The 57,397-nt window shown below is 59.2% G+C and carries 52 protein-coding genes, 3 tRNA genes and 1 other RNA gene (2 of these 56 only partly in view); 24 read left to right on the top strand and 32 right to left on the bottom strand.

Annotated elements, in window-relative coordinates; all coding sequences use genetic code 11:
* Window positions 1–339 carry the 3' end of a C40 family peptidase gene (locus tag ACSJLU_RS10955; RefSeq protein WP_043141154.1) on the top strand. 480 nt of this gene lie to the left of the window's left edge, so 339 of the gene's 819 nt are visible here — the last part of the coding sequence; its start codon lies beyond the left edge, outside the window; the stop codon is at window positions 337–339.
* A 198-nt stretch (window positions 340–537) separates the two neighbouring features.
* Window positions 538–1,116, top strand: coding sequence for a superoxide dismutase [Fe] (sodB, locus tag ACSJLU_RS10950; RefSeq protein ID WP_004931333.1), 579 nt, complete (start codon window positions 538–540; stop codon window positions 1,114–1,116).
* Between the two features lie 61 nt (window positions 1,117–1,177).
* On the opposite strand, the gene cydH is transcribed toward sodB, so the two are convergent.
* Window positions 1,178–1,267: a cytochrome bd-I oxidase subunit CydH gene (gene cydH, locus ACSJLU_RS10945; RefSeq protein ID WP_019455989.1), complete on the bottom strand. Its 90-nt coding sequence runs from the start codon at window positions 1,265–1,267 to the stop codon at window positions 1,178–1,180.
* 324 nt (window positions 1,268–1,591) lie between these two features.
* Between cydH and purR the strand changes: the two genes are divergently transcribed.
* The gene (gene purR, locus ACSJLU_RS10940) at window positions 1,592–2,617 is read left to right on the top strand and encodes an HTH-type transcriptional repressor PurR (protein WP_025302656.1); all 1,026 of its coding nucleotides are present in this window, start codon (window positions 1,592–1,594) and stop codon (window positions 2,615–2,617) included.
* On the opposite strand, the gene punR is transcribed toward purR, so the two are convergent.
* Complete coding sequence (gene punR, locus ACSJLU_RS10935; RefSeq protein WP_025302655.1) at window positions 2,614–3,558, bottom strand: DNA-binding transcriptional activator PunR; 945 nt, start codon at window positions 3,556–3,558, stop codon at window positions 2,614–2,616. The genes purR and punR overlap by 4 nt on opposite strands.
* Before the next feature lie 123 nt (window positions 3,559–3,681).
* Between punR and punC the strand changes: the two genes are divergently transcribed.
* Together punC and cfa are read left to right on the top strand one after the other, a co-directional pair.
* Window positions 3,682–4,893 carry a purine nucleoside transporter PunC gene (gene punC / locus ACSJLU_RS10930; RefSeq protein WP_049204292.1) on the top strand — a complete coding sequence of 404 codons (1,212 nt, stop codon included), beginning with the start codon at window positions 3,682–3,684 and terminating at the stop codon, window positions 4,891–4,893.
* Between the two features lie 343 nt (window positions 4,894–5,236).
* Window positions 5,237–6,388, top strand: coding sequence for a cyclopropane fatty acyl phospholipid synthase (cfa, locus tag ACSJLU_RS10925; RefSeq protein ID WP_043141148.1), 1,152 nt, complete (start codon window positions 5,237–5,239; stop codon window positions 6,386–6,388).
* 73 nt (window positions 6,389–6,461) lie between these two features.
* Here cfa and ACSJLU_RS10920 read toward each other — a convergent pair whose 3' ends face one another.
* Window positions 6,462–6,755, bottom strand: a complete 294-nt coding sequence (locus tag ACSJLU_RS10920; RefSeq protein WP_016927929.1) for an I78 family peptidase inhibitor — start codon at window positions 6,753–6,755, stop codon at window positions 6,462–6,464.
* Between the two features lie 54 nt (window positions 6,756–6,809).
* Complete coding sequence (locus ACSJLU_RS10915; protein ID WP_025302652.1) at window positions 6,810–7,460, bottom strand: riboflavin synthase; 651 nt, start codon at window positions 7,458–7,460, stop codon at window positions 6,810–6,812.
* A 239-nt stretch (window positions 7,461–7,699) separates the two neighbouring features.
* On the opposite strand from ACSJLU_RS10915, the gene ACSJLU_RS10910 reads away from it, so the two are divergent.
* The 7 genes from ACSJLU_RS10910 to ACSJLU_RS10880 all read left to right on the top strand — a co-directional run bounded on the left by ACSJLU_RS10910 (window position 7,700) and on the right by ACSJLU_RS10880 (window position 12,306).
* Window positions 7,700–9,076, top strand: coding sequence for an MATE family efflux transporter (locus ACSJLU_RS10910; protein ID WP_043141143.1), 1,377 nt, complete (start codon window positions 7,700–7,702; stop codon window positions 9,074–9,076).
* Between the two features lie 181 nt (window positions 9,077–9,257).
* Window positions 9,258–9,334, top strand: a tRNA-Val gene (locus tag ACSJLU_RS10905).
* Between the two features lie 20 nt (window positions 9,335–9,354).
* Window positions 9,355–9,431 (top strand) — tRNA-Val (locus tag ACSJLU_RS10900).
* Window positions 9,432–9,451: 20 nt separating this feature from the next.
* Window positions 9,452–9,528: transfer RNA gene (locus tag ACSJLU_RS10895), tRNA-Val, on the top strand.
* A 121-nt stretch (window positions 9,529–9,649) separates the two neighbouring features.
* A complete protein-coding gene (locus ACSJLU_RS10890) occupies window positions 9,650–9,955 on the top strand; it encodes a cupin (RefSeq protein ID WP_025302650.1) in 306 nt (101 codons plus the stop codon).
* Between the two features lie 393 nt (window positions 9,956–10,348).
* Window positions 10,349–11,761 (top strand): pyruvate kinase PykF, encoded by a 1,413-nt coding sequence (pykF, locus tag ACSJLU_RS10885; RefSeq protein ID WP_025302649.1) that lies wholly within the window; start codon window positions 10,349–10,351, stop codon window positions 11,759–11,761.
* A 308-nt stretch (window positions 11,762–12,069) separates the two neighbouring features.
* Window positions 12,070–12,306, top strand: coding sequence for a major outer membrane lipoprotein (locus ACSJLU_RS10880; protein WP_004931354.1), 237 nt, complete (start codon window positions 12,070–12,072; stop codon window positions 12,304–12,306).
* Between the two features lie 140 nt (window positions 12,307–12,446).
* Here ACSJLU_RS10880 and ACSJLU_RS10875 read toward each other — a convergent pair whose 3' ends face one another.
* The 7 genes from ACSJLU_RS10875 to sufA all read right to left on the bottom strand — a co-directional run bounded on the left by ACSJLU_RS10875 (window position 12,447) and on the right by sufA (window position 19,366).
* On the bottom strand, window positions 12,447–13,460 hold the full coding sequence (locus ACSJLU_RS10875; RefSeq protein WP_025302648.1) for a L,D-transpeptidase family protein: 1,014 nt from the start codon (window positions 13,458–13,460) through the stop codon (window positions 12,447–12,449).
* A gap of 296 nt (window positions 13,461–13,756) precedes the next feature.
* Window positions 13,757–14,173, bottom strand: coding sequence for a cysteine desulfuration protein SufE (sufE, locus tag ACSJLU_RS10870; RefSeq protein ID WP_025302647.1), 417 nt, complete (start codon window positions 14,171–14,173; stop codon window positions 13,757–13,759).
* A gap of 36 nt (window positions 14,174–14,209) precedes the next feature.
* Entirely contained in the window at window positions 14,210–15,436 is a 1,227-nt protein-coding gene (sufS, locus tag ACSJLU_RS10865; protein WP_164062547.1) for a cysteine desulfurase SufS, read from the bottom strand.
* A complete protein-coding gene (sufD, locus tag ACSJLU_RS10860; protein WP_380827438.1) occupies window positions 15,433–16,719 on the bottom strand; it encodes a Fe-S cluster assembly protein SufD in 1,287 nt (428 codons plus the stop codon). Before sufD ends, sufS begins: the two co-directional genes overlap by 4 nt.
* Complete coding sequence (sufC, locus tag ACSJLU_RS10855) at window positions 16,694–17,440, bottom strand: Fe-S cluster assembly ATPase SufC (protein WP_016927936.1); 747 nt, start codon at window positions 17,438–17,440, stop codon at window positions 16,694–16,696. The genes sufD and sufC overlap by 26 nt, the downstream gene beginning before the upstream one ends.
* Before the next feature lie 43 nt (window positions 17,441–17,483).
* Entirely contained in the window at window positions 17,484–18,980 is a 1,497-nt protein-coding gene (gene sufB, locus ACSJLU_RS10850) for a Fe-S cluster assembly protein SufB (protein ID WP_025302644.1), read from the bottom strand.
* 14 nt (window positions 18,981–18,994) lie between these two features.
* Window positions 18,995–19,366, bottom strand: a complete 372-nt coding sequence (gene sufA / locus ACSJLU_RS10845; RefSeq protein WP_004931368.1) for a Fe-S cluster assembly scaffold SufA — start codon at window positions 19,364–19,366, stop codon at window positions 18,995–18,997.
* A 526-nt stretch (window positions 19,367–19,892) separates the two neighbouring features.
* On the opposite strand from sufA, the gene ACSJLU_RS10840 reads away from it, so the two are divergent.
* Window positions 19,893–20,297: a hypothetical protein gene (locus tag ACSJLU_RS10840; RefSeq protein ID WP_004931369.1), complete on the top strand. Its 405-nt coding sequence runs from the start codon at window positions 19,893–19,895 to the stop codon at window positions 20,295–20,297.
* 45 nt (window positions 20,298–20,342) lie between these two features.
* Here ACSJLU_RS10840 and menI read toward each other — a convergent pair whose 3' ends face one another.
* Both menI and ydiJ read right to left on the bottom strand, forming a co-directional pair.
* Entirely contained in the window at window positions 20,343–20,759 is a 417-nt protein-coding gene (gene menI / locus ACSJLU_RS10835; protein WP_016927938.1) for a 1,4-dihydroxy-2-naphthoyl-CoA hydrolase, read from the bottom strand.
* Window positions 20,756–23,812 (bottom strand): D-2-hydroxyglutarate dehydrogenase YdiJ, encoded by a 3,057-nt coding sequence (gene ydiJ / locus ACSJLU_RS10830; protein ID WP_127146142.1) that lies wholly within the window; start codon window positions 23,810–23,812, stop codon window positions 20,756–20,758. The genes menI and ydiJ overlap by 4 nt, the downstream gene beginning before the upstream one ends.
* 245 nt (window positions 23,813–24,057) lie before the next feature.
* Here ydiJ and ydiK point away from each other — a divergent pair, with 245 nt between their 5' ends.
* Together ydiK and rprA are read left to right on the top strand one after the other, a co-directional pair.
* The gene (gene ydiK, locus ACSJLU_RS10825; protein WP_439041079.1) at window positions 24,058–25,158 is read left to right on the top strand and encodes an AI-2E family transporter YdiK; all 1,101 of its coding nucleotides are present in this window, start codon (window positions 24,058–24,060) and stop codon (window positions 25,156–25,158) included.
* 259 nt (window positions 25,159–25,417) lie between these two features.
* An RNA gene (rprA, locus tag ACSJLU_RS10820) (antisense sRNA RprA) lies at window positions 25,418–25,527 on the top strand.
* A gap of 109 nt (window positions 25,528–25,636) precedes the next feature.
* Here rprA and ppsA read toward each other — a convergent pair.
* Entirely contained in the window at window positions 25,637–28,015 is a 2,379-nt protein-coding gene (gene ppsA, locus ACSJLU_RS10815) for a phosphoenolpyruvate synthase (protein ID WP_049209411.1), read from the bottom strand.
* A 459-nt stretch (window positions 28,016–28,474) separates the two neighbouring features.
* Between ppsA and ppsR the strand changes: the two genes are divergently transcribed.
* The 9 genes from ppsR (at window position 28,475) to ACSJLU_RS10770 (ending at window position 37,374) form a co-directional block, all read left to right on the top strand.
* Window positions 28,475–29,335: a posphoenolpyruvate synthetase regulatory kinase/phosphorylase PpsR gene (gene ppsR / locus ACSJLU_RS10810; protein WP_161781785.1), complete on the top strand. Its 861-nt coding sequence runs from the start codon at window positions 28,475–28,477 to the stop codon at window positions 29,333–29,335.
* Window positions 29,336–29,532: 197 nt separating this feature from the next.
* Complete coding sequence (locus tag ACSJLU_RS10805; protein WP_004931381.1) at window positions 29,533–30,579, top strand: 3-deoxy-7-phosphoheptulonate synthase; 1,047 nt, start codon at window positions 29,533–29,535, stop codon at window positions 30,577–30,579.
* A 106-nt stretch (window positions 30,580–30,685) separates the two neighbouring features.
* Window positions 30,686–31,171, top strand: coding sequence for a glutathione peroxidase (locus tag ACSJLU_RS10800; protein WP_038871031.1), 486 nt, complete (start codon window positions 30,686–30,688; stop codon window positions 31,169–31,171).
* Window positions 31,172–31,342: 171 nt separating this feature from the next.
* Complete coding sequence (gene hemP / locus ACSJLU_RS10795) at window positions 31,343–31,525, top strand: hemin uptake protein HemP (protein WP_043141213.1); 183 nt, start codon at window positions 31,343–31,345, stop codon at window positions 31,523–31,525.
* 94 nt (window positions 31,526–31,619) lie between these two features.
* On the top strand, window positions 31,620–33,662 hold the full coding sequence (locus ACSJLU_RS10790; RefSeq protein ID WP_380827432.1) for a TonB-dependent hemoglobin/transferrin/lactoferrin family receptor: 2,043 nt from the start codon (window positions 31,620–31,622) through the stop codon (window positions 33,660–33,662).
* Window positions 33,663–33,727: 65 nt separating this feature from the next.
* On the top strand, window positions 33,728–34,765 hold the full coding sequence (locus ACSJLU_RS10785) for a hemin-degrading factor (protein WP_060447245.1): 1,038 nt from the start codon (window positions 33,728–33,730) through the stop codon (window positions 34,763–34,765).
* The gene (locus ACSJLU_RS10780; RefSeq protein WP_148123378.1) at window positions 34,762–35,592 is read left to right on the top strand and encodes a heme/hemin ABC transporter substrate-binding protein; all 831 of its coding nucleotides are present in this window, start codon (window positions 34,762–34,764) and stop codon (window positions 35,590–35,592) included. Before ACSJLU_RS10785 ends, ACSJLU_RS10780 begins: the two co-directional genes overlap by 4 nt.
* Complete coding sequence (locus ACSJLU_RS10775) at window positions 35,592–36,596, top strand: FecCD family ABC transporter permease (protein WP_025302634.1); 1,005 nt, start codon at window positions 35,592–35,594, stop codon at window positions 36,594–36,596. The genes ACSJLU_RS10780 and ACSJLU_RS10775 overlap by 1 nt, the downstream gene beginning before the upstream one ends.
* Window positions 36,589–37,374, top strand: coding sequence for a heme ABC transporter ATP-binding protein (locus tag ACSJLU_RS10770; RefSeq protein WP_380827428.1), 786 nt, complete (start codon window positions 36,589–36,591; stop codon window positions 37,372–37,374). Before ACSJLU_RS10775 ends, ACSJLU_RS10770 begins: the two co-directional genes overlap by 8 nt.
* Before the next feature lie 813 nt (window positions 37,375–38,187).
* On the opposite strand, the gene ACSJLU_RS10765 is transcribed toward ACSJLU_RS10770, so the two are convergent.
* The 18 genes from ACSJLU_RS10765 to pheS form a co-directional block, all read right to left on the bottom strand.
* Window positions 38,188–39,630 (bottom strand): protein adenylyltransferase SelO, encoded by a 1,443-nt coding sequence (locus ACSJLU_RS10765; RefSeq protein WP_380827426.1) that lies wholly within the window; start codon window positions 39,628–39,630, stop codon window positions 38,188–38,190.
* A 257-nt stretch (window positions 39,631–39,887) separates the two neighbouring features.
* Window positions 39,888–40,619 carry an EAL domain-containing protein gene (locus ACSJLU_RS10760; RefSeq protein ID WP_025302631.1) on the bottom strand — a complete coding sequence of 244 codons (732 nt, stop codon included), beginning with the start codon at window positions 40,617–40,619 and terminating at the stop codon, window positions 39,888–39,890.
* Window positions 40,620–41,131: 512 nt separating this feature from the next.
* Window positions 41,132–42,145, bottom strand: coding sequence for a lipoate--protein ligase A (locus tag ACSJLU_RS10755; protein WP_167324269.1), 1,014 nt, complete (start codon window positions 42,143–42,145; stop codon window positions 41,132–41,134).
* Between the two features lie 59 nt (window positions 42,146–42,204).
* Window positions 42,205–42,669 carry an NlpC/P60 family protein gene (locus tag ACSJLU_RS10750; protein WP_016927954.1) on the bottom strand — a complete coding sequence of 155 codons (465 nt, stop codon included), beginning with the start codon at window positions 42,667–42,669 and terminating at the stop codon, window positions 42,205–42,207.
* A gap of 176 nt (window positions 42,670–42,845) precedes the next feature.
* Window positions 42,846–43,238, bottom strand: coding sequence for a 4-amino-4-deoxy-L-arabinose-phosphoundecaprenol flippase subunit ArnF (arnF, locus tag ACSJLU_RS10745; RefSeq protein WP_127146147.1), 393 nt, complete (start codon window positions 43,236–43,238; stop codon window positions 42,846–42,848).
* Window positions 43,235–43,579, bottom strand: coding sequence for a 4-amino-4-deoxy-L-arabinose-phosphoundecaprenol flippase subunit ArnE (gene arnE / locus ACSJLU_RS10740; protein ID WP_060432951.1), 345 nt, complete (start codon window positions 43,577–43,579; stop codon window positions 43,235–43,237). The genes arnF and arnE overlap by 4 nt, the downstream gene beginning before the upstream one ends.
* On the bottom strand, window positions 43,576–45,240 hold the full coding sequence (arnT, locus tag ACSJLU_RS10735; protein WP_127146148.1) for a lipid IV(A) 4-amino-4-deoxy-L-arabinosyltransferase: 1,665 nt from the start codon (window positions 45,238–45,240) through the stop codon (window positions 43,576–43,578). Before arnT ends, arnE begins: the two co-directional genes overlap by 4 nt.
* Window positions 45,237–46,142: a 4-deoxy-4-formamido-L-arabinose-phosphoundecaprenol deformylase gene (gene arnD / locus ACSJLU_RS10730; RefSeq protein ID WP_025302626.1), complete on the bottom strand. Its 906-nt coding sequence runs from the start codon at window positions 46,140–46,142 to the stop codon at window positions 45,237–45,239. The genes arnT and arnD overlap by 4 nt, the downstream gene beginning before the upstream one ends.
* Complete coding sequence (arnA, locus tag ACSJLU_RS10725) at window positions 46,139–48,121, bottom strand: bifunctional UDP-4-amino-4-deoxy-L-arabinose formyltransferase/UDP-glucuronic acid oxidase ArnA (protein WP_049210229.1); 1,983 nt, start codon at window positions 48,119–48,121, stop codon at window positions 46,139–46,141. Before arnA ends, arnD begins: the two co-directional genes overlap by 4 nt.
* Window positions 48,121–49,101, bottom strand: coding sequence for an undecaprenyl-phosphate 4-deoxy-4-formamido-L-arabinose transferase (arnC, locus tag ACSJLU_RS10720; protein ID WP_025302624.1), 981 nt, complete (start codon window positions 49,099–49,101; stop codon window positions 48,121–48,123). The genes arnA and arnC overlap by 1 nt, the downstream gene beginning before the upstream one ends.
* Entirely contained in the window at window positions 49,088–50,242 is a 1,155-nt protein-coding gene (gene arnB, locus ACSJLU_RS10715) for a UDP-4-amino-4-deoxy-L-arabinose aminotransferase (RefSeq protein WP_025302623.1), read from the bottom strand. Before arnB ends, arnC begins: the two co-directional genes overlap by 14 nt.
* A 397-nt stretch (window positions 50,243–50,639) precedes the next feature.
* Window positions 50,640–51,395 carry a vitamin B12 ABC transporter ATP-binding protein BtuD gene (btuD, locus tag ACSJLU_RS10710; RefSeq protein ID WP_167324268.1) on the bottom strand — a complete coding sequence of 252 codons (756 nt, stop codon included), beginning with the start codon at window positions 51,393–51,395 and terminating at the stop codon, window positions 50,640–50,642.
* A 5-nt stretch (window positions 51,396–51,400) separates the two neighbouring features.
* Window positions 51,401–51,952 (bottom strand): glutathione peroxidase, encoded by a 552-nt coding sequence (locus ACSJLU_RS10705; protein ID WP_025302621.1) that lies wholly within the window; start codon window positions 51,950–51,952, stop codon window positions 51,401–51,403.
* Window positions 51,953–51,997: 45 nt separating this feature from the next.
* The gene (gene btuC, locus ACSJLU_RS10700) at window positions 51,998–53,005 is read right to left on the bottom strand and encodes a vitamin B12 ABC transporter permease BtuC (RefSeq protein ID WP_025302620.1); all 1,008 of its coding nucleotides are present in this window, start codon (window positions 53,003–53,005) and stop codon (window positions 51,998–52,000) included.
* Window positions 53,006–53,184: 179 nt separating this feature from the next.
* Window positions 53,185–53,601 carry a DUF2502 domain-containing protein gene (locus ACSJLU_RS10695; RefSeq protein ID WP_167324267.1) on the bottom strand — a complete coding sequence of 139 codons (417 nt, stop codon included), beginning with the start codon at window positions 53,599–53,601 and terminating at the stop codon, window positions 53,185–53,187.
* Window positions 53,602–54,153: 552 nt separating this feature from the next.
* Complete coding sequence (gene ihfA / locus ACSJLU_RS10690) at window positions 54,154–54,450, bottom strand: integration host factor subunit alpha (protein WP_004931414.1); 297 nt, start codon at window positions 54,448–54,450, stop codon at window positions 54,154–54,156.
* 4 nt (window positions 54,451–54,454) lie between these two features.
* Complete coding sequence (gene pheT / locus ACSJLU_RS10685) at window positions 54,455–56,842, bottom strand: phenylalanine--tRNA ligase subunit beta (protein ID WP_049205172.1); 2,388 nt, start codon at window positions 56,840–56,842, stop codon at window positions 54,455–54,457.
* A 14-nt stretch (window positions 56,843–56,856) separates the two neighbouring features.
* On the bottom strand, window positions 56,857–57,397 hold the 3' portion of the coding sequence (gene pheS / locus ACSJLU_RS10680) for a phenylalanine--tRNA ligase subunit alpha (RefSeq protein ID WP_043143373.1). It continues 443 nt past the right edge of the window; the window shows 541 of its 984 coding nt (coding positions 444–984); its start codon lies off the right edge, out of view; its stop codon occupies window positions 56,857–56,859.

Below are 57,397 nucleotides of genomic sequence, written 5' to 3'. Positions count from 1 at the left end.
GGCAGTTCGCCGCGCACCGGCTTCGACTGCAGCGGCCTTATCTATTACGCCTATAAAGACGTGGTGAAAATCAAAATGCCGCGCACCGCCAACGAGATGTATCACCTGCGCGACGCGGCGCCGATCAAGAAAAGCGAACTGGAAAGCGGCGATCTGGTGTTCTTCCGCATCAACAACCGCGGCGTGGCGGACCATGTTGGCGTCTACCTCGGCAACGGCAAATTCATCCAGTCACCGCGCACCGGTGAAGAGATCCGCATCAGCCAGCTCGACAACGACTATTGGCAGAACCACTACATCGGCGCACGCCGCGTAGTAACGCCGAAAACTATCCGTTAATTCCCTGCTCTGTGCGGTTGCGGCCCCGGTCGCAACCGCCTGCTCAAGCTATCGCCCATCGCACCTCCCCACGCGCATTTCTCGCTTTTCTTCCTGTTTTTTATGATGAAAATTGTTAAGATTGAATGACCACAATAAAAAACGGCCCATATGACTCTCGCCCGGCGAGAGGCGAATGGCGCTGTAAAGGAGGAAGCAATGTCGTTTGAATTACCTGCATTACCGTATGAGAAAAACGCGCTCGAGCCGCACATCTCCGCCGAGACCCTGGAATACCACTACGGCAAGCACCACAACACCTACGTGGTTAACCTGAACAACCTGGTGAAAGGCAGCGAGTTCGAGGGCAAATCGCTCGAAGAGATCATCAAGACCTCTAACGGCGGCGTCTTCAACAACGCCGCGCAGGTGTGGAACCACACCTTCTACTGGCACTGCCTGTCACCACAGGGCGGCGGTGAACCGCAGGGCGAACTGGCGGCAGCGATCGTCAAATCCTTCGGCTCTTTCGCTGCGTTCAAAGAGCAGTTCACCGATGCCGCAGTGAAAAACTTCGGTGCCGGCTGGACCTGGCTGGTGAAAAAACCGGACGGCGCGCTGGCGATCGTCAACACCTCCAACGCGGCCACCCCGCTGACCGGTGAAGACAAACCGCTGCTGACCGTTGACGTGTGGGAACATGCGTATTACATCGATTACCGCAATGCGCGTCCAAAATACCTGGAAAACTTCTGGGCGTTGGTCAACTGGACCTTCGCAGCGGAAAACCTGGCGTAAGCGCAGGTTCTGAGGTGATGAGGCGCAGCCTGGCTGCGCCTTTTTTATAACCGGGGGTAAATCAGTTCAACGCGGCAACGAAGCTGAAAGCGATAATGACCGCCAGCGCGCAGACGGTAGTGAACAGCGACATCTTCAATTCGGTATCCATGACAACTCCTTTAAAATGGGCTTTCCTAAGGATAAAAGGCGCACAATTAGTACGTCAAATCATTTTCCCACAGTTCGCCGATAAAATCTTGTTATCATTTCCCGGTTTATAATCTCGATTACCTCTTCCACTTTTGTTCAATATGCGACAAAATTCGCAGTTCACAACTGCGTACCGGCATTCATGCCCCTCCTGATTAAGCGCTGAAGACTTCAACACACTAAAAACTCAGTTTTCGCTTCTCTGGAGAAGGATCTACGTAGGCAAACGATTAACATCACACTTACATGCTGTAAACATGTGAGTTCAGGAGTCATTCCTTACATGGCAACGATTAAAGATGTGGCCAAACGCGCGGGCGTTTCCACCACCACCGTTTCGCACGTCATCAATAAGACTCGTTTCGTCGCCGAAGAGACCAAAGCGGCCGTGTGGGCCGCCATTAAAGAGCTGCACTACTCGCCGAGCGCCGTGGCGCGCAGCCTGAAAGTCAATCACACCAAGTCGATCGGCCTGCTGGCCACCTCGAGCGAAGCCCCCTACTTTGCCGAAGTGATCGAGGCGGTGGAAAACAGCTGCTACAGCAAAGGCTACACCCTGATCCTGTGCAACTCGCACAATAATCTCGACAAGCAGCGCGCCTACCTGGCGATGCTGGCGCAAAAGCGCGTCGACGGCCTGCTGGTCATGTGCTCCGAGTATCCGGATCAGCTGCTGGGCATGCTGGAAGACTACCGTAACATCCCGATGGTGGTGATGGACTGGGGCGCCGCGCGCGGCGACTTCACCGATACCATCATCGATAACGCGTTCGAAGGCGGCTATCTGGCCGGCCGTTACCTGATCGAGCGCGGCCACCGCGATATCGGCGCCATTCCCGGCCAACTGTCACGCAACACCGGCGGTGGCCGTCACCAGGGCTTTATGAAGGCGCTGCAGGAAGCGAATATCGACATTCGCGAAGAGTGGATCGTCCAGGGTGACTTCGAGCCGGAGTCCGGCTATAAGGCGATGCACCAAATCCTGTCGCAAAAACAGCGGCCGACCGCGGTATTCTGCGGCGGCGATATCATGGCGATGGGGGCCATCTGCGCCGCCGACGAGCTGGGCCTGCGCGTGCCGCAGGATATTTCCGTGATCGGCTACGACAATGTGCGCAACGCCCGCTACTTCACCCCGGCGCTGACCACCATTCACCAGCCGAAAGAGCGCCTGGGCGAAATGGCCTTCACCATGCTGCTAGATCGCATCATCAGCAAGCGCGAAGAGTCGCAGGTGATCGAAGTGCATCCGAAGCTGATCGAACGCCGCTCGGTCGCCGACGGCCCGTTCATCGACTACCGCCGCTAATCCCCCGCGCCGGAAGCCTGCGCAGCTTCCGGCTCCACCTCACTCAGCCACTCCTGATTCAACGTCTCTCCATCACCCAGATACGCCAGCAGCCAGCTCATCGCCGGTGACGGTTTATCCTGCTGCCAGGTCAGGCAGCACGGGCTGGCGGGAAACGGCTGCTGCAGCTGCAACGCCTTCAACTCACCGCGCTGCACCCGCGGCAGCGCCAGATGCGCCGGCATCATACCGACGCACAGCCCGGCGCACAGACAGTCGAACGCCGAGGTCCAGTCCGGCACCACCAGCCGCCGCTGGTTATCCAGCGTCCAAGTGACACGCTTGGGCAGATTGCGCGAAGTGTCCTCCAGACAAAGCGCAGGGTACGGCCTAAGCCGATCGTCATTCAACGCCCCTGCCAATTGTGCCAGCGGGTGCTGCGGGCTGACCACGCACAGCCAGTTCATATCCCCCATGTCGCGAAAGGCGAAGCCGCCGCCGACCGGCACCGCGCGGGTGGCGCCAATCGCCATATCCGCCCTGCCGTCCACCAACGCATCCCACACGCCGTTAAACACCTCGGGTTGCAACATCAGTTCAACGTCGGGGAAATGGCGGTAGAAATCCAGCACCAGTTGGCGGCTGCGCTGCGGTTTGACGATGATGTCCACGGCGATATTCAGCTGACCGCGCCACCCGTTAGCCACCTGCTGACAATGGCGGCGTGTGTCGAGCATTTTTTTGATAACAGCTCGCGCATCCTTGATAAATAACGCGCCGGCCGGCGTCAGCTCCACATCACGGTGACGCCGCTCAAACAGCGGCACCGCCAGCCATTGTTCCAACTGCCGCACGGTGTAGCTCACCGCCGACGGCACCCGGTGCAGCTCCTGCGCCGCCGCGCTGAAACTGCCGGTGCGCGCCACCGCGTCAACCACTTCAAGAGAATATTCAGACCACATCGCTTTGCCTTCAATTTTTTTAACAGCATTTTGCAAATATTACCGTTTCACAAGCAGAGATCCAGCCGGATACACTGGCCGGCGCTAAAAACCTGCGACACTAAAATATTAACGAGAAATACCATGCGAAACTCCTTTGGTTTTATGTTCTATCTCGCCGGCCTGAGCATGCTGGGTTATCTGGCGACCGATATGTACCTGCCCGCCTTTGGCGCCATGCGGGAGGAACTGCAAATATCCGCCGGCGCGGTCAGCGCCAGCCTGAGCATATTTCTGGCCGGCTTCGCCTTCGCGCAGCTGCTGTGGGGGCCGCTCTCCGACCGGCTGGGCCGCAAACCGGTATTATTGATTGGCCTGACGCTGTTCGCGTTCGGCTGCCTGGGCATGCTGTGGGTGGAAAATGCCGTGCAGCTCTGGATACTGCGCTTTATTCAGGCCGTCGGCGTCTGTTCCGCCGCCGCCATCTGGCAAGCGCTGGTGGTCGACCGCTATCGCGAAGGCCAGGCCAATCGCGTATTCGCCACCATCATGCCGCTGGTCGCGCTGTCGCCGGCGCTGGCGCCGCTGCTTGGCGCCTGGCTGCTTAACCACGCCAGCTGGCGTGCGATCTTCGCCGTGTTGCTGGCTATCACCGCCCTGCTGCTGCTGCCGACGTTGCTGCTCAAAGATCGCGCCAAAACTCAACCCGCCGCCGATGCGCCAAAAAGCAGCGTCAGTTTTTGGCAATTATTGAAATCCCCGGTGTTCAGCGGCAACGTCGCCATGTACGCCGCCTGCTCGGCCGGCTTCTTTGCCTGGTTGACCGGCTCGCCGTTCATCCTTGGTGATATGGGCTATGGCCCGAGCGACATTGGTCTGAGCTATGTGCCGCAGACGCTGGCTTTCCTGCTGGGGGGCTATGGCTGCCGCGCCGCGCTCAAACGCATCAATGGCAAAACCCTGCTGCCGTGGCTGCTGGTAGCTTATGGTGTCAGCATGGTGGCGCTGTATCTGGTGGCGACCGTAACCACTCCGACGCTCACCACGCTGCTGATCCCGTTCTGCGTGATGGCGCTGGTCAACGGCGCGGGCTACCCGATCATGGTGGCGAATGCGCTGATGCCGTTCCCGGAAAGCAGCGGCAAAGCCGCCGCGCTGCAAAATACGCTGCAGTTGGGGCTGTGTTTTGTGGCGAGCATGCTGGTGTCGGCGTTTATTGCCCAGCCGCTGCTGGCGACGGTGACGGTGATGGTGTCTACGGTGATCCTCGCCGCGCTGGGCTATTTCCTCCAGCGGGGAAAAGCGGGCGATGCGCAGCAAAAGGCGCAGCGGAAACATGCTAACTCAGCGTCATAATTGCCAAGCTTAATAATCACTTAAAGAATATGCGCGCCGAGTGCGATTTACAGTTGAGTCAACGCCTCGGCACGCCTATACTCAAAAACAACTTTATAAAGTAACACCTTATAATCTCTATATCTCAATTAGCTCTTGTGTACGCGTCTTGCGTCACACTCTTTTTTAAAGAGGCGTTTATCCTGCGCCATTTGCGTCGGGTCGTTTCTTTAAATTTCCTCTGTTCATAGTCGGATATCAGACGCCGCGGGCTTATTTCCCGTCGGTATACGTATGCACCCGCAGAAATTGTCTAAGCTGTTTCCTAACGGGTCATCAGTCAGAAGAAGGTGATGGAGAAGCTATGAGTTCATCGTGTATAGAAGATCTGAGCATCCAGGATAACCAGTGGTATCGCATCGCGCACGAAATGCTCGGTCTGGCCGGTATCGAAATCAATGGATCGCGCCCTTTCGATATTCAGGTTAAAAATCCCGAATTCTTTAAACGCGTTTTGCAACAAGGGTCACTGGGCCTCGGCGAAAGTTATATGGACGGTTGGTGGGAGTGCGAACGGCTGGATATATTCTTCCAGCGCGTGGTCAGCGCCGGGCTGGAGAAGAAACTTCCCCACCACCTGAAAGATACCCTGCGGATCGCCGCCGCGCGCCTGACCAACCTGCAATCGAAAAAGCGCGCCTGGATCGTCGGCAAAGAACATTACGATCTTGGCAACGATCTGTTTACCCTGATGCTCGATCCTTACATGCAGTATTCCTGCGGCTACTGGAAAGACGCCACCACGCTGGAGGAAGCGCAGGAAGCGAAGCTGCGGATGATCTGCGAAAAACTGCAGCTGCAGCCAGGCATGCGCTTACTGGACATCGGCTGCGGCTGGGGCGGCCTCTCTGCCTATGCGGCGAAGCATTACGGCGTGTCGGTGGTCGGCGTGACCATTTCCGCCGAACAACAGAAGCTGGCCCAGGCTCGCTGCGCCGGGCTGGATGTGCAGATCCTGCTGCAGGATTATCGCGATCTTCATCAGCAGTTTGATCGCATTGTCTCGGTCGGCATGTTCGAGCACGTCGGGCCGAAAAACTACCGCACCTATTTCAATGTGGTAGAACGCAATTTAGCGCCGCACGGCCTGTTCCTGCTGCACACCATCGGTTCCAACAAAACCGACATGAACGTCGATCCGTGGATCAACAAATATATCTTCCCGAACGGCTGCCTGCCTTCAGTGAGCCATATCGCCGAAGCCAGCGAAGGCCATTTCGTGATGGAAGACTGGCACAACATCGGCGCCGACTACGATCGCACGCTGATGGCCTGGTTCGAGCGCTTCAAACAGGCGTGGCCGCAGCTTGCCCCGCGCTACTCCGAACGCTTCGAGCGGATGTTCAGCTATTACCTGAACGCCTGCGCCGGCGCGTTCCGGGCGCGCGATCTGCAACTGTGGCAGGTGGTATTCAGCCCGAAAGGCGTTGAAGGCGGCATCCGCGTCGCCCGCTAAGCCACTTGCCCGACAAAAAAGGCCCCGGTAGTCACATCGCCGGGGCCTTTTTTGCTCGTTCGAAGCGTACGGCTTAGCCGCAGTAAACGCGGATGATTTTATCGTCGCTGTCGCCAAGGAAGTTCAGGCGGCGCAGGTTGAAATCCATGGTGACGGCAGAGTTGTACGGAATGGCTCGCACCTTGGCGTCGATCCGTACGCCTTCCAGCGAGGTCATCGGTTTGCCGACGAAGTTTTGATACTGTGATGCGCCACAGGTATCGTCCGCATCGGCCATTTGCGCGCCCGCGCCCTGCTCAGGCGAACTGCTGCAGGCGCTCAGCGCCAGCAACGCGGTTAACAACAACGTTTTCCCATAAAACTTCACGCGTTTCTCCTCTCTGCTTATGATTCGATTCCGGCGGCAACGCCCGAATCGCTGTCAGTCTTTGTGCGCCGGCGCCACCGCCGCCGCCAGCGTCGCTTCCCGGTTGGCCAGCACGCGCTCGACGGTGTCCACCACCGCCTGCGTTTGCGGATCGATCTCGATGTTCACCTTGTCGCCGAGGCGTTTTTTACCCAGCGTGGTGCGATCCAGCGTTTCCGGGATCAGGTGCACGCAGAAACGGTTATTCACCACTTCGCCGATGGTCAGGCTAATGCCGTCGATGCCGATGAAACCTTTGTGCAGCACATATTTCATCAATTCCGCATCCGGCATGCGCAGCCATACCTGGCGGTTATTTTCCGAGGTATAAATCTTGGCCACCTCCGCCGTGCAGATAATATGGCCGGACATCAAATGGCCGCCAATTTCATCATTGAACTTCGCCGCGCGCTCGATATTGACGATGTCGCCCAGCGCCAGATCGCCGAGGTTGGTCAGGCGCAACGTTTCTTTGATCAAATCGAAGCTGACGCGGTTGCCTTCCACCGCGGTGACGGTCAGGCAGCAGCCGTTATGGGCCACCGACGCGCCCAGCTCCAGCCCCGGCAGCAGCTCGGTAGGCATTTCGATCACGTGGGTGCGGAAATTGGGTTTCTCATCAATGGCGACCAGCGGCGCGGTGCCTTGTACGATACCGGTGAACATATGTGCCTCTTCTTGCTAAATAGGTTAAAACGCTACCGGCAGTTTGCCCCAGTTGGCGCTGAAAACCAAATCCGCGACGGTAAAAAAGGAATGGCTGCGCATTTAATAACTATTTATCTGCGGCGTTTGCTTAACGACGCCGAGCAGGTACAATCTTTTTGACAAAATTCCGCTATTTTAATTGTTGTCCTCTCGCGGCAGCCCTCCCTCCCACATATATAAATAGAAAAGGTGTATGCGTGCAGAAGTACTTAATTGAAGCGCGTAGTTTATTGGCTCTCGCTATCCCGGTCATTATCGCGCAAATATCGCAAACCGCTATGGGCGTGGTGGATACCATCATGGCCGGCGCTTACAGCGCCACCGACATGGCGGCGGTGGCGGTCGGCACCTCAATCTGGCTGCCGGCCATCCTGTTCGGCCACGGTCTGCTGCTGGCGTTGACCCCGGTTATCGCTCAGCTCAACGGTGCCGGCCGCCGCGATCGTATCGGCCATCAGGTGCGCCAGGGTTTTTGGCTGGCCTCCGGCGTCTCCGTACTGCTGATCGTCGTGCTGTATAACTGCAAGTTCGTCATCGACATGATGCACAACATCGATCCGCAGCTGGCGGATAAAGCCGTCGGCTACCTGCACGCCATCATGTGGGGGGCGCCGGGCTACCTGTTCTTCCAGGTGATGCGCAACCAGTGCGAGGGGTTGTCTAAAACCAAGCCCGGCATGGTGATCGGCTTCCTCGGCCTGCTGGTGAATATCCCGATCAACTACATCTTCATCTACGGCAAGTTCGGCATGCCGGAACTCGGCGGCGTCGGCTGCGGCGTCGCCACCGGCAGCGTCTACTGGATCATGTTCCTGATGATGCGCTGGTACGTGAAGCGCGCGCCGTCGCAGCGCGACATCAAACGCCAGGCCGGCGATCTCGGCGGCCCGGACTGGGCAGCGCTGAAGCGCCTGATCGGCATCGGCATGCCGGTGGCGCTGGCGCTGTTCTTCGAAGTCACGCTGTTCGCCGTGGTGGCGTTGCTGGTTTCGCCGCTCGGGATCGTCGCGGTCGCCGGCCACCAGATCGCGCTTAACTTCAGCGCGCTGATGTTCGTGCTGCCGCTGTCGCTGGGCGTCGGCGCCACCATCCGCGTCGGTTATCGTCTGGGGGAAGGCTCGGTCGAAGGCGCGCGCGTCGCCGCCTATTCCGCCATCGGCGTCGGCATCACCATGGCCGTCTGCACCGCGCTGTTTACCGCCACCTTGCGCGAACCGATCGCCCTGCTGTACAACGACAGCCCGGCGGTGGTGGCTATGGCCTCGCAGCTGATGCTGTTGGCGGCGCTGTACCAAATTTCGGACTCGATCCAGGTGATCGGCAGCGGCGTGCTACGTGGTTATAAAGACACCCGAGCGATCTTCTTCATCACCTTTATCGCTTATTGGGTATTGGGCCTGCCGAGCGGCTATCTGCTGGCGTTAACCGACGTGGTGGTGCCGGCAATGGGGCCAAGCGGCTTCTGGATCGGCTTTATCATTGGCCTGACCTTCGCCGCCATCATGATGGCGCTGCGTATGCGCTGGCTGCAGAAACAGCCGACCGCCGTCATCCTGCAGCGATCCACGCGCTGAATCCGCTCCCGGCCGGTTTCATACCCGGCCGGGCTGCGGTTTGCGGAAAAAAACGCCGGACTGCGCACAACCTCAGCAATCGCGTGAAATACCGAATAAAATTGCGCTTTTCCCCTTGCCAGCGCGCAGGTAGCTCGTTAATATTCGTCCCCGCTGTCAGCCATGACAGACAGGAAAAGATGCGTCCGTAGCTCAGTTGGTTAGAGCACCACCTTGACATGGTGGGGGTCGGTGGTTCGAGTCCACTCGGACGCACCAAATTCCAGAAGCAGTACAGTGCGTCCGTAGCTCAGTTGGTTAGAGCACCACCTTGACATGGTGGGGGTCGGTGGTTCGAGTCCACTCGGACGCACCAAATTCCAGAAGCAGTGCAGTGCGTCCGTAGCTCAGTTGGTTAGAGCACCACCTTGACATGGTGGGGGTCGGTGGTTCGAGTCCACTCGGACGCACCATATTGCTGATTTATCTCTCCCCCTATCGCGTTATACTTCCCGTTGTTTCGTCTCTGCTCGACCGCTCGATTTCTCATGTCGATTGCGCCGAACTACCGCCATCCACCATCAGGAACGCCACATGACCACCTTCACCGCAAAAACCGCCTTTTTACCGCTCGACAATGGCCTTGCCCGCCGTGAAGGGGTGATGAGCGACGGTTCGCCGGCGGCGGAAGTGCGTTTCGAGGCCGGCGCCTTTGGCCAACTGCAAAAGCCCCCGCATGCGCTGCAAACCCGGGTGATATCGGGTGAATTCGAGTTCACCCTCGGCGGCGATACGCGGACAGTACGGGCCGGCGAGAGCCTAATCCTGCCGGCCAACGTCGCCAGCGGCTGCTTCTGCCTGAGCGCCGGCGTGCTGCTGGAAATCCCGCAAACGCGCTAAGCCGTATTTACAGCAAGGTTATTTGCGCAACAAGCTGTACGCAACGCGTTGCATTTGCGCCACATTTGCCCCCGTTTTGACATATCCGCCACACCGCTGCGGTTTTTTATTTTGTTTCCCGCCGCTTAGCCTTTATAATGCGCAACGTCTATCAGTTGAATGGTTTCAGCCCTTGATCTGCGAAAACGCAATAACAACACGATTTCATCTCACCCCGTTGCGCAGCATCTCCGCGCCCCCGCGCGGGCTGAATTTTTCCGCCCCACTTCAACTGTCGTCACCTATCCTTAACTATGTTTTTCACCACCAGGCACGGCTCAAATTCCCTATCGGCGTAAATAGCGCCGGTCAAATTCGTTTTTTTATCCATCACAACTTGTAGAAAACTCCGCCATGAAAAAGACCAAAATTGTTTGTACCATCGGTCCAAAAACCGAATCGGAAGAAATGCTGACCAACCTGCTCAATGCGGGCATGAACGTGATGCGTCTCAACTTCTCTCACGGCGACTATGAAGAGCACGGCAACCGCATCAAGAACATGCGCGCCGTGATGGCGAAAACCGGTATCAACGCCGGCATCCTGCTGGATACCAAAGGCCCGGAAATTCGCACCATGAAATTGGAAGGCGGTAAAGACGCCTCGCTGGTCGCCGGCCAAACCTTCACCTTCACCACAGACCAGAGTGTGATCGGCAACAGCGATCGCGTAGCGGTCACCTATGCCGGCTTCGCCGCCGACCTGAAGATCGGTAACACCGTGCTGGTTGACGACGGCCTGATCGGCATGGAAGTCACCAACGTGACCGAGAACGAAGTCGTTTGTAAGGTGCTGAACAACGGCGACCTGGGCGAGAACAAAGGCGTCAACCTGCCGGGCGTGTCCATCCAGCTGCCTGCGCTGGCCGAAAAAGACAAACGCGACCTGATCTTCGGCTGCGAGCAAGGCGTCGACTTCGTGGCGGCGTCCTTCATCCGTAAACGTTCCGACGTGCTGGAGATCCGCGAGCACCTGAAAGCGCACGGCGGCGAGCAGATCCAGATCATCTCCAAGATCGAGAACCAGGAAGGCCTGAACAACTTCGACGAAATCCTCGAAGCATCCGACGGCATCATGGTTGCCCGCGGCGATCTGGGCGTGGAGATCCCGGTCGAAGAAGTGATCTTCGCCCAGAAGATGATGATCGAAAAATGCAACCGTGCGCGTAAAGTGGTGATCACCGCCACCCAGATGCTCGATTCCATGATCAAAAACCCGCGCCCTACCCGTGCGGAAGCCGGCGACGTTGCCAACGCCATCCTGGACGGCACCGATGCTGTCATGCTGTCCGGCGAGAGCGCCAAGGGCAAATATCCGCTGGAAGCGGTCAACATCATGGCGACCATCTGCGAGCGCACCGATCGCGTGATGCCAAGCCGCATCGACTCCCTGAACGATCGCCGCAAGCTGCGCATCACCGAAGCGGTGTGCCGTGGCGCGGTTGAAACCGCCGAGAAACTGGACGCGCCGCTGATCGTCGTCGCCACCAGCGGCGGCAAGTCAGCGAAATCCGTGCGTAAATACTTCCCGAACGCGGTGATTCTGGCGCTGACCACCAATGAGACTACCGCGCATCAGCTGGTGCTGAGCAAAGGCGTCATCCCGCAGATGGTCAAGGAAATCGCTTCTACCGACGACTTCTACCGCATCGGTAAAGAAGCCGCGCTGGCCAGCGGCCTGGCGCAAAAAGGCGACGTCGTGGTGATGGTTTCCGGCGCGCTGGTGCCGAGCGGCACCACCAACACTGCCTCGGTACACGTGCTGTAATATAAAACGTGACATAATTGCCTTGATCAAAACGCCGCTTTGCGGCGTTTTTTTTATCAGCAGTAACCTATTTTTCTCAAAACGCAACCGCGGACCGCTCATTATTTAGCTAATAAAGAATCGGAGTAGTCCCATGGAAGCCGGCTGTTTTCCCTCGTTTTTTTAACTAATTTGTAAAACCAGATGCAAGTTTGAGCGAACGATCAAAATAAAGCACCTCAACACTAAAAAATTATTCTCTTTCGAAAAAAGTTTGTGTAATACTTGTAACGCTACATGGAGATTAACTCAATCTAGAGGGTGTTATAATGAATCGTACTAAACTGGTACTGGGCGCGGTAATCCTGGGTTCCACTCTGCTGGCTGGCTGCTCTAGCAACGCTAAAATCGATCAACTGTCTTCTGACGTTCAGACTCTGAACGCTAAAGTTGATCAGCTGAGCAACGACGTGAACGCAATGCGTTCTGACGTTCAAGCTGCTAAAGACGACGCAGCACGCGCTAACCAGCGTCTGGACAACCAAGCTCACGCTTACAAAAAGTAAGATAGCTTTGGTTATTGAAAACGGCGCACATTGTGCGCCGTTTTTTTTCGCCTGTATCCTGGACTGATTTTTCCTGCATAGCGGGCAAAAAAAGAGGTTCAGCACGCTGAACCCCTCTTCGACCGCTCAATCTTGCAAACTTAGTTCACCGAACTGATTGGCGCTGCCTTGAATGGGCTCTTATTCGCCGCAGGCGCCGCTGCAGGCGTTAAACTCACCTCAGACGGGCTCTCCCCTACGTTGACCAGCACCGGCATGCCAGAACGGCGTACAACCGCGCTATCGAACACGGCGCGATCGGTCTGACCATCCGCAGCAAAGGCTTTCTCCGCTTTAGACAACGCGATCGGCATGGTCTGCGGATCGTCGCTTTCTACCCGCGACAGCGGCTGGTGCACTTCCACATAGCGTTTGCCGTCCGGCTCAACCGAAATCTTCACCGGATCGTTGATCACCTGCACCCGTGTACCACGCGGCACCTGATTGAACAGCGCTTCGATGTCCGTCGGACGCAGGCGAATGCAGCCGGAGCTGACACGCATGCCGATACCGAAGTTGGCGTTGGTGCCGTGGATCAGGTATTCACCGCGCCCCATCGCCAGACGCAGGGCGAACAGCCCCATCGGGTTCTCAGGCCCGGCCGGCACCACTGCAGGCAGCGTCACGCCCTGGGACTGATAGCGCTTGCGGATGTTGGCGGTGGGCGTCCAGGTCGGGTTAGGGATCTTCTGGCTGATGGAGGTCACTTCCAGCGGCGTGTGCATCCCGGTCTGGCCGATGCCGATCGGATAGACGATCACTTTGTTCTCGCCTTTCGGGTAGTAGTAAAGACGCAGCTCGGCCAGATTGACGATAATCCCTTCACGCTTAGTGTCAGGCAGCAGCATTTGGGTCGGAATGGTCAGTACCGTGCCTGGCTTGGGCAGGAACGGGTCGGTGCCAGGGTTGGCTTCCAGCATGCCCAGCAGGCCAATCTTGTAGTCGGCGGCGATCGCCTCCAGCGGACGGCCGTCGTTTGGTACGGTATAAGTGGTGTTTTCACCGATCAGACGGCTGTCTGGCGGCGGCAGCGGGTACTCGGTCGCACTGGCGGCCTGCGTGCCGGCCAGTACGGTGGCGAAGACCATGCCCATTAAACTCAACGCACGTTTCATTATCATCCCTATATTTTTTATGACGGTTCGCCCCCAAGGCTAACGAGCGCCCGACGGTGGGTAAATCAGACAATACCTGATTAATACTAGCAACGCTGGCATCAAAGGCAATAAGTTCTCTAAAAATCAACACGTTATAACGTAATCACCATCGTTGATTGTCAACGAAACGTCAATAGGTAAGCTGCTGAAATATCACTGAATTGGGGGATGGTTCCTGGGGAAAACAACGGATTGTAAAGACTCATTGACAAAGCGAATATATCAATGAGCCTTGAGGAGAAAGGCGTTAAGGATCAGGCCAGCTGCGCCGCTTTACTGCGAATGGCACGGATCATCGCCTCCAGCCCCTGCGAGCGTGAAGGCGTCAGATGTTGGCTGAGCGCCAGTTCGCCGAAAAACGGCCGCACATCGAGATCGACGATCTGTTGTGGCGTTAATTGACGATAAAGAATAAACACCACCGCCAGCAGCCCTTTGACGATCGCCGCATCGCTGTCGCCGTGAAACTCGACCTGCCCCTGCTCATCGAGACGCATCACGATCCACACCTGGCTCTGACAGCCGGAAATCAGGTTGCCGGCCTGCCGCTCGGCCTCGTCCAGCGGCGGCAACTTGGCGCCAAGTTCAATCACGTACAGGTATTTCTCCTCCCAGTTCAGACAGCGGGAGAAATTACGCACCAATTTATCTTTGTCCGGCAAATTCGCCATGGGGATCCTTTTGTACCGCCGGGGACGCGCCCCGGCCTAACCTAATAGCTGATGAATGCGTTGCAGCCCGGCCACCAGCCGGTCCACCTCTTCGCGGGTATTATATAACGCCAGCGAAGCGCGGCACATGCTCGGCACCTGATAAAACGCCATCAGTGGCATGGCGCAGTGATGGCCGGTGCGAATGGCGATGCCATACTGATCGAGGAAGCTGCCGACGTCATAGGCGTGGTGTTCTCCCAAATTAAAGGCGATCACCCCGGCCCGATGTGCCGGACCATAGATTTTCAGCGTCGGCACCTGCGTGAGCGCCTCGAGCGCGTAGTGCATCAGCGACTGTTCATAATCGTGGATCGCATTCAGACCCAGGGCTTCGACGTAATCGAACGCCGCCCCCAGCCCCATGATGCCGGCGGTGTTCGGCGAACCCGCCTCGAAGCGCCACGGCGGATCGGCGAAGGTGGTGCCCGCCGTCAGGCTGACCTGGCGGATCATCGAGCCGCCCCCTTCCCACGGTGGCATCTGCTGCAGCAGCGCCTGGCGGCCATACAGCATGCCGATACCGGAAGGGCCGTACAGCTTGTGGCCGGAAAACACGTAAAAATCGCAGTCTAGCGCCTGGACATCGACGCGCTGGTGCATCACCGCCTGCGCGCCGTCCACCAGCACCGTCAGATCCGGCGCCAGGCCTCTGGCGCGGGCGATGATGTCGCGCACCGGGTTGACGGTGCCCAGCACATTGGAGACCTCGGTCAGCGCCAGCAGTTTGCAGGACGCGTCGACCAGCTCCGGCAACCGCGCCAAATCCAGCGTGCCGTCGGGCTGCAGCGGCCAAACCCGCAGCTGCAACCCACGCTCCTGCGCCAGCATCTGCCAGGGCACGATGTTGGCGTGGTGTTCCATCTCGGTGATGAGAATCGCATCGCCCGGCTGCAGCAGGTGGCGGCCAAAGCTGTTGGCCACCAGGTTGATGCCTTCGGTGGTGCCCTTGACGAACACCATCTCTTCCGCCGAGGCGGCGTTGATAAAGCGCGCCGCCTGTTCCCGCACCGCTTCCATCTGCTGAGTCGCCTCAGCGCTCAAGGTGTGAATGCCGCGATGCACCGCGGCATAGCCGTGGCGATAGAAATCCAGCTCGCGGTCGATCACCACCTGCGGTTTCTGCGCGCTGGCGGCGCTGTCGAGATAGGCCAGCGGTTGGCCGTTCACCTCACGCGCCAGCAGCGGGAAATCGCCGCGCACGCGTTCAATCGGATAACTCATGCAGCCTCCCCCGGCAGGCGCTGGGCGATGCGTGCCAGCACCCGCTCCCGGATGATGTCGTTGGCGATGCCTTCGGTCAGCTCAGCGGCGAAGGCGAAGATGATCATCTGCTGTGCCGCGTGCTTGTCGATACCGCGCGACTGCAGATAAAACAGCTGTTCTTCATCGATACGCCCCACGGTGGCGCCGTGGCTGCACTTGACGTCGTCAGCGTAGATCTCCAGCTGCGGCTTGGTGTCCACTTCCGCCACCTTACCCAACAGCAGGTTATGGTTGGTCATCTGGCCGTCGGTTTTAATCGCGTGCTTGGCCACTTTGATCATGCCGTTAAACACCGCCTTGCCGCGATCGCTGACCACGGTTTTATGCAGCTGGCGGCTTTCGCAATAGCCCTTGTTGTGCTCCAGATAGGTACGGGTATCGCAGATCTCTTTACCCACCGGCAGCACCAGGCTGTTGATCACCAGGTTCGCGCCTTCGCCGTTCAGCTGCGCGCTGGTGTTATGCCGCGTCAAGCCGGCGCCCAGCAGGAAGCTGTCGCTTTTCACCCGCGCGTCGCGGCCAATGACCAAATCGTTATGGGCAAAGTGGTAGCTTGGCTGGCTCTCAAACGCCAGCTTGCAATGCAACAGTCCGGCGTTGTCCGCCACGTTGGCGGTCAGGCGTGCGCCGGTGAAGTGCGCGGCCTCGCCCAGGCTGACGTAGTGTTCGATCACTTCCGCCTCGGCCCCGCGCCCAATATCCAGATGATGGCGGTGATGCACGGTGTTCACTTCCCCGCTGGCGCCGCGTCCGCTGCTGATATGCAGCAGGTACAGCGGACGAGCCGGGGCCTTGCCGGCCGGCAGGCGAATCAGGCTGGTTTCCTGCGCCAGGCTTTCGGTCAGGTGCAGGAAAATTTCCGGTTGGATCGCCTCCGGCAGCGCCTGTGGCGTGCCGTAGGCGGTCAACTCGAACTGGTAATCACCCAGATCGTCATCGCTCAGCGCGGCGCTGTAGCGGCCGTCGATAAACACCAGCCGGCAGGCATCGATGCCGAGCGCCAGCGCCTCGAGCTGCTCTGAGCTCACCAATGCGGGCTGCGGCTCGAGGAACTGCTGCTCCAGCAGGCTCTCCAGCGGCGTGTATTTCCAGTTTTCATGCTTGCGCGTCGGCCAGCCGAGGCGCAGCGCCTGCTGCCAGTGCGCCAGCGCATGCGGCGAACGCTCGCCACCGCGGCCTTCAAACAGGCGATACAGCTGCTGCAGCGCGTTTGAATTACTGTTGGTCGGTAAGCCAGCCATAGCCCTGCTCCTCCAACTGTTTTACCAGCGAGAAATCGCCGGATTTGACGATGCGCCCCTGGGACAGCACGTGTACGTAATCCGGCTGGATGTAGTCCAGAATGCGCTGGTAGTGGGTGACGATGATAAAGGCGCGCTTGCCGTCCCGCAGCGAATTGACGCCGTTGGCGACGATCTTGAGCGCATCAATGTCCAGACCGGAGTCGGTTTCATCGAGAATGCACAGATCCGGCTCCAGCGCCGCCATCTGCAGAATGTCGTTGCGCTTTTTCTCACCGCCGGAAAAGCCGACGTTGACCGAACGGGTCAGCAGGTCGGCCGGCATGTCCAGCAGCGCGATTTTCTCTTCGATGAAATCGGCGAAGTCAAAGCGATCCAGCGGCTCCTGCTCGCGGTATTTGCGCACCGCGTTGACCGAGGTCTGCAGGAAGAAGTGGTTGCTGACGCCGGGGATCTCCACCGGGTACTGGAAGGCCAGAAACACGCCCTCGCCGGCGCGGTCTTCCGGATCAAGCTCCAGCAGATCCTTGCCCTTGAAGGTGACTTCCCCTTCGGTCACTTCGTACTCTTCACGCCCGGCCAGCGTGGCGGACAGCGTGCTCTTGCCCGAGCCGTTCGGCCCCATGATGGCATGCACTTCGCCCGGTTTGATCTCCAGATCCAATCCCTTGAGGATCTCGTTGCCTTCCACGCTGACTTTCAAATTCTTGATGCTTAACATGCTGTGTCCTCAGATAGCGCCGACGGCGCTAAAAATGCGGCGATTAACCCACGCTGTGTTCCAGGCTGATGGCCAGAAGTTTCTGCGCCTCGACGGCGAACTCCAGCGGCAGCTCGGAGAAAACGTCCTTGCAGAAACCGTTGACGATCATCGAAATGGCGTCATCCTCGCTGATGCCGCGCTGCAGGCAGTAGAACAGCTGGTCGTCGCCGATCTTCGAGGTGGTGGCTTCGTGCTCCAGCTGAGCGCTGTTGTTGCGCGCTTCAACGTAAGGGAACGTGTGGGCACCGCTGTCCGGCCCGATCAGCATCGAGTCGCACTGGGTAAAGTTACGGGCGTTTTCCGCCCCCGGCAGGATTTTCACCAGGCCGCGATAGGTGTTCTCGCTGTGGCCGGCGGAAATGCCTTTGGCGATGATGGTCGACTTGGTGTTTTTGCCGATGTGGATCATCTTGGTGCCGGTGTCCGCCTGCTGATGGCCGCTGGTCAGCGCCACCGAGAAGAATTCGCCGATCGAGTTGTCGCCCTGCAGGATCACGCTCGGGTATTTCCAGGTGATGGCCGAGCCGGTTTCCGACTGGGTCCAGGACATTTTCGAGCCGGCGCCTTCGCACAGCGCGCGCTTGGTGACGAAGTTGAGGATACCGCCCTTGCTCTCACCGCCGGAGAACCAGTTCTGCACCGTCGAGTATTTCACTTCGGCGTCTTTATGCAGGATCACTTCCACCACCGCCGCGTGCAGCTGATAGCTGTCGCGCACCGGGGCAGAACAGCCTTCGATATAGCTGACATAGCTGCCTTCGTCGGCGATCAGGATGGTGCGCTCGAACTGGCCGGTTTTGGCGGCGTTGATACGGAAATAGGTCGACAGCTCCATCGGGCAGCGCACGCCTTTCGGCACATAGACGAAGGTGCCGTCAGAGGCCACCGCGGCGTTCAGCGCAGCGAAGAAGTTATCGTTGGACGGCACTACGCGCCCCAGGTACTGACGCACCAGATCCGGGTATTCCTGAATCGCTTCGCCGAACGAGCAGAAGATCACCCCGCTCTCCGCCAGTTTTTCACGGTAAGTGGTAGCGACCGATACTGAGTCGAAGATGGCGTCCACCGCCACTTCGCTGCCCTCGCGCACCGGCACGCCGAGCTGATTGAACGCCAGCTCCACTTCGCTGGTCAGGTAATCTTTTTCCGTCGCCGCGCCCGGTTGCTGCTCGGCGCCGGGTTGCGAACCGCAGGCATCGTCGCAGCTGCCGCAGGACGGCGCCGAATAGTAACTGTAGTCCTGGTAGTTAAGGCGTTCGTAATTGGCCTTCAGCCAGTGCGGCTCTTCCATCTGCAGCCAGGCGCGGTAGGCCTCGAGGCGGAATTCCAGCATCCACTCGGGTTCGTTGCGCTTGGCCGAGATGGCGCGAACCACCTCTTCGTTGATGCCTTTGGCCAACTCATCGGTTGCAAGCTGGGTGAAGAAACCTTCTTTGTAGCGACCTTCGCTGACCCAAGCCTGCACTTCATTAGGCATTTCTACATTGCTTCGTGTCATGTTGATTGCATCGCTCAAACGCCAAAGCTCTCGCCGCACCCGCAGGCATGCTGAGCTTTAGGGTTGTTGAATTTGAATATCTGATTCAGCCCTTCGCGGACGTAATCTACCGTGGTGCCATCGATGAACGGCATGGCCTTCAGCGGCACATAGAGTTTGGCGCCGTCGCGCTCAAACAGCAGATCGTCATCGGCGGGTTCGCGGGTCAGATCCAGCACATAGGCAAAGCCGGCGCAGCCGGATTGTTTCACCCCTAGCTGCAGCCCTTTCACCTGCGGATCCTGCTGCATCAGTTTCGTTATTTGTCGTACGGCGCTGTCGCTGAGCGAAATGCCTTGCCAGACATTTTCATCCAGAGAAAAGGTGCCGACATTTTCCGTTTGCATAGGGTCTACCTCACACTCGTGTTTGGCCACAGCCAATCTGGGTTGCTTATATGTTAGTGATAACGATTATCACTTCAACCGTTTGTTTTGCGGGGGTATCCACCGCGAGCGCGGTTTTTCGCTGCGGCGTGCGGCAAGCCAGCGGGACATTCGTGGTGGCTTGCGGCATCTGGCGGCAAGGTGTGCATGCTATCCCTATGAATTTGTTCTTTATCCTGCATCACCGTACCGCACTCCCCGGTGGCCCGTCAGCGTTACAGTGCCGCGGTACACTGCCGATCTAAACATTCATAGAAAATACCTATTTCTGCATTCTGTCTGTCGTAAATGTGCGTTTATCGGCATTTCGTGGCGCGGCACCAGCGCGCGCCCCTCAGGTTAAAGTTTAGTCGCTCAGGATTAAATTGGGTCGTCGGCGGCCTTTTACACCCCCACGATGAAAAAACGCCGCGCCGGGGATTGATCGGCAACGCGGCAATTTATATGATAATGATTATCATTCAATTTGAATTTGAGCGCGAAGCCAATGACTCTTTCGATCAACGCATGGTTGCTGGGCAAGATTGATGACTACAAATTCAGCGTGCGCGACGCTACGGTGGACTTTTATATGGCCGAAGCGGCGCTGCGGCGCCCGGAATGCAATATCGACCACCTGAAGCGGTACAACAGCGTCAGCCTCACCATGGCCAATCTGTGCCTGGAGAACGGCGATGACGACAGCTACCTGCACGCGCTCAGCAAACTGCATAATCGGCTGATCGTCGAGATCAACAATCCGCAGCGCTGCCAGCTGTTTCGGGTGCAAAGCTACCACTTCGCCCGCCACACGCTGACGCTGATCTGCCAAAAATATGCAATGGAAGGCACCTGGGAGAAGGCGAACGCGTTTCAGAAGGACTTCGTCAAACGCGTACCGTTTCAGCTGTAAAGCGAAAGGCTCCGCAGGCCGGCAGCCTGCGGAAACCGGCGGGGATCAGTCGATGACCGCCGTGGTCAGACGCGAGGTGCAGCACAGCCGATCGCGCGCGTCGAAGATCTCGATTTGCCACACCTGATGGCGACGGCCGACGTGCAGTGCGCGACATACCCCGCGCACCTGGCCATCGAACACCGCGCGCAGGTGGTTGGCGTTGATCTCCAGCCCCACCACTTTCTGCTCGCCCTCACTGCACAGGTAACCGGCCATCGATCCCATCGATTCCGCCAGCACCACCGACGCCCCGCCGTGCAACAGCCCGAACGGCTGGCGGGTACGGCCATCGACCGGCATGGTGGCCTCGAGGAAATCCTCACCCAATTGGGTAAACTCGATGCCCACATGGCTGACCATGCAGCCGTCGCCGGCGCGGTTCAGCTGCTCCAGCGATGTTTCACGTTTCCACAATTTCACTCAATCATCTCCAGAAGTGCCTGTAATGGGTGGCGCACGCCATTGCCCTCGATGCGTTTCACCTGACTGCGGCAGGAATAACCGGTCGCCAGGCAGCGCTGCCGCGGCAAACGCTGTAGCGTCGGGTGCCATGATAGCTCATAAATGCCGAGCGAGTTTTGCAGGTTCTTGGCTTCATGGCCGTAAGTCCCCGCCATGCCGCAGCAGCCGACGCTGACATTCTCCAGTTTGGCGCCGAAACGGGCGAAAATCGCCGCCCACTGTTGGCCGCTGGCCGGCAGCGCGGTGGTTTCGGTGCAGTGACCGAACAGATACCAGGGCTCGCCGGTCGCCGGCTGTTCGGCGCGATCCGCGATCCGCTGCTGCAACCATTCATGCACCAGCTGCACCTGGAAATCGCCGCGCTCGGCGCCGAGGATCTCGCGGTATTCGTCGCGATAGCACAGCACCAGCGCCGGATCGACACCCACCAGCGGCATGCCGAGCTGCGCCACGCGGTTGAGGAAATCGGCGGTTTTGCGCGCGGTGCGGGCGAACCGCGTCAGGAAGCCCTTCACATGCTGCGCCTTGCCGTTCGGCGAGAACGGCAGCAGCACCGGTTTATAGCCGAGCTTTTCCACCAGCCGAACGAAATCCGCCACCACTTTGGCGTCGTAATAGCTGGTGAACGGATCCTGAACAATCAGCACGTGTTCTGCGCGCTGCTCGGCGCTCAGCCCTTCCAGCTGCTCCAGCGTCAGCGTGGTCGCACGGTGGCCGGACAGCTGTTGACGCAGCGTCGGGCTGGACAGCAGCGGCAGATCGACCATGCCGATGGCGTTGCGGCTCATTTCCCGCAGCCACGGCTGGCGGAAGAAGAAGTTGAACACCTTCGGCGCGCGGGCCATCAACGGGGTATAGCTCTCTACGCCGGCGACCATGTAGTCGCTCACCGGGCGCAGATAGCGGGTGTGGTAGAGCTGCAGGAAGCGCGAACGGAATCCCGGCACGTCAATCTTGATGGGGCACTGGGTGGAGCAGGCCTTGCAGGCCAGGCAGCCGGACATTGCCTCTTTCACTTCGTGCGAGAAGTCGTACTCCCCCTTGCCGGCATGCCAGCTGTTGCGGGTCTTTTCGATCAGGCCACGCAAGCTGAGACGCTGCTGCGGCAGCTGTTTCTCCAGCGCCAGCGGATCGACGCCCTGCTCGGCCAACAGACGCAGCCACTCACGCACCAGCGTCGCCCGCCCTTTTGGTGAATGAATGCGATTGCCGCTGATCTTCATCGACGGGCACATCGGGCTGCGCACGTCGAAGTTGAAGCACAGGCCGTTGCCGTTACACTCCAGCGCGCCGCGGAACGAAGTGCGCACCTCGACCGGGATCTGACGATCGAAGGTGCCGCGTTTGACCGCGTCTACCTCCATCATCGGCGCATCTACCGCCAGTGGCGAACAGATCTTGCCCGGGTTCAAACGGTTATCCGGATCAAACGCCGCCTTGATGCGGCGTAGCTCTTCATACAGCGTTTCCCCGAAGAACTCAGGGCTGTACTCGGCACGGAAGCCCTTGCCGTGCTCCCCCCACAACAGACCGCCGTATTTGGCGGTCAGCGCCACCACCCGATCGGAGATCTGCTTCATCAGCACTTCCTGCTGCGGGTCGCACATGTCGAGCGCCGGGCGCACGTGCAACACCCCGGCGTCGACGTGGCCGAACATGCCGTAGCTCAGGTTGTGGTCGTCAAGCAGTTGACGGAATTCGACGATATAGTCCGCCAGGTGTTGCGGCGGCACACAGGTATCCTCGGCAAACGGAATCGGCTTGGCGCGCCCCTTGGCGTTGCCCAGCAGCCCGACCGCCTTCTTGCGCATGTTGTAAATGCGCTCGATGCCAGCCAGATCGCCGCAGATCTGGTACCCGATCACGCCGCCCTGCCGCTGCGCGATCAGTTCATCCAGCCGTTGGCACAGAGCCTCCATCTGGCCGTCGATCAGCGCCCGATCGTCGCCGGCGAACTCGACGATGTTCAGCCCGAGCATTTCTTTATCCGGCACGTCGGCGATCAGTTCGTTCACCGAGTGCCAAACAATGTCTTCACGCGCCAGATTCAGCACCTTGGAATCGATGGTTTCCACCGACAGCGCCTTGGCCTCGACCATAAAGGGCGCATTGCGCAGCGCCGAGTCGAAGGAGTCGTACTTCACGTTGACCAGGCGGCGCACTTTCGGCAGCGGCGTGATATCCAGCCGCGCCTCGGTGATAAACGCCAGCGTGCCTTCCGCACCGGTGAGGATGCGCGTCAGATCGAAGGTTTGCAGATCGTCGCTCAGCACGTGACGCAGATCGTAACCGGTGAGGAAGCGGTTGAGCTTGGGGAATTTCTCCAGGATCAGCGCGCGCTGCTCGCGGCAGCGATTCAGCACCGTGCGGTAAATGCGCCCTTCCGCGGTCTCTTCCAGAGCAATCGTTTCCGCCAGCGCCGTCGGCATGGCGCGGGTGTCGATCATCTCGCCGCCCAGCAGCACCGCCCGCAGGCCCAACACGTGATCGGAGGTTTTGCCGTATACCAGCGAGCCCTGGCCGGAGGCGTCAGTGTTGATCATGCCGCCCAAGGTGGCGCGGTTGCTGGTGGACAGTTCCGGCGAGAAGAAGTAGCCGAACGGCCGCAAATATTGATTCAGCTGGTCCTTGATGACCCCGGCTTCGACTTTCACCCAGCCCTGTTCGACGTTGATCTCCAGAATGCGGTTCATATGACGCGACATATCGACCACGATGCCGGTATTGAGTGACTGGCCGTTGGTGCCAGTGCCGCCGCCGCGCGGGCTGAAGGTCAGCGTATTGAATCGCTCTTCCCCGGCCAGACGGGCAATCAGCGCCACGTCAGCGGTGGAACGGGGGAACACCACCGCATCGGGCAACAGCTGATAGATACTGTTGTCGGTGGCCATCGTCAGGCGGTCGGCGTAGCTGGTGGCGGTATCGCCGTTGAATCCGTTTTGCTTCAGTGCTTCCAAAAAGTCGAGCACCCGTTGAACGAGGCCGGGCGCCTGAGAAATCTGTGGGATCATTCGCTTTTTTGACCCTGTCCGTCTATTTTTTATGCGCTGATGTACGCTGAATCGGGCCTTTAATTCAGACCCACCCTATTTTTTAGTGACACTAAAAACTAACATACTCGTTTAGTGAAGGCATTCACATTATTACCGCCCTGCGAGCGCCGCCACAGGCGGCCGCCCGGCGGCGATAAACCGACCGACAGGCACCCCGATTCGCCGGTGCCAGGGATTTAATTGACCAGGATGAGAAGCCACTGATGCCACTCCCGCAATCGCGTTACGACTTACCGCGAATTATTTTCGGCGTGCTGTTTATCGCCATCATGATCGTTGCTTGTTTTTGGGTGATCCAACCGTTTATTCTCGGCTTCGCCTGGGCGGGCATGGTGGTAATCGCCACCTGGCCGTTGCTGCTCAAACTGCAAAAGCTGCTGTGGGGCCGTCGCTCGCTGGCGGTGTTGGTCATGACCCTGCTGCTGATCCTGTTGTTCATTCTGCCGATTTCCCTGCTGATCAGCAGCGTGGTGGATAACAGCGCGCCGCTGATCGCCTGGGCCAGTTCACCCGGCAAGCTGCACATTCCCGATCTCGCCTGGCTGCAGTCCGTGCCGATGATCGGCGACAGGCTCTATACCAGCTACCGCACATTGGTTAACGCCGGCGGCGCTGCGCTGCTGGCGAAGGTACAGCCGTACTTCGGTCAAACCGCCACCTGGTTCGTGGCGCAGGCGGCGCATATCGGTCGTCTGCTGCTGCACTGCGCGCTGATGCTGCTGTTCAGCGCCTTGTTGTATGCGCGCGGCGAGCAGGTGGCGCTGGGTATCCGTCACTTTGCGGTACGCCTCGGTTCCAAACGCGGCGATGCGGCGGTGCTACTAGGCGGCCAGGCGATCCGCGCCGTCGCGCTGGGCGTGGTGGTGACGGCGTTGGTGCAGTCGGTGCTGGGCGGCATCGGTCTGGCGGTGAGCGGCATACCAGCCGCCACCCTGCTGACGATGCTGATCTTTATCTGCTGCGTGGCACAATTGGGGCCGCTGTTGGTGCTGGTGCCGGCCATCATCTGGCTGTACTGGCACGGCGACACCACCTGGGGCACCGTACTGCTGGTCTGGAGCTGCGTGGTAGCCACGCTGGATAACGTGCTGCGCCCGGTGCTGATCCGTATGGGCGCCGACCTGCCGCTGCTGCTGATCCTGTCCGGCGTTATCGGCGGCTTGCTGGCCTTCGGCATGATCGGCCTGTTCATCGGCCCGGTGGTATTGGCGGTATCTTATCGCCTGCTGACCGCCTGGATGGATGAAGCGCCGGAGCCGACCACCGCGCCGGAGCAAGTCATCGAAGATCTGGAAAAACGCTAATTCCCCCCCTTCCGCCCGCATCGTCGGGCGGAACATTTCACTCAGGTCATTATTCCTACCTCATTCGAGTAATATCTCCGCCAAATATAATGCCGCCCTATATTGATTACGGTACAGCGAATGAAAGGTGCAATGTAAATCCCTGTTTGTTGCAAGCGGCAAAAAGAGATAACTCCCACAAATAAAATGTGATGGCGCTATCGATTAGGATGATTCTTAATGACTAGTCGCGTTCAAAAATCTAGTATTATGGCCATCTATTGCTTCAAATCACTGATTTTAAAGCAACCTTTCTGAACAATGTAATGCCATACATGTGAATTGCTGTGTGTAGTCTTTGCCCATCTCCTACGGTGGGCTTTTTTTTATTCTTTTTTCGTCGAATTGATTATTTTACGCGCCGTTATTTACATTCGGAAATAAAAAGGCCGCAGCGTTAACTGCGGCCCGGCGTTAATGCCTCAGCGAGGCCGAGACATTATTTCTTTTTCGACAAATTGATCCAGGTCTGCACCACGGTGTCTGGATTGAGCGACAGGCTGTCGATGCCCTGCTCCATCAGCCACTCGGCGAAGTCTTCATGGTCAGACGGGCCCTGGCCGCAGATGCCGACGTATTTGCCGTGGCGTTTGGCCGCCTGAATCGCCATCGACAGCAGCGCTTTCACCGCCTCGTTGCGCTCGTCGAACAGCTCCGACACCACGCCGGAGTCACGATCCAGCCCCAGCGCCAGCTGGGTCATGTCGTTGGAACCGATAGAGAAGCCGTCGAAGTGCTCGAGGAACTGATCCGCCAACAGCGCATTGGACGGGATCTCGCACATCATGATCACTTTCAGCCCGTTTTCACCGCGCTTCAGCCCCTGACGCGCCAGCTCCGCCACCACCGCTTCCGCCTGGGCCACGGTGCGCACGAACGGCACCATGATTTCGACGTTGGTCAGCCCCATTTCGTTACGCACGCGTTTCACCGCCTCGCACTCCAGCGCGAAGCAATCGCGGAAGCTGTCGGCCACGTAACGGCCGGCGCCGCGGAAGCCCAGCATCGGGTTCTCTTCGTGTGGTTCATACTTATCGCCGCCCACCAGGTTGGCGTACTCGTTGGATTTGAAGTCGGACAGGCGCACGATCACACGCTTCGGCCAGAAGGCGGCACCCAGCGTCGCGATCCCTTCTGTCAGGCGGCCAACGTAGAACTCGACCGGGTGGTCGTAACCCTGCATTAACGCGCGAATTTCGTTTTGCAGCGCCGGTGTCTGCTGATCGAACTCCAGCAGCGCGCGCGGGTGCACACCGATCATGCGGTTGATGATAAATTCCAGCCGCGCCAGGCCCACGCCTTCATTTGGCAAACGCGCAAAGTCGAAAGCGCGATCCGGGTTGCCGACGTTCATCATGATCTTCAGCGGCAGATCCGGCAGCTCGGTCACTTCGGAGCTCTGCACGCTGAAATCCAGCATGTCGCTGTAAACGAAGCCGGTGTCGCCTTCCGCACAGGAAACGGTGACTTTCTGGCCGTCTTTCAGCACATCGGTGGCGTGGCCGCAGCCTACCACCGCCGGGATGCCCAACTCACGGGCGATGATCGCCGCGTGACAGGTGCGCCCGCCGCGGTTGGTGACGATCGCGGCGGCCTTCTTCATGATCGGCTCCCAGTCCGGGTCGGTCATGTCGGTCACCAGCACGTCGCCCGGCAGGATGCGATCCATTTCGCTGATGTCGTGGATCACTTTCACCGGACCGGCGCCGATGCGATGACCGATGGCGCGGCCTTCCACCAGCACCGGGCTAGTGCCATTCAGCTGGTAGCGCTCCATGGTTTGTTCGTTGGAGCGAACGGTTTCCGGACGCGCCTGCACGATCAGCAGCTTGCCGGTATGGCCGTCTTTCGCCCATTCGATATCCATCGGGCGGCCGTAATGTTTTTCGATCAGGATCGCCTGCTGCGCCAGCGCCTGCACTTCGTCATCCGTCAGCGAGAAACGGCTGCGCTGCGCTTCCGGCACGTCTTCGATGCGCACCTGCTTACCGTGATCCTGCGACGGTGCGTACACCATGCGGATCTTTTTCGAGCCCAGGTTGCGGCGCACGATCGCCGGCTTGCCTTTTTGCAGCGTCGGTTTGTGCACGTAGAACTCATCCGGGTTCACCGCGCCCTGCACCACCATTTCACCCAGACCGAAGGCGGAGGTGATGAACACCACCTGATCAAAGCCGGACTCGGTATCGATGGTGAACATCACGCCCGAGGAGGCCAGATCCGAGCGCACCATGCGCTGTACGCCCGCCGACAGCGCCACGCCGCGGTGGTCATAGCCCTGGTGCACGCGATAAGAGATGGCGCGGTCATTGAACAGCGAGGCGAACACGTGCTTGATCGCCACCATTACGGCGTCGATGCCCTGCACGTTGAGGAAGGTTTCCTGCTGGCCGGCGAAGGACGCGTCCGGCATGTCTTCCGCCGTGGCGGAGGAGCGCACCGCAAAGGAAGCTTCCGGTTCGCCGTCGGCGAGCTGTTGGTAAGCCTGATGAATTTCACGCTCGAACTCGGCGTGGAACGGCGTGTCGATCACCCATTGGCGGATCTGGGCGCCGGCCTTGGCCAGTTGGGCAACGTCGTCAACGTCGGTCTGATCCAGTAGCTGATAGATGCGCTGGTTAACACCGCTTTGTTCGAGGAAATCGTTAAACGCCTGTGCGGTGGTGGCAAAACCGTTCGGCACGGCCACGCCCAAATCGGAAAGATTGGTGATCATTTCACCGAGGGAGGCGTTTTTGCCGCCGACACGGTCAACGTCGTGCATGCCAAGCTGGTTGTACCAAAGCACATTACGCAAGTCTGGGCCATTGTTGGACATCGAGACAATCCTTATTGCTATCAGTAGGGTAAAGACGGATTTAATTCGCTTGCTTTACGGCGCCGCTAACACGGAGCCGAATCAGACTAGCACACTGATCTGGGGAAAATGGAAAGGTGAATCGATCAACCCACTGAAGAAAGTGGTTTTTAAGAGAATGTCCTAACCGGCTGATTTGGCAGGGAACCGTTCCCAATCGCACGAAAAGCTTAGTTCTCAACAAATTACGTTCTTTTTAAACTTCTGTTTTAATGACCGCGCAAACGCTACCGTTTTTGGTGAAAATAACGGCAAATTTACGTTTCGGGTCGAAAAACCTCGTTGCGCCACAATTTTTACCGCCGGCAAAACGCGCTTTTCTTCACGCGCCGGCGCAAAGCGCTTTACCGTCCCGCCGTCACAATTTTTTCCCTCCCCCCTTTACCGACGGATCGTCCGCGGCCCATGATATTGACAGTGATGACAGCAGGAACACCGTTTTCAGGTAAGGAGCCTCGGGTGGAAAGAAGCGTTTTTTATATTTCGGATGGTACGGCGATCACCGCCGAAGTGTTGGGGCACGCGGTGCTGTCGCAGTTTCCGGTCACGGCGACCACCTTTACCCTGCCGTTCGTCGAAACCGAGGCGCGCGCGCGCGCAGTTCGCCAGCAAATCGATGATATTTATAATCAAACCGGCGTGCGGCCACTGGTGTTTTACTCCATCATCTCGCCGGAAGTGCGCGATGTGATCGTGCAGAGCCAGGGCTTCTGCCAGGATATCGTGCAGGCGCTGGTCGGCCCGCTGCAGGGCGAGCTGGAAGTGGAACCGACGCCGGTGCCGAACCGCACCCACGGCCTGACCGCCAGCAACCTCGGCAAGTACGACGCGCGCATTGCCGCCATCGACTATACCCTGGCGCATGACGACGGCATTTCGCTGCGCAACCTCGATCAGGCGCAGGTGATCCTGCTCGGCGTGTCGCGCTGCGGCAAAACCCCCACCAGCCTTTATCTGGCGATGCAGTTCGGCATTCGCGCCGCCAACTATCCGTTTATCGCCGACGATATGGATAATTTGCACCTGCCGGCCTCGCTGAAACCGTTTCAGCATAAATTATTCGGCCTGACCATCGATCCGGAACGCCTGGCGGCGATCCGTGAAGAGCGGCGTGAAAACAGCCGTTACGCTTCATTACGCCAGTGCCGCATGGAGATCGCCGAGGTCGAGGCGCTGTTCCGCAAAAATCAGATCCGCTACCTCAATACCACCAATTATTCGGTCGAAGAGATTTCCACCAAAATCCTCGACATCCTCGGTATGAGTCGCCGCATGTTCTGATCATTTTCTCGCGGGGCCGCCGTGCCCCGCCGCCTGCCGTTTATTTCAACAGCAGCTGATTTTTTTGTGCTTTTTTTCGCGGTTTTGATCAACAGAACACAATCTCTACGGTTGAATTCAGCGCTTTTTGCGTTATTGTGATCGCCATCACTTCCCGGCACTCCTGCCGCAGAGAAGAACAGTTTCCAGGGAACAACATGCACAAAACAGATGAACTGCGGACCGCGCGCATCGACAGCCTCGTCACGCCGCAAGCGTTGGCAGACAAGCTGCCGATCTCGGCGGCCGTCGCCGACAACGTGACAGCGTCACGAAAACGCATTGAAAAAATCCTCACCGGTGAAGACCGCCGCCTGCTGGTGGTGATCGGCCCCTGCTCCATCCACGATCTCGACGCCGCCGTCGATTACGCTGGCCGGTTGAACGCCCTGCGCGAACGCTACCAGGATCGTCTGGAAATCGTGATGCGTACCTACTTCGAAAAACCGCGTACCGTCGTCGGCTGGAAAGGCCTGATCTCCGATCCGGCGCTGGACGGCACCTTCCAGGTCAACCGCGGCATCGAAATGGCGCGCCGCCTGCTGCTGGAAGTGAACCAGCTCGGCCTGCCGACCGCCACCGAATTCCTGGACATGGTCGTCGGCCAATACATCGCCGATCTGATCAGCTGGGGCGCCATCGGTGCGCGCACCACCGAAAGCCAGATCCACCGTGAAATGGCCTCGGCGCTCTCCTGCCCGGTCGGCTTCAAAAACGGCACCGACGGCAACACCCGCATCGCCATCGACGCCATTCGCGCGGCGCGCGCCGGGCACATGTTCCTGTCGCCGGACAAACATGGCCAGATGACCATCTACCAGACCAGCGGCAACCCGTACGGCCACATCATCATGCGCGGCGGAAAGACGCCGAACTACCACGCCAGCGACATCGCCGCCGCCTGTGACAGCCTGCGCGAGTTCGATCTGCCTGAACACCTGGTGATCGACTTCAGCCACGGCAACTGCCAGAAAATGCACCGTCGCCAGCTGGAAGTGGCCGACAACGTCTGCCAGCAGATCCGCGCCGGCTCCGCCGCCATCACCGGCGTAATGGCGGAAAGCTTCCTGGTGGAAGGCACGCAGAAAATCGTCGCCGGCCAGCCGCTGACCTATGGCCAGTCGATCACCGATCCTTGCCTGAGCTGGTCCGACAGCGAGCAGTTGCTGGCGATGCTGGCGGATGCGGTTGATAGCCGTTTCTAACCCAGTAGAGGCCGGGGCCACGCCCCCGGCTTTATTCCTTCTGCCCCACTCATCTATACTGATTGCAACGCTTTAGCGCCCGCCGAAACGCACTGGGAGCCCCGGCATGATTCACTCTCTGTTATCCATCCCCTGCGTCACGCTGCAGGGCGAGCAAAAAACGCTGGGCGATTTCCCGGCGCGCGCTTACCTGGTGGTCAACACCGCCAGCAAGTGCGGCTTCACCCCGCAATACCGTGGGCTGGAAAATTTGTGGCAATACTATCGCGAACGCGGCCTGGTGGTGCTCGGCTTCCCCTGCAACCAGTTTGGTTCTCAGGAGCCGGGCAGCCCGCTGGAGATCGCCAACTTTTGCAGCCTCAACTACGGCGTCAGTTTCCCGTTGTTCAGCAAGATAGACGTTAACGGCCCCGGCGCGCACCCGCTGTTCAATGAGCTGAAACGCCTGGCGCCCGGCATTTTGGGCAGCCGCCGCATCAAGTGGAATTTCACCAAGTTTCTGCTCACCGCCGACGGCCAGCGCGTCACGCGCTTTGCGCCGATAACCAAGCCCGAACGTCTGTTTGACCGCATCGAAACCCTGCTGAAATAACGCCCCTTTTTTACGGGCCGAGTGCGCTCGGCCCGCCGCCGGATGTCCATTCGACAAAAAGGTTCCATCGGTAAGAAAATTTTCCTTGATGTAACCTTTCCTTCACATGATAATGATTCTCAGTTTGATATTAATTACCATTTAATGGTCTGTTTTATAAGCACAATGATGATGGATACTGCCAACACGCCTACGCCCGCCGCCGCGGCCCCGACCGAGCACAGCGCAAACGCGCCGCCCAGCTACGACAGCGCACAGCTGCTCGGCACCGACGGCATCGCGTTCATTACCCATCAGGGCCAGCGCTATCAGCTGCGGCAGACCAAAGCCGGGAAATTGATCCTGACCAAATAACCATAGAACCCTCAAACGCCAGCCACCCCGATCGGTTGATCCAGGCAGCCAGCAAATCTATTGATATGTTTTATTACATACGGAGAGTTGCACCATGCCTCTGACATTTTCCACCCGGCTGCGTTTTTCCGCTTTGAGTCTGGCGATTGCCTGCGCTCTGCCTACGGTGGCCTTGGCACAAAACACCAGCACAACATCCTCTTCCAACGCGGCGCCGGCTAAAAAAGCCAAAGCCGCCGACGAGACCATGACGGTGGTCGCCACCGGTAACCAACGCAGCAGCTTTGAAGCGCCGATGATGGTCACGGTCATTGAAGGCAATTCGCCAGAAAGCCAGACCGCCACCTCGGCCGCCGATATGCTGCGCCGCGTGCCGGGCATCACCGTGAACGGCACCGGGCGCAGCAACGGTCAGGACGTAACGATGCGCGGCTACGGCAAAAACGGCGTGCTGACGCTGGTCGACGGCATCCGACAGGGGACCGATACCGGCCACATCGGCGGCACCTTCCTCGATCCGGCGCTGGTCAAGCGCATTGAAATCGTGCGCGGTCCCTCTGCGTTGCTGTATGGCAGCGGCGCGCTGGGCGGCGTCATCGCCTACGAGACCGTCGATGCCGCCGATCTGCTGCTGCCGGGCCACGATACCGGGTTCCGCGTCTACGGCACCGCCGGCAGCGGCGATCACAGCCTGGGCATGGGCGCCAGCGCCTACGGCAAGACCGATAACCTCGACGGTTTGCTGTCGTTCGGCACCCGCGACGTCGGTAATCTGCGTCAGGGCAACGGCTTCGATGCGCCTAACGACGAAACCATCAGCAACGTGCTGGCAAAAGGCACCTGGAAAATCGACGACAATCAGTCATTGAGCGGCGATCTGCGCTACTACAACAACAGCGCCCAGGAGCCGAAAAACCCGCAGACGCCGGGCAGCTCGAGCGACAACCCGATGACCAACCGCTCCACCCTCCAGCGTGATGCCGCTCTGAGCTATAAGCTCAAGCCGGTCGGCCAGGATTGGCTGGACGCCACCGCGAAACTGTACACCTCGGAAGTCAAAATCAATGCGCACAACGCCGGTGCGACCGACGAATTCCGCAAGCAGACCACCAACGGCGGCAAGCTGGAAAACCGCACGCGTCTGTTCGCCGACAGCTTTGCGTCACACCTGCTGACCTACGGCTCCGAAGTGTATGAACAGAAACAGCAGCCGGGCGGCGCCACTACCAGTTTCCCGCAGGCCAAGATCAACTTCGCCTCCGGCTGGCTGCAGGATGAAATCACGCTGCGCGACATTCCGATCACCGTGCTGGCCGGCACGCGCTACGACGATTACAAAGGCAGCAGCCAGGGCCACGAAGACGTCAAGGCCGACAAATGGTCGTCCCGCGGGGCCCTGAGCTACTCGCCGACCGACTGGCTGATGCTGTTCGGCTCCTATTCCCAGGCCTTCCGCGCCCCGACCATGGGCGAGATGTACAACGATTCGCGTCACTTCCCCGGCAACTATTGGGTGCCTAATCCGAATCTGCGGCCGGAAACCACCAGCACCACCGAAGCCGGTTTCGGTTTGCGCTTCGACGATCTGCTGCTGGCGGATGACAGCCTGCAATTCAAGGCCAGTTACTTCGATACCGACGCCAAAGACTACATCTTCATGTATGTCACTCGCACGCAGACCGCCTCAGCGAATATCTCTCGCGCCAAGATTTGGGGTTGGGACACCTCGCTGAACTACCAGACCAAGTGGTTTAACTGGGATCTGGCTTACAACCGCACACGCGGCAAGGACAAGTCTCGCAATGGCGAATTGAACGCGAAAAGCGGCGATTGGCTGGCCGACATCAGCCCGGATACCGTCACCAGTTCGCTGGACGTGCCGCTGGGCGAAACCGGTTTGTCCGCCGGCTGGGTCGCCACCTTCGCCGAACGCGCCACCCGCGTACAAACGGGGACGCCGGAGCAAGGCGGCTATGGCGTCAACGACTTCTATCTGAGCTACAAGGGCCGCGATCGGCTGCAGGGCATGACCACCACCGTGGTACTGGGCAACGCCTTCGACAAAGAATATTACTCGCCGCAGGGCGTCCCGCAGGATGGCCGCAACGCCAAACTGCTGGTCAGCTACCAGTGGTAACCATTGACTATCTGGCGGACAACCCGGTTGTCCGCCGTTCGCATTACAGCGCAGGAGAATCCCGCATGAGCAACACCCTATACGAACGTTACCAACAGGCCAAAATCGACCACCCCGGCAAATACGCCCGCGATCTGGCGGCGATCCTTGGCGTCAGCGAAGCGGAGCTGACGCACGCCCGCGTCGGCCACGACACTCGCCGCCTGCAGGCCGACGCGCGCACCCTGCTGACCGAGCTTGAGCAGGTCGGCGTCACCAAGTCCATCACCCGCAACAGCTATGCGGTGCATGAGCAGATGGGCCGCTACCGCAACCAGCACCTCAACGGCCACGCCGGGCTGATCCTCAACCCGCGCGAGCTGGATCTGCGCCTGTTCCTCAACCACTGGACCAGCGTTTTCGCTATGAGCGAAACCAACAAGCGCGGCGTGCGCCATAGCATCCAGTTCTTCGACCAACAGGGCGATGCGCTGCACAAGGTCTACACCACCGAAGAGACCGATCTGCCGGCCTGGATGGCGCTGGTGGAGCGCCACCTGAGCGAAGAAAACCCGGCGCTGGCGCTGCAACCCGCCGAGGTGAGCACCGCGGATGAAACGACGCAGGATCATGCCAAAATCGACGGTGAATGGCGCGCGATGACCGACGTTCACCAGTTCTTCCAGCTGCTGAGCCGCAATAAGCTCACGCGCCAGCAGGCGTTCCGCGCCGTCGGCGACGATCTGGCCTATCAGGTAGACAACAGCGCGCTCTCGCAGCTGCTGCAAGCGGCGCAGCAGCAGCAAAACGAGATCATGATCTTCGTCGGCAACCGCGGCTGCGTGCAGATCTTCACCGGCCAGATCGAACGTTTGATGCCGCAGGAAGGCTGGATCAACGTGTTCAACCGCCGCTTCACGCTGCACCTGATTGAAGACGCCATCGCCGAAAGCTGGATCACCCGCAAACCGACCAAGGACGGCATCGTCACCAGCCTGGAGCTGTTCGCCGCCGACGGCACGCAGATCGCGCAGCTGTATGGCCAGCGTACCGAAGGCCAGCCGGAACAAACCCAGTGGCGCGAGCAGGTTGCCGCGCTCGCCGCCAAGGACATCGCCGCATGAAATCTTCCTTGATCCGCCGCCTGACGCTGATGATGACGCTGGCGCTGCCGCTCACCGCCGCGGCGGCGCAGCGCATCGTCTCGATCGGCGGCGACGTGACGGAAATCGCCTTCGCACTCGGCGCCGGCGACGACGTGATCGCCCGTGACAGCACCAGCTTGCACCCGGCGGCGGTGAAAAAGCTGCCGGACGTCGGCTACATGCGCCAGCTGAATGCCGAAGGCATTTTGGCGCTGAAACCGACGCTGGTGCTGACGACCGAGCTGGCGCAGCCGGCGCTGGTGCTCAAACAGTTGACGGACAGCGGCGTCAAAGTGGTCAGCGTGCCGGGTGACACCACCCTGCAGGCGGTGCCGCAGAAAATCGCTACGATCGCCGCCGCGTTGCAACGCGTTGAGCAAGGCAAACAGCTGAGCGAGCGCTATCAACAGCAGCTGGCGGCGGTCGATACCTCTCCGCTGCCGGTCAAGGTGCTGTTCGTGATGAGCCACGGCGGCATTACGCCGATGGCTGCCGGGCAACAAACGGCCGCCGACGCGGTGATCGCCGCCGCCGGATTGAAAAACGCCATGCAGGGTTTTGACCGCTACCGTCCGCTGTCGCAGGAAGGCGTCATCGCCAGCGCGCCGGACCTGTTGCTGGTCACCACCGACGGCGTGCGCACCCTCGGCGGCGAACAGCAGCTGTGGACGCTGCCGGGCCTGGCGTTGACGCCGGCGGGCAAGCAGCGCCGCGTACTGATCGTCGATGACATGGCGCTGCTGGGCTTCGGTCTGGAAACGCCGGCGGCGCTGGCCAAACTGCGCCACGCGGCGGAGCAAAAGTAATGCGCAGTCGCACCTCGCCTCAGTTGGCCATCATCGGCCTGCTGGTGCTGCTGACGTTGCTGGCGCTGGTCGCCGCCAACCTGGGCGCGCTGACGCTGTCGTTTCGCACCCTGTGGCGCGAACCCTTCAGCGACGCCGCCTGGCACATCTGGCTGAACATTCGTCTGCCGCGCGTGCTGCTGGCAGTAGTGATCGGCTGCGCATTGGCAGTGTCCGGCGCGGTGATGCAGGGGCTGTTCCGCAACCCGCTGGCGGATCCGAGCCTGCTGGGCATCAGCAGCGGCGGCGCCCTGTTTGTCGCCCTGTTCATCGTGATGCCGCTGGCGTTGCCGGTGACGATCGCGCTATACGGCCATATGCTGGCGGCGTTCCTCGGCAGCCTGCTGGTATCGCTTTTGATCTACGGCATCAGCCGCAGCGGGCACGGCAATCTGTCGCGGCTGCTGCTGGCGGGCATCGCCATCAACGCCTTGTGCATGGCGGCCATCGGCGTGCTCTCCTACGTCAGCAGCGATCAACAGCTGCGCCAGTTCTCGCTGTGGATGATGGGCAGCCTCAGCCAGTCGCAGTGGCCGACGCTGGCCGTTTCCGCCTCGCTGATCCTGCCTACGGCGCTGCTGACGCTGTTGCAGGCGCGCCGGCTGAATCTGTTGCAGCTGGGGGACGAAGAGGCCCACTACCTCGGGGTGAACGTCCAGCGCGCCAAGCTGCAGCTGCTGTTGCTGAGCGCCCTGCTGATCGGCGCGGCGGTAGCGATGAGCGGCGTGATCGGCTTCGTCGGTCTGGTGGTGCCACATCTGGTGCGCATGCGCCTTGGCGGCGATCACCGCTGGCTACTGCCCTGCTCCGCGCTGGGCGGCGCCTGCCTGCTGCTGGTCAGCGATACGCTGGCGCGCACACTGGTGGCGCCGGCCGAAATGCCGGTAGGCTTGATGACCAGCCTGATCGGCGGTCCTTACTTCTTGTGGCTGGTGATGCGCCAGCGGGAGCGAACCGGTGGATAACGCCGCCTGCCTGACAGCCCGAGAGCTGCGTTACAGCCTCGGTACGCGCCGCTTGATCAACGACGTTTCGCTCAGCCTCGCCAGCGGTGAGATGGTGGCGATTATCGGCCCTAACGGCGCCGGCAAATCGACGCTGTTGCGCTTGCTGACCGGCTATCTGACGCCGGATTGCGGCGAATGCCGGCTGCTCGACCGACCGCTGGAACACTGGGCGCCGCAACAGTTGGCCAAAGTCCGAGCCGTGATGCGCCAGTACAGCGATCTGGCGTTTCCCTTCAGCGTGGAAGAAGTGGTCAGCATGGGGCGAGCACCTCACGGCAAACGCGACGAGCATCAGGCGATCCAACAGGTGATGGCGCAAACCGACTGCCTGGCGCTGGCGCAGCGCGATTACCGCCGGTTGTCCGGTGGCGAACAGCAGCGGGTGCAGTTGGCGCGGGTGTTGGCGCAGCTGTGGCAACCGCAACCGTCTCCCGCCTGGCTGTTTCTCGACGAGCCGACCTCGGCGCTGGATCTGTATCACCAGCAGCACACCCTGCGCCTGCTGCGCTCGCTGACGCGCCAACAGCCGCTGGGCGTCTGCTGCGTGCTGCACGATCTCAATCTGGCGGCGCTGTACGCCGATCGGATCCTGCTGTTGCATCAGGGACGTCTGGTGGCGAGCGGCACGCCGCAAGAGGTCCTGCAGACGGAGATCCTCACCCGCTGGTATCAGGCCGATCTCGGCGTGGTGCATCATCCCGAAGTGTCTCTGCCGCAGGTCTATCTGCGACAATGAAACGTTCAAGGGCGCCATGAGGCGTAATGCCGCTCAGTTAATCCTGAGTGGCATTTTTTTATCCAGCCTCTGGGCGTTCTGTGCTGGGGAATTGCCGTAAATGTCCGCATTTCTCTGTGGCCAATATGAACGGCAATTGGAGGGGCCGATGGCGCGACCCCTCCACCCGCACCTTCGCTTAACACCATCTGTCCGCTACGCGGAAATTACTCGCCCCATCCTGGGCCTCGCCCCTTCGGGGCCGCTGCAAGCAGCGTTCAAATCTGCTCCCGGCAGATTTGTCCTCGCCGCGTCTGCGTTGTCGGGCGGGTCTGCTGCGACAAACGTCCCTGTTAGTCTCGCCTCAACTGGCCTTCCCTGGCCGGTTGACCCTGACAACGCCGTCTTGCTCGGCAGCCGGTGATGCGCGCCCAAGGTCAACACCTGAGCTGGCTGCTACCGGGAAATCTATCGCTTATGAGGTTCTGGTAGAGAAGTTGGAGATGAGCGCGGTGTTGGGCGCCCTTGAAGACGCCGAACGCAGGCATAGCGCATTAGGCGAAACCGCCATGGACGGCGGTTTCAGGTGAGACAGGCAGGGACGCCTGTCGCAACCGGCCTCAATGCGGTATGGCGGAGAGAGGGGAGTTGGCAAAGCCAACCGTCTGATAGGGCAAAGGCGCGGGTTGCCAGGGGCCGCGCCTTCGGCCCCTGGCTCGGTCGAGGTGTGGGAGCCACATGGGGCATCTCACTTTTATCGACCGAAAATTTCACGAACGCCTGCATAAAAACGCTAACTGACCAGCATTACGCCATGAGGCGCCCTTTTTCATCTCAACTGGAGCAGGAAATCTCCAGATGTTTGCCCCAATCCGGCGGCAGCGCAGCAAGATCGTCATACTCCGGCGCATCGTCGAACGGCCTCAGCAGAGCCTGATGCAACCGCCGCAAACGGCCCACGTCGTCTTTCTCCGCATCCTCAATCGCCTGCTGCGCCAGATAGTTGCGCAGGATCAGGCGCGGGTTCACCGCCTTCATCGCCCGTTGCCGTTCCGCATCGCTGATCTGTTCCTGTTGCAAGCGCTGACGATACTGCTGATACCAGGCGTCGAACGCCGCACGGTCGATAAACTCGTCGCGCAGCGGCGACTGCGCCTGCTGCTGTTCGGTCTCGCTCAACAAGCGGAACGTGCGGGTATAGTCCCGCCCTTCCTGCGCCATCAGGCTCAACAGACCGGTGAGCACGTCATTATCCTGCGCCGTCGGCGTGAAGAAGCCGAGTTTGGCGCGCATCTGTTCACCGTAGGCGCGCATCAGCGCCGGCTCATACGCCGACAGCGCCTGCTGCAGCTGTTCGGTGGTCATCAACCCAGACAGGGTTTGTGCCAGGCGATGCAGGTTCCACAGCGCCACCGCCGGCTGATTGTCGAAGGCGTAACGCCCCTGGTGATCGGAGAGGTTGCAGATATAGCCGGGCTGGTAGTCGTCCAGGAAGCCATAAGGGCCGTAATCGATGGTGATACCGAGAATCGACATATTGTCGGTGTTCATCACGCCGTGGGCGAAACCGACGGTTTGCCAATGGGCGATCAAACGCGCCGTGCGTTCGACCACGTCGGTAAACCACAGCAGGTAACGCTCAGCCAGATCCTGCAACTGTGGCCAGTGACGGGCGATGACGAAATCCGCCAGCTGCCGCACTTGCTCCGGCTGTTTACGGTAATAAAAGTGTTCGAAGTGGCCGAAGCGCACATGGCTTTCCGCCACCCGCATCAGCATGGCGCCGCGTTCTGGCTGCTCGCGATATACCGGTTGCTGGCTGGTGACGATAGTCAACGCTCGGGTGGTGGGGATCCCCAGATGGTGCAGCGCCTCAGAGGCAAGAAACTCGCGGATAACCGAACGCAGCACCGCGCGGCCATCCCCCATGCGTGAATATGGCGTTAGCCCGGCCCCCTTCAAGTGCCAATCGCGGTGGCTGCCATCCGCCATGACCTGTTCGCCCAGCAAAATGCCGCGGCCATCACCCAGTTGCCCGGCCCACACGCCGAACTGGTGGCCGCTGTACACCTGTGCCAGCGGCTGCATGCCGGGCAGCAGCGATTCTCCCGCCCAAATGGGGGTTTTATCCTGGGTAAACCAGCTTTCATCCAGCCCCAGCTCGCGTGCCAGCGGCTCGCTGTGGTACAGCAGGCGTGCATCCTTGAGCGGTGTCGGGTTCAGGGCGGTGTAGAAACCGGGTAACTGTTGGTAGTAAGCGTTATCGAACTGCGGCATAGGCCCTCCGTTTCAGCGTAGTGTAGAGCCTGAACGGGCGGATTAACACCGAAGGAATGCAGGGAGAACGCATCCGCCTGTCACCAGGGCGGATGCGGGGAGTTTGGCGTTGCCCCTCAGCTGAGGAAACGCGCTTTAACGTCGGCTGACAAACGCAGTTATCAGCATAAAGCGATGGCGAATAACGGCGACGGGATCACAGTAACCTCACCCCGTGCATTATTTACCTCATTGTGTGTAGTTTTTTATATCACTTCTTAATTATTGAACTCGCTGGGCCTCGCCAGCAAAGCTTGCAGATTATCCACACCAACGCTGGGCCATAAAAAACCTTGCAGGCCTAAAACACCGGCGTATCTGAGTTTATTAAAGTACTCTTTTTTCTCTATTCCTCCGACGATTACGCCTTTACATAACAGGTTGATATTCTTTAACAACGAGTCGATGACCACGTCATATCCCTGATGGGTAAACAGCTGCCAGTAAAAACGCTTGTCTATCTTTACATAGTCAAACAAACCATCGTACAGCGCGGTCAACGTGGCTTTACCGGAACCGAAATCATCGAGCCACAGCGAAAACATTTCGCTTAATCGCCGCACGCTCGGGTTGTTCTTCCCGGCCGAAAGATTCGGAAAACTCTCACTGATTTCAAATGCAATAAAAGGATATTGCCCGATCCGTTGACATAACGCCGAATCAGAAAGAATAAGTTCGACGATGGTTTCTTCGATATTGATGGTCAACTGCACGTTGTTACCGGTAAACCAAGCCGAATGCTGCTCCGCAAGTTTCAATTGCTCATTAAATAACTCAATCCTTTGTTCAGACGTCAATAAATTAATCCCAATTTCGGCCGGCATGGCTAAATCACCGTCGAGACTGTTGAAACGGCTCAACATTTCAACCGCCAACAGCCCGCCCTCCATTGAGTAAACAGGTTGCAAAACATAGCTACTAATAAAGTCAGCTTCGAGTTGGATGTTCATTTTAATGCCACAGGATGAATGGCTAGCGTATCATCGTATATCAATATATTTTATCGATCAATCCCTCTGGGATTAATCGGAAATATCAATGTAAATACCCATGAAATATCATTTAATTGATAGATTAAAGCTATACGACAATCGTGAAAGGCGCAAAGAAAAGCAGCCTGACTTATGCCATAGCGATCGCCAAACGCGTTATGTGAAAAGGTATTTGGCTTAAGTTGAATGGATTGGCGGATAAATTTGACTTATCTCCCTTGTTTTATTTAAGAAAAATCTTAAATAAAGTAAAATAATCTTTCCTCCTTAACGCGGATTTTTCCTACCGTTAACGACGACTGATTAAATTTAATAACGCATCAATTCCGCCCGTTATTCTCGGCATTGAAAATGTAAAAAAGTGCCCATCTTGATTTTCAGAAAATCTGCGCTACGCCCCTGCTAAACGCCGATTTCAGCGATAAAAAAAGGGATGAGCACGCTCATCCCCTTCACCATTCCCACTCCGGCTAACGGATCGTTTCGCTCAGCCATTGCCGCAACTCGGCTAATTCGGCCGCCTGTTGAGGATACTCCGCCATCAGTCGGTCACAGCAGGCGGCGACGGGCTCACTGCGGTACGCGCAGCCCACCAGCATGTCCGCCAACCGCTGCAGCGGAGCGGGATTCAGGCTATCGGTGAACACCTGCGCGCGAACAATCGCCCCCTTCTCCACATCGAAGAACAAGTCTACGCCGCCCCAGACGAAACGCTCGTTAAGCAAGTGGCTGAACGCCGGCGCCTTGCCAAAATTCCATTCCCAACTGCTCTGTTTGGTGAACTGCGCGGCAAAATCGGGCAGATCGGGGAACACGTCCGGCGAAATAATCTCCGGCTCGACCGTCTCGCCATAGTGGGCGAAGAAGGCCTGTACGATGGCGTCGCATACCTGCGCATGGCTGATGCCCGGCAAAAACTCCGCCAGATTGGCGACGCGCGAACGCACCGAGGTAATTCCCTTGGCCTGCAGCTTTTTGGGATCCGGATTGAGATAGTCCGCCAACCGTTCCAGATCGGCATTCAGCAGCAGCGTACCGTGATGGAAACCGCGATCCTGCGTTTCTCGATAGGCCGAGCCGGATATTTTGCGCGGCCCGTCGGCGGTTTCCATCACCAGATCGTTACGCCCCGACGCGCTGGCCGCCACGCCCAGCTCCCGCAGCGCTTGCAGAATGATGTCGGTCGAGACGCTCTTGTCGTAGCCCGGCTTGCCGGCCATAAAGGTGAAGCAGGTATTGCCCAGGTCGTGAAATACCGCCCCGCCGCCGCTGCTGCGCCGCGCCAGCCGAATGCCATCCTGCTCCATGCGCCGGGTATTGCACTCTTTCCAGGGGTTCTGCGACTGACCAATCACCACCGTTTCGGCATTGCGCCACAGGAAGAGAATTTTTTGCGTGGTCATTTCGCGGAAGATGCACTCTTCCACTGCCAGGTTGAACCAGGGATCGTAGGAGTCGGAGATCAGTAAACGCAGGCTGTTCATGGCAGGCACCGTTCAAAACACGAGATGCCGCCATGATACACCAAATCAACGGGTTAAGGTTAAATGCGTCGCGCCTGCCAGTACACACGCTTCCAATAGACGTTATCGAGCGAGGAGCGGATCACCCCGCGGCTGGTCGAAGCGTGGATAAACTGGTCATTGGTATCGTAAATGCCGACATGCAGGCCGTTCTCACCGCCGCCGGTTTTGAAAAACACCAGATCGCCCGGCATCAACTCATCGCGTGAGACCTTGGTACCCAGTGAGGTCTGTTCTTCGGTCGAACGCGGCAGTTGCATGTCGAAGCGATCGCGGAACGTGCGGTAAACAAAGCCGGAGCAATCTACGCCGCCGCGATCCAGGCCGCCGTAACGGTATGGCGTACCGTACCACTGGCGCAGTTGTTCATTGAGTTGGGCCACCACCACGATAGAATCCGCCAGGCGGCCGCTGGGCGGCGGCGCATGGCTGCTGCAACCGGCGAGGATCAAACTGGCTAATAAAAACCACACACGCATCCGCATAATATCCCTTCATTGAACACGTTGCCGCATTATGCCATCCGGTACACCACCACACCGCCTGCGAGGCAAAGCCGGCACCACGTAAGGAGAGCGCTATTTGGCGTTAATTTATCTCCCGCACGGGGAAAAAGGCAAGCGCCATGAGGGAGATAATAGCAGGATCGCCGGTTTAGCCCCTATTCCGGCGATTTTGTCTCGGATTTGCTGTTAATCAGCCCGACGCCGAACAGAATAAACAGCGTGCCCAACGTTTTCAGCAGTGTAGCGGACTCGTTAAACCACGGCAGGATCACCGCCGCCAGGTAGACCAGCGCGTAGCTAACGCTCAACAGAGGATAAGCACGATTTAACGGCAGATGGCGCAGCGCGAAAAACCAACACAGCATCGACAGCGCATAGCCGAAGATGCCGCCGCCCACCGCCAGCAGCGGTACCCAGTAATTGCCGATCAACGCCAACGAGACATCGGCGAACGACATCAGCGGGATCTGCACCATGCCCCACTTCATCAGCAACTGCGCCAGCGTCACCAGCAGTACGCTGGCGGCGCCCCAGGCATAGCCCTTCATGAATGCACGCTCATCAGCAGGATCCCCAGCATAATCGACGCCACGCCGCACCAGTGGCGAGCGCTCGTCGGCTCATGAAACAGCCAGCGCGCCGCCAGCGTCACCATCACGAAGTTAAGGCTGAGCATCGGGTAAGCCAGGCTGAGCGGCAGACGCTGCAGCACATTGAGCCACACCGCCATGCCCAGCCCCAGCAGCAGCACCGCCAGCGCCAGCCAGCGCAGCGTCTGTTTCAGCCGCGCCTCGCCCGCCCGTTCCCAACAGTGCGCCGCCTGTTTCTGGCACAGCTGCCCACCACAGGTGAGCAGACTGACCACTATCACCAACAGAAAACCGATCATGGTTGCTGTTTATACCACATCAGCACCAGGCGGTTCATGCGATCCACCTTGTCTGCGGCAGGCAGTTCCTGCGGCAGCGCTTCGCCACGTGACAGTTGCAGCACCAACGATACGTTCCCCTGCTTACGCGCCTGCGCCAGCCACTGCGGGAAATCGGCATCGCTGATCAGGTGGCCTTTGGCGTCCGGATACTCCAGACCATAGGCCACCTCGCCTTTCTGGCTGTACATCAGCACGTCGCTGCGCTTCAGCTCCCAGGCCAGGCCGGCCGCCAGCCCAACGCTGTCGCTTAGCACGTAACGACTGTCGCCCAGCTCGGCCATCGTGGCGCGGGCGAAGTTTTGCGGCAGTTTGGAATCGGTCACCTGTTGCGGAATGGCGTAACCGATCACCAGGCACAGCAGCACCGGGCAAGCCGCCGCCCAGCGCCATTGGCGGCCGTTATCGCGTGCGGAAACCAGTGCGAACAGCAGCCAACCACCGAAGGCGATCAGGCCGAGCACCACTTTCGGCCACTCTTGGGGAGTAAACAGATGCGCTTTCGGCAGCAGACCGGAGCTCAACACCACCAGCGCCACGATGCCAATCAGCCCGAACAGGCCGTTCAACCAGGCATTGGCCTTGAACAGCTTGGCGCGCAGCGTGGCGGTATAGTCTTCCGCATAGGCGGTCATCAGCAGCGCCAGCGGCGCCATGCACGGCAGAATGTAGGTCGGCAGCTTGCCTTTGGCGATGCTGAAGAAGATCAACGGCATCATCGCCCAACTCAGCAGGAAGAACAGCTCCGGGCGCTGCACGCGCTCGCGCCAACCTTTGAGCAGCGCGCCGGGCAGCAGCGCCAGCCAAGGCAGCACCGCCGCCAGCAGAACCGGCAGGTAATACCAGAACGGCGCCTTGTGTTGAGCATTATCTTCGGCGAAACGCTGAATATGCTCGACCCAGAAGAAATAATTCCAGAAGTCGGGTTCGCGTTGCGCGATCGCCAGCGCCCACGGCAGGCTGAGCAGCGTCGCGGTCACGATCGCCACCGGGCCATAGCACAGCAGATCCTTGATGCGGCGTTGCTGGATAACGATCGGGATCACCGCGATCACCGGCACCGCCAGTGCCAGGAAGCCCTTGGTCATAAAGCCCATGCCGCAGGCCAAGCCCAGCAGTGCGTAAGCGCCCAGTTTTCCCTTGACCGAGGAGGCCTTCAGCGTCAGGTAATAACTGACCATCGCCGCCGCCAGCCACAGCGAGATCATCGGATCCAGCACGCTGTAGGTGCCGATGCTGAACACCAGCACCATCGACAGGAACATCAGCGCCGCCAGGCTGGCGCGGCGCGCATTGCGCCACATCAGCATCGCCAGCGCGAACACCAGCAGCGCGGTCATGCCGGTGCTGAACACCGAGCCGAAACGCACCGCAAAGTTGTTTTCGCCAAACAGCCACTGGCTGATGTTATTGAACCAGTAACCCGCTACCGGCTTTTCGAAATAACGCAGCCCCAGCAGGTGCGGCACCACCCAATCGCCGCGCTGCAGCATTTCACGACTGATCTCGGCATAACGCGTCTCATCCGGCTGCCACAGCAGGCGGCCGTTAAGCGGGATCAGGTAAACCAGAGCAAAAAAAACGGCCAGCAGAATGGCCCAGGATCCTTTTAGCGCCTTCATGTAACGTCCTTCACATCGGTTTGACAGCCCAGCCAACCTTCGCGGCCGGGGAAAGGAGCACGCTTGATGCGGCCCAACGGCAGTGACGCCAAATCTTGTGGTAACAGCGCGCTAAGCGGACAGAATTCGATACCCTGCTGCCGTGCGCGTTGCAATAACTGTTCGAACATCGCCGCTTGCGACATGCCTTCCACTTCGGTGTGAATGGTGTACACCGGCACGCCGCGATCGTTCTCGATGGCGCGCAGAATGTAGTCGTTGAAGTCGGCCATGCTGACTTCGCTGCCGATCACTTCGTCGAAGGTCGGCAACGTCACCGGGATCTGCACCGTGCCGTGGCGCCCGTCGCTCAGCACCGGACGGAACGGATGGGTGCCGCGGCAATCGCTGTTGTAATGAAAGCCGAAGCGCTGCTTGACCTCCAGCACGCGCGTATCGGCACGCCAGCCCGCCACGGCGGAGCATTTCACCGGCTGGCCGGTGCAGGCGCTCAGGGCGTCGACGCCCCGCTGCACCTGTTCGGTCAGCTGCGCTTCGCTCCACTTGCCAACCTTGGCCTGCCACCCTTGGTGATCCCAGGCGTGCAGCCCGACTTCATGGCCGGCTTCGGCGGTGCGCTTCATCAGCGGCCCCAGCGCGCGTGAAATGTTGCGCCCCGGCCAGGCGGTACCGGCCAGCAGAATATCCAGCCCATACAGCGAGGCGGCGTTCGAACGCAGCATTTTCCACAGAAATTTCGGACGCAAAAGGCGCCAAAGATGGCGCCCCATGTTGTCCGGTCCCACGCTGAAGAAGAAGCTGGCCTGAATGTCGTACTTGTCGAACAGGTCCAGCAACTGCGGCACCCCTTCACGGGTGCCGCTGAAGGTATCTACATCAACCCGCAGACCGACTTTCTTCATGCACCGTTCCCTTCCTGAACGGTAGTGCGCAAGAAGTAGTCCAGCGTATCGGCGACGGTTTGCTTCATCTCGATGGTTGGCTGCCAGCCCAGCAGGCGGTGAGCGTTCTTGATGCTCGGCGTGCGGTGCTCGACGTCCTGGTAACCTTTACCGTAGTAGCTGCTGCTCTCCACGTCCTTGAAGCCGGCAAACGGCGGGAAGCGGTCGCGCAGCGGGTGGTTGTTGAAGCTTTCCAGCAGCATTTCCGCCAGCTCGCGGATGCTCGCTTCGTTGGTCGGGTTGCCGATGTTGACGATCTGGCCGTCGCACAGGCCATCACGGTTCTCAATGATGCGGAACAGCGCTTCGATGCCGTCGTTGATGTCGGTGAAGCAACGTTTCTGTGCGCCGCCGTCCATCAGTTTGATCGGCGAACCTTCCACCAGGTTGAGGATCAGCTGGGTGATGGCGCGGGAAGACCCGATGCGCGCGGCGTCCAGGTTATCCAGACGCGGCCCCATCCAGTTGAACGGACGGAACAGCGTGAACTTCAGGCCTTCTTTGGCGCCGTAAGCCCAGATCACCCGATCCAGCAGCTGTTTGGAGACCGAGTAGATCCAGCGTTGTTTATTGATTGGCCCGACGATCAGACGCGAATGGTCTTCATCGAACTCTTTGTCGTCGCACATGCCGTACACTTCGGAGGTGGACGGGAAGATGATGCGTTTGTTGTATTTCACGCAGTCGCGAACGATCTTCAGGTTCTCTTCGAAGTCCAGCTCGAACACGCGCAGCGGGTTACGGGTGTATTCGATCGGCGTCGCAATCGCCACCAGCGGCAGCACCACGTCGCATTTCTTGATGTGATACTCGATCCACTCGGAGTGGATGCTGATGTCGCCTTCCACGAAGTGGAAGCGAGGGTTGTCGAGGAAGCGGCTGATGGCGTCAGAGCCGATATCCAGGCCGTAGATGTCGTAGCGATCGTCACGCAGCAGGCGTTCGGTCAGGTGGTTACCGATGAAGCCGTTAACCCCGAGGATCAGCACGCGAGTACGGCGTTTCATTACGGCATTCGGCTTGGCGGCCAGGCGCACGTCGGTGACGATGCCCATTTCTTGCGCCAGGCGGCTGCCCTGCACGTACAGACCGCTGTCGTTCTGGCCGGCGACGATCTCCAGCGCGCCTTCGCCACAGGCGATGACCAGCGGCGAGGTGCTCAGCACGGTGCCCGGTTGTTTATCATGTTGGGTATCCAGCACGCGGGAGCGCCAGACGATCAGCTTGCGCTGGCCGAGGTAGCTGAATGCGCCCGGGTACGGTTCGGTGACGGCGCGTACCAGGTTGTTGATCTCTTTGGCGGACTTGTGCCACAGGATCTCGCCGTCCGCTGCGGTGCGGCGGCCGAAGTAGCTGGCCTGAGACTCATCCTGCTTGGTGAAGGTGGCGGTGCCGTTCTTCAGCTTCGGCAGCTGCTCTTGCAACACGACCTGCGCGGCTTCCAGCACTTTTTTGTGCAGCGTCAGCGCGGTGTCGTTGTCTGCGATGGTCACTTTCTGCTGACCGACGATGTCGCCGGCATCCGGGCGTTTCACCATCTTGTGCAGCGTGGCGCCGGTTTCGGTTTCGCCATTCACCAGCGCCCAGTTCACCGGGGCGCGGCCACGGTAGTGCGGCAGCAACGAACCGTGCAGGTTGAAACCGCCCTGCGGCGCCAGCGACAAGATCTCGTCGCTCAGCATGTGGCGGTAGTAGAACGAGAAGATCACGTCCGGCTGCAGTGCGCGGATGCGGTCAACCCATAGCGGGTGATTTACGTCTTCCGGCGCATAGACTGGCAGATCCAATTCGGCGCCCAAACGGGCCACGGAGGAGAAGAAATTGTTCTCACCAGGGTCGTCGGTGTGCGTGAATACGGCCTGCACGTCATAACCCGCCTCAGTCAGCGCTTTCAGACCTGCGCAGCCAATATCGTGGTAAGCAAATACAATAGCTTTCATCATTCTTCTTCCTGAGTATTGTGGTCCTGCTGTGCACCGACCACTTTCTGAACAAAATAGCGAGGACGCGCACGCACGTCGGTATAGATGCGGCCGATGTATTCACCCAGTAGCCCCATGCCAACAAACTGGGCGCCGATAAAGGTGAACAGCACGGCGAAGAGGGTGAACACGCCGCCGGCGGCCCATTCAGGGCCGAGCAGCAGACGCAGCGCAATCAGCACCAGCGCCAGCACAAACCCGGACAGCGCCACGATGCTGCCGACCACGCTGAGCAAACGCAGCGGCGTAGTGGTCAGGCAGGTGATCAGGTCGTACATCAGGTTGATCAGCTTCATCAGGCTGTACTTGGAATCGCCAAACTCGCGCTCGGCGTGACGCACGTCGATCTCGGTCGTGCGACGGGCGAAGGTGTTCGCCAGAATCGGGATAAAGGTGCTGCGCTCGTGGCAGTGCAGCATCGCCTCAACGATATGACGACGGTAGGCACGCAGCATGCAGCCATAGTCCCCCATCGACTTGCCGGTGGCGCGTTGAATCATCATATTGATCACGCGCGAGGCGCTTTTGCGGAACCAGGAGTCTTGACGGTTGGCGCGCACGGTGCCCACCACGTCATAGCCCTCTTCCGCCACGCTGACCAGACGAGGGATCTCCTCCGGCGGGTTCTGCAGATCGGCGTCCAGCGTAATCACCAAATCGCCGGTCACCTGATTGAAACCGGCCATAATGGCCGAGTGCTGGCCATAGTTGCGGTTCAGCAAGACAGCGACCACGTTGCTGTCCGGCTTTTCCGCCGCCGCAGTCAGCATGTCGGCGGAATTGTCGCTGCTGCCATCGTCGACGAGGATGATTTCATAGGGTTGAGATAACTGCTTACAGGCGGCAGTAGTGCGTTCCAGCAACGCCGGCAGGCTTTCCTGCTCGTTGTATACCGGGATGACTATCGACACTTTTTTAATCGGTTCAACGCGAGACACGTAAAGACTCCACAACAGAAGACAAGGCATTGACCACGCGATCCACGTCGGCGTCGGTCATATCAGGGAATAGCGGTAAGGTGCACAGCCGCGCCGAGTTCCACTCGGTATTCGGCAAAGAAAGCTGCGGATAGCGCTCACGGTAGAATTTCTGGGTGTGCGCGGCACGGAAATGCAGCCCGGTGCCGATGCCAACCTCTTTCAGGCGCTCCATCAGTTGGTCGCGATCGAGGCCGCAGCGCTCGGGATCGACGCGCACCATAAACAGGTGCCAGGCGTGGTCATGCGGATAATCCGGCACGCCCAACGGTTGGAACGGCGAGCCTTCCAGCGCGCTCAGGTAGCGCTGCGCCAGCGCCTTGCGACGCGCGTTCAGCTCGGCGAAGCGCGAAAGTTGCACCACGGCGATCGCCGCGTGAATGTCGGACAGATTGTATTTGTACCCCGGTTCCACCACTTCGGCCTGCGGTTTGCGGCCAAGCTGCTGGCGATCGAAGGCATCGACGGCCAGACCGTGGAACTTCAGGCAACGCAGACGATCCGCCAGCGCATCGTCGTCGGTGGCGATCAGGCCGCCTTCGGCGCAGGTCACGTTTTTGATCGCATGGAAAGAGAAAATCGCCGTGCCGCGCGCGCCGACCCATTCGCCGTTGTAGCGCGTGCCGACCGCGTGGGCGGCGTCTTCGATCAGCGGCAGACCATGGCGTTCGGCCACGGCGCGCAGCGCATCCATCTGCAGGGGGGCACCGGCGTAATGCACCGGAACAATCGCTTTGGTATTCGGGGTGATGGCAGCCTCGACGTCGGCGGCGCTGACCATCAACGTATCGCGGTCAACATCGATCATCACCGGCGTGGCGCCCAGCAGCTCGATCATGTTGAGGGTGGAGACCCAGGTTTGCGAAGGGGTGATGACTTCGTCGCCAGGGCCGACGCCAAGCGCCATCAACGTGATGTGCATGCCCGCCGTGGCGGAACTGACGGCGATCGCATGTTTACAGCCGAAGGTGGAACAGAAGTCGCTTTCCAGCTGCTGGTTTTGCGGCCCGGTGGTGATCCAACCGGAACGCAACACTTTCTCTACCGCGGCGATTTCTTCATCGCCGATGGCCGGACGAGAGAAAGGCAAAAATTGATCCATAGTTAACCCCAAACGTATCGAACTGCTTTTGATGACACTGTAAATCCCTTTCGTTTAACGGATATTAAACGCCAGAGAAGAATCGTTTCCGTGGATTAACTGCCAATGTAAGGCCGCAAGCTTAACTAAACCTTAAGACGAGACTTGTCATCAGTGGGTCAACTGATTGGTGGGTGTCGCCATCATCTATTTAAAATTATTATGAAAATCAATTTCTTATATTTATTAATAATTATTTACGTATTTTATTTTTGCCGAATCAAGCGTAGCACGTCATCGACGTTTTTCAAGAAAATCGATAAGAAAGTGAGAGGCAGCCCAATATTAACCGATGATTACCCGGCTATTTATATTCACTGCGTTTAGTTTTCGTTTACATTTATGCCGCCGGGGCGAGTTAAGCCGTACGGGTCATGATCCAACGCTGGTCCCCCACCCATTGCAGATGGAAATCCACTTCATAGATCTGCGACAACAGCCCGGGCGCCATCACCTCACGGGTGATGCCCTGCGCGACCAACTGCCCAGCGTGCAACAACCAAACCCGATCGGCCTGCTGTAAGGTATGATTCAAATCGTGCGCGCACACCAGCGCGCTGCGCCCGCTTTGGCAGAACTCACGCAGCAGGCGATCCAACGCGACTTTCTGCGCCACGTCCAGACTGTTGGTCGGCTCATCCAGCAACAACAGCCGGCTGTGCGGATTGACGCTGGGCCACACCTGCAGCAATACCGCCGCCAGTCGCACCCGTTGCCATTCGCCACCGGAGAGCTGCGTCAGCATGCGTGACAGCTTATCCACCAGCTTCAGCCGCTGGCACAGATAGAGAATGGCTTGCTCCACCTCGGTTTGCACCGCGCCGGCAGGCCGGTGCAACGCCAAATACTGAAACACCGGCATGAGCGACACCGGCGGCTGTTGCTGGCTGAGATAACCGCGTCGGTGCGCCAGCTCGTCGCCCGAATAACAGGACAGCGCGCGTCCGTCCAGGCAGACTTCGCCCTGCCCCGGCAGCATGCCCGCCGCCCGGGCCAGCAAGGTGCTCTTCCCTGCGCCATTTGGGCCGATCAGGTGAACCTGCAATCCGCCGTCAATCTGTGCCGTAAAAGGCGCCAGGCGCCCCGCCACCCCAACCTCAACGAGTTGCAGCATCCGTATTATCCCGCCAGCGCTTGTTTCACCGCCGCCACCAGCGCCGGATCCTCTGGCGTGGTGTCAGGCGAGAAGCGCTGGATCACCGTGCCGTCGCGTGCGATAAGGAATTTCTCGAAGTTCCACAGAATATCGCCGGTGTGCTTCGGCGCACGCCCTTTGCTGGTCATCCGCGCCAGGAACTCGCTGCCTTCCGGGGCGACAGCTTCCGGCTGGGCGGCAATCAACGCCTGATACAGCGGATGACGGCCTTCGCCGTTCACCTCAATCTTGGCGAACATCGGGAATTGCACGCCGAAGGTTCCGCGGCAAAACGCCAGGATCTCTTCGTTGCTGCCCGGCTCCTGACCCAGAAATTCATTGGACGGGAACCCCAGAACTTCCAGCCCCCGATCGCGATAGGTTTCGTACAGCGCTTCCAGCCCTTCGTACTGCTTGGTCAGGCCGCACTCCGAGGCTACGTTGACCACCAGCAGCACCTTGTCCTGATAGCTCCCCAGCGTGGTGGCCTGATTCTCGATAGTCTGTAACGGCAGATTGTAGATTGGCTTACTCATCGGTTGTCATCCTTTGGTTTTTTAATGGCAGGTGAATAAAGAAAACTACCTTACGCCCTTTGTCCGGGTCAGTAACCAGATAAATAGCGGCGCCCCCAGCGTGGCGGTCACCACGCCGATCGGCAGCTCGGCCGCCAGCAGCGCAACGCGGGCCACCACATCGGCCACCAACAACACGCCGGCCCCCGCCAGCGCGCAGGCCGGCAACAGATAGCGTTGGTCAGTCAGGCCCGTGAGCCGCAAAATATGCGGGATCACCAGGCCGACGAAGCCGATCACCCCGGCCAGCGCCACGCTGACACCGACCAGCCAGCCGATCGCCAGCACCAGCAGATTGCGCCACAGATGCAGCGACAGCCCGAGCTGTCGCGCCTGCACCTCGCCCAGCGCCATCAGATTGAGCACCCGCCCCTGGCCACACAGCCACAGCAACACCGGCAGCAGCGCCAGCACCAGCCACTTTTGGCGCCAGTCTACGCCGCCGAAGCCGCCCATCATCCAGTACATCAGCTGCCGCAGATCGAGACTGGTACTGAAATAAACGGCCCAGGTCATCAGCGCGCTACACACGATGCCCAGCGCCACGCCGACCAGCAACAACCGCGCATTGGTCAAGCGTCGCCGGCGAGCAAAGCCCAACAGCAAGAAAGTCATCGCCAGCGCACCGACTATCGCGGCGGCGCTCATCAGCGCCACCGGCAACAAACCGTGCCCCAACAACACCGTCAGCACCAGCGCGACACCGGCGCCGTTAGCGACGCCCAGCAGACCGGGCTCCGCCAGCGGGTTTTCAAACAGCGCCTGCATCACCGCGCCCGCCACCGCCAGGGCAGCGCCGACCAGCATCACCGCCAGCGCGCGCGGCAAGCGCAGTTGCCAAACGAACAGTTGCGCCCGTTCGCTGAACCATTCTGACGGCCATATCCATTGGTCGCCGGCGCAAAGGCTGAACAGTAAAGCCACCGCCACGCCCAGCGCCAACAGACTGACCTGGCGTTTATCGCAGTAACGTTGATGTTGCAACAGTAAGGTGAAGGTACGGCTGGTTGGCATGGCGCGGCGATTCCCTGCCGGCCGCTGTCGTGGCCGGATAATTGACGTCTGAGTCGAATATTAGGGGGTTAACGCCGCAAGGGGAAGCCTTGCGTAGGCGATGGCGCAGGAAAGCAGCGGCTGGCCCTGCCCGTCATCGCAACGATGATGGCAAAACCAGCCGCCGATAAACTCAGGGATTAACGATGCGGGCCGGCGTTGCCCGGTGGATAAGGCTGACCGCGGCCGTCATCACGGCGGTCATGGTCACCACGATCGTCATGACGGCGGTCGTGGTCGCGATTATCGCGATCGCCGTGGAACGGATTGCCGCTGCGTGCCGGCTGGCGATGTTCATAGCCACGCGGCGGCGAAGGTTGCCAGCGTCCGCCGTCCCAGTACAGACCGCGCGCATTGCGCTCCCCCAGACCTCGGCCCTGGTGTGCATGCCACCACTGCGGTGGGCGCCAGTCGTAGCCATCCCAGTAGTAGCCGCGGCGGTCCTGATCCCCCAGGTGCAGAGAAACGCCCGGCACGTTGATATCGACGGACACATCGGCCTGCGCCGCCAGCGGCAGCGACAGCGGGATACACACCAGCAACAGGATTTTTTTCATTTTACCTTCTCACTCTATTTTTCTTGCTGCAGTGGTTATATCAGCGCATTTATTTAACGACTATCTCATCGATGCCTATTTTCAGATCGTTTTCGACGGCCTTACACAATCCCTACACTGTTTGCCGCCGCCTTTAATTATCATAGCCACTGACAAGGCTTAATGAATTGCTGACATCGCTTAAGCGACGCGACAATTATAATTAACCGGATTCCCATCGGAGGATAATAAAATGATTAAACGTATAGGTAGGTTGTTAGCCGTTGTAGCCTTGGCCTCAAGCCTCAGCGCCTGCTGCTGGGGCCCTCACTGGGGCGGCGGCCACCGCGGCGATGGCCCTGGCCATTATTACGGCCGTTACTGAGGAGAGAAAATAGATTCACTCATCAACAATAATAAGATATAAGAATATTCCGCAACTGAGGTTAAATTAATCCCCCATACCGACTTAACGAACAAATTTAATAGTCGCCTTGAGAATTAGGAATAAACTGAATTTTGTCCCAGAAAAGAAAAAGGCCGCGCAAGCGGCCTTTTTTGATGTCACGTCACTCACCCTTTCGGGCTGGCGTTTTCTACCCGGCTTTTCAGCTTCTGCCCCGGACGGAAGGTCACCACGCGGCGCGCCGTAATCGGAATGTCTTCGCCGGTCTTCGGGTTACGCCCCGGACGTTGGTTCTTGTCACGCAGATCAAAGTTGCCAAAACCCGACAGTTTTACCTGTTCGCCATTCTCAAGGGCCCGACGGACCTCTTCAAAGAACAGTTCCACCAGGTCTTTGGCGTCCCGTTTGCTAAGCCCAAGCTTCTCAAACAGGTGTTCTGACATTTCAGCTTTAGTAAGCGCCATAGGTTCAATCCCTCAAGGATGCTTGGAATCGCTGTTTTAGAGCCTCTACGCATTTTGCAACGGTAGCGGCTATCTCCTCTTCTTCCAGTGTACGAGCGGTATCCTGCAATACCAGACTGATAGCCAGGCTCTTGTCACCTTCTGCCACGCCCTTGCCACGGTACACGTCAAACAAGTTTACGCCAACTACCTGATTTGCGCCAACTTTCTTACACTCGGCCAAAATATCTTCTGCGGGGACGTTTTCAGCCACCACAACAGCGATATCACGGCGGTTTGCCGGGAAGCGCGAAATCTCCCGCGCCTGAGGCACGGCGCGGCTCGCAAGCTTGTTCCACTCCAGTTCAAACACCACGGTGCGGCCGTTAAGATCCAGTTTACGTTCAAGTTCCGGGTGAACCACACCGATGAAACCAACGCGTTCGCCGTGCAAATAAATCGCCGCACTTTGCCCTGGATGCAGGGCCGGATTGGCTTCCGCCCGGAACTGAATTTCGGATAATTTACCGGTCAGCTCGAGGACAGACTCCAGATCCCCTTTTAAATCATAGAAGTCGACGGGCTTGCGCGCCAGATCCCAATGTTCATCGTGCGTATGGCCGGCGATCACGCCTGCCAGCATGACGTCCTGACGGATACCCAGATTTGCCGCACTATCAGGCACAAAGCGCAGGCCGCTTTCGAACAGGCGCAGACGCGTCTGCTGGCGGTTCTGGTTGTACACTACCGCGGACAGCAGGCCGGTCCACAGCGACAGGCGCATGGCCGACATTTCGACCGAAATCGGGCTCGGCAGGATCAGCGCTTCTTCATTCGGATGCAGCAACGCCTGCACTTTCGGATCGACGAAGCTATAGGTGATCGCTTCCTGATAACCGTGATCGACCAGCATGGTCTTCACGCGCTTGAGCGTCAGATCGGCTTCGCGATGCTGGGTCATCACCAGATCGGCACGCACCGGCACATCCGGGATGTTGTCGTAGCCGTAAACACGCGCCACTTCTTCCACCAGATCCTCTTCGATCTCCATATCGAAACGCCAGCTCGGCGCGATCGCTTGCCAGCTGTCGCCCTGCTCGGTCACCTGACAACCCAGGCGGCGCAGAATGTCGCTGACCTGCTCGCTCGGCACCACGTGGCCGATCAGGCGATCCAACTTCTCGCGGCGCAGCGTGATGGTGGCGCGCTTTGGCAATTCGTTTTCATCGGTCACGTCAATAATCGGACCGGCCTGGCCGCCGCAGATGTCGAGCAGCAGGCGCGTGGCGCGCTCCATCGCTTTGTACTGCAGCGCCGGATCGACGCCGCGCTCATAGCGATGAGAAGCATCGGTGTGCAGGCCGTGACGGCGTGCACGGCCGGTGATCGACAGCGGGCTGAAGAAAGCGCACTCCAGCAGCACGTCCTGGGTTTCCCCGTTGACGCCGGAATGCTCGCCGCCGAAGATGCCGCCCATCGCCAACGCTTTTTGATGATCGGCGATCACTAAGGTGTCGGCGTTCAGTTTGGCTTCGTTACCGTCCAGCAGCGTCAAGGTTTCCCCTTCTTCCGCCATGCGCACCACGATGCCGCCGTCGATGCGGCTCAGATCGAAGGCGTGCATCGGCTGGCCAAGTTCCAACAGCACATAGTTGGTGACGTCGACGACGGCATCGATAGAACGGATACCGCAACGACGCAGTTTTTCACGCATCCACAGCGGGCTTGGCGCCTTGACGTCGATGCCTTTCACTACGCGGCCCAGATAACGCGGGCACGCCTGCGGCGCGTCAACGCGGATCGGCAGCGTGGCGTCGATAGTGGCAGCCACCGGGCTCATATCCGGCTCGGTCAGCGCAACCTGGTTCAGTACGCCCACGTCACGCGCAACGCCGATGATGCCCAGGCAGTCGGCGCGGTTCGGCGTGACGCTGATCTCGATGGTGTTGTCGTTCAGTTTCAGATAGTCGCGGATGTCGGTGCCGATCGGCGCATCCAGCGGCAGCTCAATGATGCCGTCATGATCGTCGGAAATGCCCAGCTCGGAGAATGAGCACAGCATGCCTTCCGAAGGCTCGCCGCGCAGCTTGGCGGCCTTGATTTTGAAGTCGCCCGGCAGCACCGCGCCCACGGTGGCGACCGCCACTTTCAGGCCGGTGCGGCAGTTCGGCGCGCCGCAGACGATGTCGAGCAAGCGATCGCCGCCTACGTTAACCTTGGTGACGCGCAGTTTGTCGGCGTTCGGGTGTTGGCCGCACTCGACCACTTCGCCCACCACAACGCCGTTAAACGCGCCGGCAACCGGGTCCACGCCGTCCACTTCCAGACCGGCCATGGTGATTTGATCGGATAATGCTTCGCTGCTGATGGCCGGGTTTACCCACTCGCGCAACCAGAGTTCACTGAATTTCATGTGATATTCCCGCCTTACTTAAACTGTTTGAGGAAACGCAGATCGTTTTCGAAGAATGCGCGCAGGTCGGTGACGCCGTAACGCAGCATCGTCAGGCGCTCCATGCCCATACCGAAGGCGAAGCCGGAGTAAACTTCCGGATCGATGCCCACGTTGCGCAGCACGTTCGGATGCACCATGCCGCAGCCCAGCACTTCCAGCCATTTGCCGTTCTTGCCCATCACGTCCACTTCAGCGGACGGTTCGGTGAACGGGAAGTAGGACGGACGGAAACGAACCTGCAGGTCTTCTTCAAAGAAGTTATTCAGGAAATCGTGCAGCGTGCCCTTCAGGTTGGTGAAGCTGATGTCTTTATCGACGATCAGCCCTTCCATCTGGTGGAACATCGGGGTGTGGGTCTGATCGTAGTCATTACGATAAACGCGGCCCGGCGCAATGATGCGGATCGGCGGCTGCTGGTTCTTCATGGTGCGGATCTGCACGCCGGAGGTCTGAGTGCGCAGCAGGCGCGTGGCGTCGAACCAGAAGGTATCGTGGTCGGCGCGCGCCGGGTGA

The organism is Serratia bockelmannii (assembly GCF_051803255.1).
Taxonomy (GTDB): domain Bacteria; phylum Pseudomonadota; class Gammaproteobacteria; order Enterobacterales; family Enterobacteriaceae; genus Serratia; species Serratia bockelmannii.
The sequence above is the reverse complement of the archived record's forward strand: the minus strand, read 5'-3'. Positions and strand labels throughout refer to the sequence as shown.

Bases quoted from the DNA above. Each gene is read 5' to 3' on its own strand.
- sodB (WP_004931333.1), top strand. From the start codon at position 538: ATGTCGTTTGAATTACCTGCATTACCGTATGAGAAAAACGCGCTCGAG.
- cydH (WP_019455989.1), bottom strand. From the start codon at position 1,267: ATGGATACCGAATTGAAGATGTCGCTGTTCACTACCGTCTGCGCGCTG.
- purR (WP_025302656.1), top strand. From the start codon at position 1,592: ATGGCAACGATTAAAGATGTGGCCAAACGCGCGGGCGTTTCCACCACC.
- punR (WP_025302655.1), bottom strand. From the start codon at position 3,558: ATGTGGTCTGAATATTCTCTTGAAGTGGTTGACGCGGTGGCGCGCACC.
- punC (WP_049204292.1), top strand. From the start codon at position 3,682: ATGCGAAACTCCTTTGGTTTTATGTTCTATCTCGCCGGCCTGAGCATG.
- cfa (WP_043141148.1), top strand. From the start codon at position 5,237: ATGAGTTCATCGTGTATAGAAGATCTGAGCATCCAGGATAACCAGTGG.
- ACSJLU_RS10915 (WP_025302652.1), bottom strand. From the start codon at position 7,460: ATGTTCACCGGTATCGTACAAGGCACCGCGCCGCTGGTCGCCATTGAT.
- ACSJLU_RS10890 (WP_025302650.1), top strand. From the start codon at position 9,650: ATGACCACCTTCACCGCAAAAACCGCCTTTTTACCGCTCGACAATGGC.
- pykF (WP_025302649.1), top strand. From the start codon at position 10,349: ATGAAAAAGACCAAAATTGTTTGTACCATCGGTCCAAAAACCGAATCG.
- ACSJLU_RS10880 (WP_004931354.1), top strand. From the start codon at position 12,070: ATGAATCGTACTAAACTGGTACTGGGCGCGGTAATCCTGGGTTCCACT.
- ACSJLU_RS10875 (WP_025302648.1), bottom strand. From the start codon at position 13,460: ATGAAACGTGCGTTGAGTTTAATGGGCATGGTCTTCGCCACCGTACTG.
- sufE (WP_025302647.1), bottom strand. From the start codon at position 14,173: ATGGCGAATTTGCCGGACAAAGATAAATTGGTGCGTAATTTCTCCCGC.
- sufS (WP_164062547.1), bottom strand. From the start codon at position 15,436: ATGAGTTATCCGATTGAACGCGTGCGCGGCGATTTCCCGCTGCTGGCG.
- sufD (WP_380827438.1), bottom strand. From the start codon at position 16,719: ATGGCTGGCTTACCGACCAACAGTAATTCAAACGCGCTGCAGCAGCTG.
- sufC (WP_016927936.1), bottom strand. From the start codon at position 17,440: ATGTTAAGCATCAAGAATTTGAAAGTCAGCGTGGAAGGCAACGAGATC.
- sufB (WP_025302644.1), bottom strand. From the start codon at position 18,980: ATGACACGAAGCAATGTAGAAATGCCTAATGAAGTGCAGGCTTGGGTC.
- sufA (WP_004931368.1), bottom strand. From the start codon at position 19,366: ATGCAAACGGAAAATGTCGGCACCTTTTCTCTGGATGAAAATGTCTGG.
- ACSJLU_RS10840 (WP_004931369.1), top strand. From the start codon at position 19,893: ATGACTCTTTCGATCAACGCATGGTTGCTGGGCAAGATTGATGACTAC.
- ydiJ (WP_127146142.1), bottom strand. From the start codon at position 23,812: ATGATCCCACAGATTTCTCAGGCGCCCGGCCTCGTTCAACGGGTGCTC.
- ydiK (WP_439041079.1), top strand. From the start codon at position 24,058: ATGCCACTCCCGCAATCGCGTTACGACTTACCGCGAATTATTTTCGGC.
- ppsA (WP_049209411.1), bottom strand. From the start codon at position 28,015: ATGTCCAACAATGGCCCAGACTTGCGTAATGTGCTTTGGTACAACCAG.
- ppsR (WP_161781785.1), top strand. From the start codon at position 28,475: ATGACAGCAGGAACACCGTTTTCAGGTAAGGAGCCTCGGGTGGAAAGA.
- ACSJLU_RS10805 (WP_004931381.1), top strand. From the start codon at position 29,533: ATGCACAAAACAGATGAACTGCGGACCGCGCGCATCGACAGCCTCGTC.
- ACSJLU_RS10800 (WP_038871031.1), top strand. From the start codon at position 30,686: ATGATTCACTCTCTGTTATCCATCCCCTGCGTCACGCTGCAGGGCGAG.
- hemP (WP_043141213.1), top strand. From the start codon at position 31,343: ATGGATACTGCCAACACGCCTACGCCCGCCGCCGCGGCCCCGACCGAG.
- ACSJLU_RS10790 (WP_380827432.1), top strand. From the start codon at position 31,620: ATGCCTCTGACATTTTCCACCCGGCTGCGTTTTTCCGCTTTGAGTCTG.
- ACSJLU_RS10785 (WP_060447245.1), top strand. From the start codon at position 33,728: ATGAGCAACACCCTATACGAACGTTACCAACAGGCCAAAATCGACCAC.
- ACSJLU_RS10780 (WP_148123378.1), top strand. From the start codon at position 34,762: ATGAAATCTTCCTTGATCCGCCGCCTGACGCTGATGATGACGCTGGCG.
- ACSJLU_RS10775 (WP_025302634.1), top strand. From the start codon at position 35,592: ATGCGCAGTCGCACCTCGCCTCAGTTGGCCATCATCGGCCTGCTGGTG.
- ACSJLU_RS10765 (WP_380827426.1), bottom strand. From the start codon at position 39,630: ATGCCGCAGTTCGATAACGCTTACTACCAACAGTTACCCGGTTTCTAC.
- ACSJLU_RS10760 (WP_025302631.1), bottom strand. From the start codon at position 40,619: ATGAACATCCAACTCGAAGCTGACTTTATTAGTAGCTATGTTTTGCAA.
- ACSJLU_RS10755 (WP_167324269.1), bottom strand. From the start codon at position 42,145: ATGAACAGCCTGCGTTTACTGATCTCCGACTCCTACGATCCCTGGTTC.
- ACSJLU_RS10750 (WP_016927954.1), bottom strand. From the start codon at position 42,669: ATGCGGATGCGTGTGTGGTTTTTATTAGCCAGTTTGATCCTCGCCGGT.
- arnF (WP_127146147.1), bottom strand. From the start codon at position 43,238: ATGAAGGGCTATGCCTGGGGCGCCGCCAGCGTACTGCTGGTGACGCTG.
- arnE (WP_060432951.1), bottom strand. From the start codon at position 43,579: ATGATCGGTTTTCTGTTGGTGATAGTGGTCAGTCTGCTCACCTGTGGT.
- arnT (WP_127146148.1), bottom strand. From the start codon at position 45,240: ATGAAGGCGCTAAAAGGATCCTGGGCCATTCTGCTGGCCGTTTTTTTT.
- arnD (WP_025302626.1), bottom strand. From the start codon at position 46,142: ATGAAGAAAGTCGGTCTGCGGGTTGATGTAGATACCTTCAGCGGCACC.
- arnA (WP_049210229.1), bottom strand. From the start codon at position 48,121: ATGAAAGCTATTGTATTTGCTTACCACGATATTGGCTGCGCAGGTCTG.
- arnB (WP_025302623.1), bottom strand. From the start codon at position 50,242: ATGGATCAATTTTTGCCTTTCTCTCGTCCGGCCATCGGCGATGAAGAA.
- btuD (WP_167324268.1), bottom strand. From the start codon at position 51,395: ATGCTGCAACTCGTTGAGGTTGGGGTGGCGGGGCGCCTGGCGCCTTTT.
- ACSJLU_RS10705 (WP_025302621.1), bottom strand. From the start codon at position 51,952: ATGAGTAAGCCAATCTACAATCTGCCGTTACAGACTATCGAGAATCAG.
- btuC (WP_025302620.1), bottom strand. From the start codon at position 53,005: ATGCCAACCAGCCGTACCTTCACCTTACTGTTGCAACATCAACGTTAC.
- ACSJLU_RS10695 (WP_167324267.1), bottom strand. From the start codon at position 53,601: ATGAAAAAAATCCTGTTGCTGGTGTGTATCCCGCTGTCGCTGCCGCTG.
- ihfA (WP_004931414.1), bottom strand. From the start codon at position 54,450: ATGGCGCTTACTAAAGCTGAAATGTCAGAACACCTGTTTGAGAAGCTT.
- pheT (WP_049205172.1), bottom strand. From the start codon at position 56,842: ATGAAATTCAGTGAACTCTGGTTGCGCGAGTGGGTAAACCCGGCCATC.